Source organism: Rummeliibacillus sp. POC4 (assembly GCF_003576525.1).
GTDB lineage: Bacteria > Bacillota > Bacilli > Bacillales_A > Planococcaceae > Rummeliibacillus.
Genome location: NZ_QWUA01000027.1, coordinates 1 through 56,237 on the forward strand (window position 1 = coordinate 1; position 56,237 = coordinate 56,237).

Consider the following 56,237-nt stretch of genomic DNA (forward strand, 5'->3'; position numbering starts at 1 on the left):
GTAAAATGATAAATTGACATAAAATTTATGCAGAACTACAATTATGTTATGAACACTTTAAGATAAACTGTGATTTAACTTAATAGAGGTGGTCATAATGGGAAACAGTTTATTATCAATAGATTGGGATTATTTTATTTCTTTAGACAATCAAAACGGTTCATCATGTATTGAAAATGAAAGAACAATAAACGATTTATGGTATAAGCGTTACTTTCAATTGAAAGCACAAGGTAAAGACATTCAAGAACGATATGAGCTTTCTAATGAGGTTGACAACTTTTGGCGCGAGATGAAAGAAATTTTTGAGTTCGACTCTCATATACATGTATATGTATCGGACTCACATGCACTATCTTATAAAATCGCGCATGAGTTTAACTGTGATGATGTTTACCTTTTCGATGCTCATTCAGATTTGGGCTACGGAGGATTACCATCACTTGATTTTGAACTAAATTGCGCAAACTGGCTCGGAAAATTGTTAAAAAACAATGAAGTAGATGAGGCACATATTGTTTATGGACCGTACACTGCTGAAAAACCTGAGTACTTTAAACAAATGAATAAGCGCTTTCATATCGAATATCCAAAGCTAAATGATTTACATCCTAAGGAGAAGATTTCAGCAATTCATATTTGCCGTTCTGGAGCTTGGACTCCGCCATGGTTAGATGAAAAATTTGCTGAATTTATTCAAAAAATGGGCATTCCTTATACAGTTGTCGATTGCCAATTAAGAAAATGGAATCCATCTGACTTAACCTATGCAGATCAAGTACAATATTTGATGGAATAAAAAAATTTCTTACAAATTTTTATGAAATGGATTATTTGTCCAATTATATAAAGTTATAAATCTAAAAAGATGCAGATTCAGTGCCATTGAATTTGCATCTTTTTGTAATTTATTCAAGAAAACTTTTAACACTTTCTTGCATATAGTACAGAGATTGAAAGATGATTTATACTGTATTATTTTAAAAGATGATTTTACATTAAAAACGTGGGATGTTATATATTGAAACATCAAACAGAATATTTATAATACAGTTTTAGAGGTTTCTAAAAAATTGCGAAAAAATAAAATAATTAATAATAGAATTTTTGAAATTTTTATAAAAAGGGTTTGACAGTTTGTATAAATTCCATTAATATTAGCTTCAGCATAAATAAAGTTGCTCTTATTAGTAACCGTTGAGACGAGGGGTCTAGGATACGGTGGCAAACCTGTCTGATTATTTTATCAGACGTTGGGGCTCAACCTGAGCGCAAAATGTACAAAGTTTTGTGAACGATAAGAGGATAAGCAGTTGATATTATATCGAAGCTTTCCTTCTAATGGTTGGAGAGCTTTTTTCTATGCTAAAAATGACATTTTTTAGTAGGAGTGATAAATATTGACTGTTTTTAATTTGCCAAGGAATCATTTTATTGAAAAAGGGTCTACTCAAAAATTGCATTATTCTATAAAAAAGCCAACGAATGTACATTATTCAAGATTACTTCAAAAATCATTTGAGGAGGGTATTGAATAATGAACAGCATCCAAGAACAGCTTCAAATAAGTGAGTTATCAAAAACGCAAGAGAAAATGCCATTATTTGATGCGCTTGTCCACTATGCCAATAGAAATACAATACCATTTGATGTTCCAGGACACAAAATGGGCGCACAGGCTAGTCCTTTAAAAAATATACTTGGTGAAATGACGATGAAAATGGATGTCAACTCTATGAAAGAGTTAGATCTTCTTAGCCATCCACAATCAGTCATAAAAGAAGCACAACAACTTGCGGCAGATGCTTTCGGTGCAGACCACGCATACTTTTTAGTAAATGGTACAACATCAGGGATATTGGCGATGATATTAGCTACTTGTAAACCAGATGATGTATTAATCGTACCGCGAAATTGTCATAAATCAGTTATGAATGGCTTAATATTGAGTGGGGCTAAACCTGTATTTATCGAACCTGAAGTGGATGTACATTTCGGCATTTCACATGGCATTTCAGTTAAAAATGTCATAAAAACACTTTCTGCATATCCGGAGGCAAAAGCAATTTTAGTTACATATCCAACCTATTTTGGCTCCATGAACGAATTACGAACAATTTGCAAGTTAGCACACGATCGCAATATAGCTGTTATCGTAGATAGTGCACACGGGGCACATTTACCATTTATGCCGGAGCTAATAGATCCAATCACTGCTGGTGCTGATATCGTCACCATGAGTATGCATAAAACAGGTGGTTCATTAACCCAAAGTTCAATTTTGCTTTTAAATGAAGGGCGTATTTCAGCGAAAACTATGCAAAAAACATTGAACATGATCCAAACAACTAGTGCGAATTATTTGCTTATGAGTTCTTTAGATGTTGCAAGACATGAACTTGCACTTTATGGATATAAACGCTATCAAGCATTAAAACCACTAGTGGAGAGAGCCATCCACGAAATCGAACAACATACTTGTTTTGAAATACTGAAAAAAGATTTTGTGAAAAAACATAATATGCAATCCTATGATTGGACGAAACTTGTAATACGTGTAAATGATAGCGGATTAACAGGTTTTGAGGTTTACACATTATTAAAAGAAAAATACCAGATTCAAATGGAACTTGCTGAAGGATATGTCGTTATGGCAGTCATCACAACAGCAGATGATGAAAATTCTTTAAAAAAATTAGTATGGGCTTTGCGAGAGATAGATCGACTATATAGCAGAAAAACACCTATCTATTCTACAAGTGTCACCTCAACACATGCCAATATTCTATTGTTAAGTCCAAGAGATGCCCATTATGCTGAGCATGAACTAATGTCTATTGATAGGGCGCTTGGTAAAATAAGTGCTGATTTGTTAATGATTTATCCTCCAGGCATTCCGCTTGTTATTCCTGGGGAATTGATATCTGAGAATGTCATTCAGCAGTATCATTATTATTCTCAGACTTTTGGAAATGTTTTAACAGAATCAGCGCTTGAACATCATATAACCGTAGTAAAAGAATAAGAAAAGTAGAAGAATACCATCAAGCAAATGAAGGAGTAAATTATAAATGCAACATAAATCATTAAATGTTTCAACATTCATAGGATGCGACAATCAGTATGAAGAATCAGACCTTGTACTTTTCGGTATTCCGTTTGATGGTACGACAAGTTTTAGACCAGGCACACGTTTTGCCATGCAAGCAATTCGACCAGACTCATATGGTTTAGAAACATATTCACCATATCTGGAGCGAGATTTAGAGGATATGGCGATTTATGATAGTGGAGATGTAGAACTTCCGCTCGGAAATACACAAAAAACAATGGATGCAATTTTATCTTATACACGTTCAATTGTTGCAGATGACAAAAAATTCGTCATGGTTGGAGGAGAACATTTAGTAAGTTATCCAACTATTCAAGCAGTCTATGAAAAGTATCCAGATTTACATGTAATTCATATAGATGCACATACCGATTTACGTGAAGACTATATGGGAGAAAAACTCTCTCATGCCTCAATTATAAGACGTTGTCATGAGTTCTTAGGGGATGGACGAATCTTTCAGTTTGGTATCCGTTCAGGTCTAAAAGAAGAATTCGAATGGGCGAAGGAACATACTTATATGGAGCGGTTCACAATCAATACTTTGGGAAAAATTGTAGAAAAATTAGAGAATCTTCCTATATATATAACCATTGATTTAGACGTACTTGATCCCGGAACATTTCCAGGTACAGGAACACCAGAACCAGGGGGGATTACGTATAACGAATTATTAAACGGTATTCAACAATTGCAAAAACTAAACAATATCGTTGCAGCCGATGTTGTTGAACTATCACCATCTTATGATCCATCCGGCGCTTCCACTGCAGTTGCATGTAAAACAATCCGTGAAATGCTACTCACTGTAGGGAAATAAATAAGATTTTTAATGCGTAACTTTAATTTCAAAGAAAAAACAGGACTGTTGAGATTATCAGCAATCCTGTTTTTTTGTATAAAAATTCACAATGAATATGTGTTTAATATAGAAATTATTCGAAATTGTCAAATATCCATAATTTATTTAAACTAAATATTTCTATTTAGAGAAAAATGAGGTATATAAATACCTAAAAATTATAAAAAACAAAGAAATTTATATATTTATTTTTAAAAAACTATTTACCTTTTTAATATTTATGATAATATATGTATAAATATTAAATTAATTATTTTCAAAAAATTATTGGAGGAATTACGATGGAAAGTTGGCTCGATTTATATGACAATATGGGGAATTATTTAGCACCAAGTATGGCTAAAGATCACCCAAATTTACCTGTAGTAAAAGAGGAAGGTTGTTACTACTACGGGGCAGACGGTAAAAAATATTTAGACTTTACATCAGGAATTGCAGTTGCTAATACAGGACACCGTCATCCTAAAATCGTGCAAAGCATTAAAGACGCTGCTGATCAATTGATCCATGGACCATCTGGGGTCATCATGTATGAATCAATTTTAGAACTTTCCAAACAACTTGGTGAAATTCTTCCAGGAGATTTAGATTGTTTCTTTTATGGAAATAGTGGAACGGAAGCCGTTGAAGGTGCTTTAAAACTTGCTAAATTCACAACGCAACGTCCATATGTGATTTCCTTTACAGGTTGTTTCCACGGACGCTCAATGGGTGCACTTGGTGTAACCACTTCGAAAGCAAAATATCGTAAATTTATGCAACCATCACATCTGTCTTATCAAATACCATATGCAAATGTGAAAGAAGCACCAATGGGTCAAGACCCAATTCAATATGTAGTGGACAAGCTAGAACACGATTTTAACCAATTATTCAAACATCAAGTAACACCAGAAGAAGTGGCAGCGGTAATTGTAGAACCTGTTCTTGGTGAGGGTGGTTATGTCATTCCACCAAAAGAATGGTTACAAAAAATCCGTGAAATATGTGATCAATATGGAATATTATTGATTTTTGATGAAGTGCAAACAGGTTTTGGACGAACTGGTGAATGGTTTGCAGCCCAAACATTTGGCGTAACACCAGATATTATGGCCATCGCAAAAGGCATTGCCTCAGGTCTTCCACTAAGTGCAACAGTCGCAAGTCACAAACTAATGAAAAAATGGCCAATCGGTTCTCATGGTACTACATTTGGAGGAAATCCAATTGCTTGTTCAGTAGCACTTACTACACTCGAAGTTTTCAAAGAAGAACATCTTGTTGAAAACTCTAAAGAAGTTGGAGCATATGCGGTTGAACAACTTAAGAAAATCCAAGATAAATACGATTGTATCGGAGAAGTTCGTGCAACAGGTTTAATGATAGGAATCGACGTCATTGATGCAGAAACTGGACTTGGAGACGGAAAAGCTTTAAAAAGAATCCTAGATTTAGCATTAGAAGAAGGGGTGCTTTTCTACCTTTGCGGGAACGAAGGGGAAGTAATCCGAATGATTCCACCACTTACTGTTACAAAAGAACAAATTGATGATGGACTAACAATGTTAGATAACGCTATACAAAAATACAAAGAAGAATTGAAATAAGGGAGTTTTTAACATGAAAATGAAGAAAAAATGGTTATTCGCAGCAGCAGCAGTATTATCACTATCATTAGCAGGATGTGGTTCAAACAGTTCCGACAAATCAGCAGATAATACAAAAGAAGAAAAAGTATTAGTAATGGGTACAGCAGCAGATTATGCACCATTTGAATACATTGATGCAAAAGTATCTGACGATATTATCGGTTTTGATATTGACCTTGCCAAAGCAGCAACTAAAAAAATGGGTTATAAATTACAAGTAAAAGATATGGAATTTAATAGTTTAATCCCGGCATTACAAGCTGATAAAGTGGACTTCGTATTAGCTGGTATGACACCTAATAAAGATCGTGATAAAGTAGTTGATTTCTCTAAATCTTACTACGATACAAAAGAGTACATGGTTGTCAAAAAGGATAGTGGTATCAAATCAGATGCCGATTTAGTAGGGAAAAAGATTGGCGCACAAACTTCTTCTATCCAAGAAGATTTAGCTAAATCATTAGCTAAAGAGATTAAAGGCGTGAAACTTGAAAGTCGTGACCGTGTCCCAGAATTAATACAAGAAGTTAAATTAGGCCGTATCGACGCATTAGTAACAGAAGATATTGTTGCTGAAAACTACTTAAAACAAAATAAAGAACTTGGTTACTATATAATTGAAGACCAAGAAGACCAATCAAAAGCAGCTGCATTCCCAGAAAACAGTAAGTTAACTGCTGAATTTAACAAAGCATTGGATGAACTTACGAAAGAAGGAAAAGTTGACGAATTGAAAGCTAAATGGTTTAAAGTAAAATAATTCTGAAGGTAACAATCCCAAACCCCTATTTCTTAATGTGAAATACATTGAGAAATAGGGGTTTTTTTATGCATATTTAATTTCTGATTAACAAATGATTATATTTCGCTATAATGAATGATGTAACTTTTAAAAGGTCGTGTTTAAATGTATTATTTCGTTTTTTTCATTCTGTATATCTGGATATTGATACAACTTTTTATACGTAAAGGAGTTCATTCAATTCCAACAAATTCAGGTGCAATCATAATGGCATTTGGAATTATGCAGATTGGTTTAATTCAAAAATTCGCTTTTTATAATGAGCGAATTGAAACTTTATTGGCAATACTATTATTTGGTGCTTATGGATGTATTATTTCGTTATTATTAATGGATATAAAAAAGGGGACTTTTTATAACAATCATCTAAAAGATCCGATTAACAGTTTCACAATAGGAACTTGGGTTGCAGCAACATCCGTCATCATATTGAATATAACTTATCATTTTCCACATTTAACGACTGTAAGCATTGGACTTTATATCATCGATTTTCTAATTTGGTTGTTTTATTTAGGAATTATTATACGGAATTATTCAATTTATATAAGAAAACCAAAATTTATAGAAAAATTAAATGGCGTGATCATTTTATCATGTGTATCAACGCAATCTTTAGTAATAGGTGGAGAAACAATATTCAAAGCGGAATTTCCTATTGAATTTGCGTTCTTATTGATCGTTGTTGGTGCCATATTTTATATCATTAGTTTGACATTGATCGGGCGCAGTCTCTATTTGATGAAAAATACGCTAAAGACTGCAATATTAAATTGGAAAACGACTAATTGCACGATACATGGTGCATTATCAATTACTGGATTAGCGTTAATCGTTACATTTAGTTTTTTAGAGAAATGGCTCATTTATTATTGGGTAATCGTGACGGTCGTATTTTGCATTGTAGAAAGTATAGAAGGAGTCCGCAGTATTTTTCGTATTCAACAATTTGGTATAAAGGACGCTCTGTTCATTTATCATCCAACTCAATGGGTTCGGAATTTTACTTTTGGTATGTATGTAAACTTTACCATTCATTTACCGGCAATAAGTTTATTGGGAAATGCAAGAACAATTGTTATTGAGGGTGGAAATTATATTGTTGTCAGTTTATTTATAATTGAGGTATGTTTGCTAGCACAGTATAAATTGCGTAAACGATGGGACTAGCATTACTTTAGATGTAAGTATTAACCTATAAAAAGAGATAAAAGTACAGGAAATATTTTAAAAATATTACCCGAGGAATAAGAAAATGCGACAAAAATCTCATAAAAGACGATATTTTTTCGACATAAATTATACTTTTGTGAAACATAAATCAAAAAAAATTGCACATTATTATGAAAAGGACTTTAGTTTTAAAATATTTATGTTATTATATTTATAAAACTAAATTAATATATATTCATTATTTGTAGTATACCCGTATGAAAATCAGATACTTAAAACACTCAAATGAAAGAATATATATAACAACAATAGAATGGAGTTTTTCAACATGAAAAAGAAATGGTTATTTGCAGCAGCAGCTGTATTATCACTTTCACTAGCTGGATGTGGATCTAATTCTGATAAAACTGCAACAGATAACAATGATAATCAAAACAAAAAAGTATTAGTAATGGGAACATCAGCAGACTTTGCCCCATTTGAATACATTGATTCTGCTAAATCAGATGAAATTATTGGTTTTGATGTAGACTTAGCAAATGCAGTCACAAAGAAAATGGGATACCAACTAAAAATTCAAGATATGGAATTCAACAGTTTAATCCCAGCAGTACAAGCTAAAAAAATAGACTTTGCAATGGCTGGTATTACACCAAACGAAGAACGTGCAAAAGTAGTAGACTTTACTGATTCTTACTATGATACACAAGATTTTATCATTACTAAAAAAGACACAACTTTTAAAAGCATTGACGATTTAAAAGGTAAAAAAATTGGCGCTCAAGTATCTTCTATTGAAGAAGACACAGCTAATGCTATTAAAGATAAAGTGAATGGCGTAAAAGTTGAAACTCGTGACCGTGTACCTGAGCTAATCCAAGAAGTAAAACTTGGTCGACTTGATGCAATTGTCCTTGAAGATATCGTCGCTAAAAACTATGTGAAACAAAATAATGATTTAAAATACTCAAACATTGAAGGCGTTGAAAATCAAAAGAAAGCAGCTGCTTTCTCTAAAGACAGTAAATTAGTTGACGAATTCAACAAAGCTGTTAAAGAATTAGATGACGCTGGAGAAATTGATAAAATGAAAGCTAAATGGTTCAAAGTCGATTAATAAGGGAAAGAGGTTCTATAAATGAATTTGGATTTCACGCCAATTATACCTTCGATTCCCTATATTCTTAAAGGGATCGTCGTTACATTAGAAATTGCTGCAATTGCGTGTGTCCTCGGTTTTATTCTTGGAGTTTTACTATCACTAGTCAAATTAAGTGGCATTAAGCCACTTAAATGGCTAGCTGACTTTTATACTTCCGTATTCCGTGGTACACCACTTGTTTTACAATTAATCATTATTTACATGGGAATTCCACAAATGTTCCCAAATGTTGATATTCAACCTATGCCTGCTGCAATTCTAGCATTCTCATTAAATTCAGCAGCTTATATCTCAGAAATTATCCGTGGTGGTATCATGGCAGTTGATAAAGGGCAAAGCGAAGCAGCTCAAGCTCTAGGTGTCTCTTATGCTAGCATGATGAAAGATATTATCTTACCACAAGCATTAAAAAATATTATTCCAGCTCTTATGAATGAATTTATTTCATTAACAAAAGAGTCTGCAATTGTAACAGTAATCGGTGCTCTTGATGTCATGCGTCGTGCCTACATTGTCGGTGGTGCAACATTCCACTATATAGAACCATTGCTAATTGCAGGGGTAATCTACTATATTATCGTACTAATTTTATCTTATGCTGGTAAATTAGTTGAGAAAAGGATGAGAGTCAGTGATTAATGTACAAGATTTGCACAAGTCGTACGGCAAAAACGATGTACTAAAAGGCATTTCTACAACGATTCAAGACGGCGAGGTTATTGCAATCATTGGTCCTTCTGGTTCTGGTAAATCTACCTTTTTAAGATGTATCAACTTACTAGAAATGCCAACGAGCGGTAAGATAATTATTAACGGACAAGATATCACGGAGAAAAAAACGAATTTGATGAAAGTTCGCGAAAAAGTCGGTATGGTTTTTCAACACTTCCATTTGTTCCCACACAAAACCGTAATGGAGAACTTAACATATGCTCCTATGAAAGTAAGTAAATTATCTAAAGCTGAAGCTGAAAAACGTGGTGGAGAACTGTTAAAACAAGTTGGCTTATTTGATAAAAAAGACGAATATCCAAACCGTCTATCAGGTGGTCAAAAACAACGTGTTGCCATCGCAAGAGCGTTAGCAATGGAACCAAATATTATGTTATTTGATGAACCAACATCAGCACTTGACCCAGAAATGGTTAAAGAAGTTCTAGATGTTATGAAATCATTAACAAAAACAGGTATGACGATGCTAATCGTTACACATGAAATGGGCTTTGCCCGTGAAGTAGCGGACCGTGTATTCTTCTTAGATGGAGGCCATTTAATCGAAGATGCAGCTCCTCAAGAATTCTTCAAAAACCCATCAACACAACGTGCAAGAGACTTCTTAGAGAAAGTTTTATAATCTAATACTCGAAACACCTAATTGTCAGTGATGATGATTAGGTGTTTTTTTGCGTTTTCATTAAGAAATTCACTCATCTATTTACAAAATGTGGGTTTTGATAGACAATAGATAAAAAACAACTTGAGGTGCATGTAACTTTGAATATTAGACAAGTAACAATAGAAGATTTAGACCGTTTAATAGAAATTGAAAATTTAAGCTTTACGCAAGAAGAAGCTGCGACAGAGGTTGCTTTTGTCAATCGAATCCGTATGATTCCAGATAGCTTTTTTGTAGCTGAAGACAATGGAGAAATCGTTGGCTTTGTTAATGGTCCTGTGATGGAAAGAGATTATATTACAGATGACTTATTTAGCGAAACAAAAGAAAATCCAAAAACGGGTGGAGTTCAAAGTATATTAGGTTTAGCTGTACATCCAATGCATCGAAAAAAAGGAATTGCAACAGCATTATTAACTCATCTTGAAACAGATGCAAAGAGTAAGAATCGCAAAGCTGTTACATTAACATGCTTAGAAAGGTTAATCCCATTTTACGAAAAACACGGGTACGTAAATAACGGAATCTCTCAATCAGAGCATGGTGGGGAAGTTTGGTATAACATGACTAAGATTTTGTAATTTATCATCTAATAGATATGGAGTGAGGAGAATGCAAAATAATATTCGTTTAGTAGCGCCAAGTGTAGATTTAGAAAAGGAATAGTAACAGTAACGTTGGAGTTTTTTTGTTGGATACTTAGATTACTAATAAACTAAAAAATTAGAATGTTCATTCATTGCGGAGGGCAATATAATCATGAAACATATCTTTGCATTTGAAAGTATTGAAGAATATAAAAAATACCAAGATACAATACAACGATTTGCAATTAAATTAAAGGAATATCAACAAATACTTGAAAGTGAATATGCTTTGAAGGACTTACCAAAGGGAATTTTATGGACGAATGAAGAATTAGCAACTACAGTGTTCTCTGAAGTACCTATCCCTGCCTATACAAATAAAAACTTAATATATATGTCACCAGATATAGAAACATGGAGGAAGATACTTGTAAAGCAATTAGACAATAAAGAGCTTCCAAATGTTCGAAAGTTTTACGAGAATTTTTCCGAAAACCAAGTATTTATCATATTAGCACACGAACTAACACATCATTCAGATTTGTTTTTGGATGAGTTTGAAGATGAACGAGAAGATAGTATTTGGTTCGAAGAGGGAATGTGTTTTTTCTTACCTCGTAAAATACTGTTAAATGAGAAAGAATTTAATGATATAACGAACGCAGAAACGAAATTAGTAGAAGCATTTAATGATCAATATGGAAAACAATCAATAGATAACTTTGGAAGTAGTACATATAAAGGTAATTTATCAAGTATTATGTTTGATTATTGGCGCAGTTATCTTGCTGTGAAGCATTTAGTAGAAGTGCATGCTAATCATGATCTGAAGGCTTTATTTAAGGAATATCATAATTGGGATAAAGAAGGTCGAAAAGTACCTTTGACTAAGTATTTTGGATTGAGTTCCTTCTTCGGAGGTTCTATTTGATTAAAGCTATATTATTTGATTTTGATGGCACGCTATTAAATCGTGATTTGTCCCTTATGTCATTTATCAACGATCAATATGAACGATTCAGCAATTGCATTCATCACATTCCTAAGCAACTATATATAGATCGATTTATCGAATTAGATAATCATGGCTATACATGGAAAGATCAAGTTTACAGGCAATTAGTAGATGAATTTAAAATTCAAAATATTTCTGCTGACGAATTGTTAAATGATTATATAAAGAATTTTCATCATCATTGCATTGCTTTTCCTAATCTATTTAAGATGTTACATCTTTTGAAGTCTCAAAAATATAAATTAGGCATTATTACAAATGGCAAATGTCAATTTCAGATGGATAATATCGTTGCATTAGGTTTGGACAAAGTTATGGATACGATTTTAATTTCCGAGTGGGAAAATATTAAAAAACCTAATCCAGAAATTTTTCATAGGGCATTACAAAAGCTAGAAGTGAATGCTTTTGAAAGCGTATATGTTGGGGACCATCTTGAAAATGATATAAAAGCAGCTAAAAATGTTGGAATGATAGCCATTTGGAAGAAGAATACTCAGTGGAACAATGTAGAAGCAGAATATGTGGTGGACGATTTATTAGATTTACCAAATATTATAAATAAATTTATTATGTAAACTAAAGTTTCCCATTAAAAACCGAGATTGGGTAGGGTAACATATAAAGCTCTTTTGAATAAACCATCTTAAAAGAAAATAACCAGGTTAATAGCATAACCTGGTTATTTATAAGAGATTCTATTTCATCATATTGATCAATTTCTCTTTTTCCTTTAAATATTCAGCTTCTGTAATATCGGATCTTTGTAGTAAGCCTGCTAGACGTTGAATTTCTTGTAGCATTTCTTCAGTCGTATATTGTTTCTTTTCAGATGAGTTTTGTGAAGATTGTTGATTGGAAGACATTTTATAACCTCATTTCATGGTCGATATAGATTTTTACTTTTCTATTATATTACATTTCTTTATGTAAAAATACAAAAAATCAAAGGAGATTTTAGATGACTACTTCTCTTATTTTTGATATGGATGGTACACTTTTTCAGACGAATAAAATATTAGAACCTGCTCTTGAAGCTACATTTGAAAAGTTACGTATGAAAAAATTATGGCACGACAAAACCCCGATAGATCAATATCGTGAAATTATGGGGGTCCCATTACCCGTTGTGTGGGAAACTTTATGTCCTCAACATACTTTGGAAGTACATAACAATACGAATCAGTGGTTTCTAGATGAACTTATTCAACAAATAACGAAAGGGAATGGGGCTCTGTACGAAGGCGTGGAAGAAACATTAGCCCAATTATCAAAGACATACCCTTTATACATAGCAAGTAATGGGCAAATACCATATTTACAAGCAATTGTGGAACAGTTTCGATTAAATCGTTTTATACATGGATTTTATAGTATTGATGTAATTCCATCAGGAAATAAATCAGAACTTGTGCATTTAGTGAAAAGTGAGAATGGGATTGCAGAAGGTTTTGTGATTGGTGACCGTTCTTCGGACATAAAAGCAGCTCTAGACAATAATTTAACATCCATTGGTGTTCGATTTGATTTTGCACAAGAAACGGAATTAAATAAAGCAAACTATGTCATTGATAATTTTAAAGAAATTTTAACGATTGTATAAGTTTACATGGTAAGAAAATATGATGAATTCCATAAGAAAACCGTTCTAGCACTTTCTAGAACGGTTTTTATCATGCAAATCATGCTGTTATTTCTGGACTTGTTGAAGGACTAACTTCCGGTTCATCAACAACCTTATTGTGTGCTCCAGTAGGATCAAATTCTTTCTCACTTTTCGAAATAACAACAGTTGCAACACCGTTACCAATTAGATTAGTAACCGCACGTGCCTCAGACATAAAGCGGTCCACACCGATTAATAATGCGATACCTTCTACCGGAATCATCGGGAAAGCGGCTAACGTAGCAGCTAAAGTGATGAAACCAGAACCTGTAACCCCTGCAGCACCTTTTGAAGTTAACATTAATATTCCAAGTAAAGTGAGTTGTTGCCAAATAGACATTGGCACATCATATACTTGTGCGATAAACATCGCGGCCATTGAAAGATAGATAGACGTACCATCAAGGTTGAAAGAATAGCCAGTTGGAACCACAAGACCAACCACTTGTTTAGAACATCCGTAATTCTCTAATTTTCTCATCATAGATGGAAGTGCCGACTCTGAAGACGAAGTTCCAACAACAAGGAAAATCTCATCTTTAATGTAGGCGATAAATTTTAAAATGTTAAAGCCATAGAATTTTGCAATTGCTCCAAGGATGAAAACAATAAATAAGAACATAGTAATATAAACAGCAGCCATTAATAGACCAAGTGATTTTAAGGATTCAAGTCCAAAATTACCAATTGTGTATGACATGGCACCAAATGCACCGATAGGCGAAAGTCTCATCACCATATTAATAATTTTAAAGAAAATCTCCGAAACTTGTTCAAATAGTTTAATAACAGGTTTTGCGCTTTCACCAAGAGAAGCAGCCGCTACACCAAAAAGGATCGCACAAAATAGGACGGGTAATAATTGACCAGCTGCTAAAGAACCGAAGAAATTATCAGGCACGATATTCATGATAAATGCTACAAGTCCTTGCTCCGTTTCAGCTGCTGCTGTTGTATACGCAGACACATCGCCGCTGTTTGCAGCTGAAGTATCCAAACCATGACCTGGGTTTACAAAATGAACGACAACCAATCCAATAGCTAAAGCAATTGTCGATACCACTTCAAAATAGATTAATGCTTTACCACCAATTTTACCAACCTTTTTTAAATTCCCCATACTTCCTATACCAATCACAACCGTTAAGAATATAATTGGTGCGATCAACATTTTGATTAATTTAATAAAGATATCCGCTAACACTTTTAGTTGAACGCCTAATTCGGGGAAGATCGCCCCTACAATAATACCGATAATAATTGCTGTAATTACTTGAAAGGTTAAACTTCTAAAGTTGAATTTCATTATTTCGCCTTCTTTCTCTATTTATCTATTATCTTCTCGCTTATTCACATCATACTGAAAAAGAAAACGTTTTCAATATTATGGTTTTAAAAGTCTTTTTGGTTATTTTGGTCTTATCTGATGGACATAGCTTAAAGGCTAGGTAATAGAAGGAATAAGAATGATTTCTATCATACTAATCGATTTCTTGATTTTTTGTAACAGATGAATTTTGTCTTTTTTGTATTAATACAGTTTTATAGATTTTTGCATAGAATTATAAGCCTCGCTAGTCTATATAAAATAAAAACATAGGCACTAAGGGAAATTAATACAAAATATACTTACAAAAAGCAATACTAACCATAAAATATTATTGACATATTTAATTGAGAAATATTATCATTAATGAGTTAGACTAGAACGTTGGCTGCGTTTTTTATTGAATTATCGTAATCTGCATATTAGCAATTATGCTTATTATGTGTAATTGAAAAATGCGAATTATGCAAAGAACAATCTGGAAGATGCTACATAAAAATAAACAAGCCTATATGTTTATCGTTGATTACTATAGGCGTGAAAGGATCTGTATGCTGAAACAATTTTTCTCATATTACAAACCACATAAGCGCTTATTTTATATCGATTTTTTTAGCGCAATTTTTGTTGCTATCTTAGAGTTGGCATTCCCTGTAGCGGTACAATGGTTTATCGATAGTCTATTACCGACAGGAGAATGGGGAGAAATCACAAAAATTAGTTTCCTCTTATTCTTAGTATATTTACTAAGTACCGTATTAAATTATATCGTCAATTATTTAGGACATAAGCTTGGCATTTATATTGAAACGGATATGCGTCAAGAGCTATTTAATCATATGCAGAAGCAATCGTTTCGCTTCTTTGATAATATGAAAACAGGTAATATTATGAGCCGTATTACGAATGATTTGTTCGATATCGGGGAATTTGCTCACCATGGCCCAGAGGATTTCTTTATTGCGATTATGACGTTTGTTGGCGCATTTCTATTAATGTTTAATATTAATAGTCAACTAGCACTTATTGTTTTAATAATGGTGCCAATCCTAATTTTCGTTATTTCTATAAGTAACAAGCTGATGAACAAAGGTTGGGCCACGATGTACAGTAAAATTGCTGATGTTAATGGCCGGGTAGAAGACAGTATTTCAGGGATTCGGGTTGTTAAATCGTTTACGAATGAGACGCATGAAATGGAACTCTTTGAAAAGCAAAATAGTATTTTCAAAGATGCGAAATTATTTGCCTATCGTGTGATGGCTTCTACACATGCAAGTATTTACTTTTTAACACGTCTATTAACGCTAATCGTTTTAATTGTTGGGGCATGGTACAGCTTCAAAGGTACATTAACTTATGGTGAACTCGTTAGTTTCGTGTTATTTACAAATGTATTGATAAAACCGATTGATAAAATTAGTGCTTTATTAGAAATGTATCCAAAGGGGATGGCAGGCTTTAAACGTTTTCGAGATATGCTGAATGAAGAGCCTGATGTGATAGATCAACCGGATGCTATAGCTGTTAAACAATTAGCAGGGGATATTACATTCCATGAAGTTGACTTTAGCTATGATGGCAAATTTCCTATTTTACAAAATATCAATTTTTCGATTCAAGCAGGGCAAACAGTTGCGCTTGTTGGTCCATCAGGAGCTGGTAAGACGACGATTTGTTCCCTTATTCCACGCTTTTATGACGTGACAGGTGGGGGCATTACAATTGATGGTCTTGATATTAAGAAGATGACTCAAAGGTCATTGCGTGAAAATATCGGCATAGTACAACAAGATGTTTTCTTATTTACAGGTACTGTTCGAGAAAACATTGCATATGGAAAGTTAGATGCCTCAATCGAAGAAATCGAAGAAGCGGCACGTAAGGCTAATATACTTGAATTGATAGAAGGGTTGCCACAAGGTTTTGAAACGGAAATTGGAGAGCGTGGAGTGAAATTATCAGGCGGTCAAAAACAACGTTTAGCGATTGCACGTATGTTCCTAAAAAATCCACCAATCCTAATCCTTGATGAGGCAACTTCTGCACTCGATACTGAAACAGAAAAAATCATTCAACACTCACTTGAAGAGCTTTCTGAAAATCGCACAACGATTATAATTGCACACCGACTAGCAACAGTTAGAAATGCAGACCAAGTATTTGTTGTGACGAAAAATGGTATCGCTGAAAGTGGTAAGTATGATCAATTGGTAGAGCGGGACGGAATTCTAGCAAACTTACATCGAAATCAAATGATTTAATCAAAATCTTTATTTTATAAAAGTAGAAATAATATTTTTAATAGATACCCCTTGAGCACGAGTCAGTAATGTACTGAGCTCGTGCTTTTTTCTACCTTGAACTGAAGAATAAAATAAAGCGGTTGGTTGACGACCATAAAATAAATACAATTTGATATGGCGCAGTAAATTATTTCAGCGAATTGTTCCAACTTTAGAAGTCATAATAGGGAATTGAAGAAAACAACTTGATTAATCTATAGTCTTTTTCTTTAGGAATTGTATAATTTGTCCTTTATGATGATGATCATGATCTATAAATTCCTTAACAATATATATAAGTGAATACGGTGTTCCAGTATGTGGACAGTGACTTACACCGTTTGAAGTTACTGATTTGTTTAATAATTCGTTTGGCAGTTCGTTAAGTTCCTTTACAAGTCGCTTCCTTGTATTCTTTGCTTCTTCCAGTAGTTTTGACTTTGATATGCCAAATTTAGCGTAATTAGATGCTATTTTATTATGGGTATTAAAATCTGGAAATTCCATACCCTTTCCACTTTGAACTGCAGGGATAACTTCGTATAAAAGATGATGATCCCAATTTTTAATGTGGGCAATTATTTCATTTACAGACCATTTACCTTTTGCTATAGGTTTAGACCATAAAATTTCTTCCATATCTTCTAATGTATTTAGCCAAGAAGAATATTTACTAAATTCATTAATTATCGTTGTTTCAACACACATTTACGTTCCCCATTTCTATTTCAACTTACAATATTATAACATAAAACCACAATTTGACAAAACGTATGTTCTTATGCGAATTTACAACAAAAGTTGTACAGTTTAGAAAAATTTCAAAATAAAATAAGTAGTGACTTTATAAAAATGTCCACCTCTTCTGTATGTTTTGTTATGATAATTTATAGAAATAATAGTAAGGAGCAGTAATATGACATTTAAAATATTATTAATAGAAGATGATGAGTCAATTTCAAGGTTGATTCAAAATCATTTTTTACAATGGGATATGCAAGTGGAGGTGCCAGATGATTTTAAAAATGTGATGAATACTTTTCATACTATTCAGCCACAACTAGTTATTATAGACATTCAATTACCTGCTTTTGATGGATTCCACTGGTGTCGTGAAATACGCGCAATATCAAAGGTTCCTATCCTGTTTTTGTCATCAAGAGATCAACCGATGGATATGGTTATGGCTATGCAAATGGGAGCCGATGATTATATACAAAAACCTTTTAATATGGATGTCTTACTAGCAAAGGTACAAGCTATTTTACGCCGTACATATGATTATAAAGAGGAAAAAGTAGAGAATGTCCTTTGGAATGGTGCAACAATTGATTATTCAACGAGTACGATCATGACAAACAATCAAACGATAGAGCTGACTAAAAACGAACAGTTCATCTTACGAGTTCTTTTAGAACATAAGGACCAGATTGTTTCTAGAGATGAGCTTATGCGAAAACTATGGGATGATGAACGATTTGTTAATGATAATACATTAACAGTAAATGTTAACCGCTTGAGAAGTAAATTAGAGGAGCTTTCTTTGAAAGATGTTATTGTCACGAAGAAAGGTCTTGGGTATATGGCTGTTACAAAGGATGTGCAATAGTTGATTTGGTTATTTTTAAGAGAGAGACTTTCCTGGATTCTATTTTTTGCGATTTGCATGTTATGGATGAACCTACTTTTATATTTGGATGTTGGGTTTATGGAGGTTTCTACAACTTATTTAAATGCCACACTAATCTTCTTCTTTTTAACTTTCCTCGTTTGGCGATATTTCAAAGAGATGAAATTTGTTAAAGACATTGCTGACATGCCAAATAACTTTCATCGAGTCGAAGAGTTGCTCATGTCTAAACTAAATGAATCAGCCTTAGAACTAGAACGTTATAAGAACGAGTTAACGATACAATTTTCGGAAGAACGTGATCAACATTTAGCATGGGTTCATGAAGTGAAGACGCCTTTAACTGCAATGAAGTTAATAATAGAGGATTTACCAATTGATACGAGAAAATCATTAGAACTTGAATGGCTAAGAATTCACCTTTTACTTGACCAATCTTTACACACGTTAAGACTTGCAAGTATTGAACAAGATACGATATTAGACAAAGTAGCTTTAGAAAAAGTGGTGGCAAAAGAAATTAAAGAATTAATGTCATGGTGTCTTGCCAAAAACTTAGCAATCGATATAGAGGGTATTCAAGTTAGTATATTATCAGATCAAAAATGGCTATCTTTTATCATACGTCAAATTCTATCGAATGCTGTGAAGTATAGTCACAAAGGAGATACCATTACGATTTATGGTACAAAGGATGATGAGGGCCATCAACAATTACATATACAAGATTCGGGTGATGGTATTGATCCTGCAGATGTACCACGCATATTCCAAAAGGCATTTACAGGTTCTACGGGACGTAAACAAAGCGCATCAACTGGTATGGGACTGTATTTAGCACAAAATGCAGCTAAAAAATTAGGGATTTCCATTGCAGTACAATCTAAAGTGAATGTGGGTAGTAATTTCACATTAACATTTCCAAATTCCGATGAATTCGTCAAAACGATCTCAAAGTGACAAAAATGTCATATTCACATTCAAAATGTCACGTTAATCGAACGATTCCGCTCCCATTTCTTTATACAATATAACTAACAAAAGCAGGAGGGAATCAAATGAGCATATTAAAAGCTAGTAAGATTAAAAAAATATATGGTAAAAAACTGTTCACTCAGGAAGTACTAAAAGGAATAGATTTAGAAGTTGAAGCAGGGGAATTTGTCGGGATTATGGGGCCTTCTGGATCTGGTAAGACTACCTTATTGAATGTACTTTGCTCGATTGATCGTCCAACTGAAGGCATTGTCGAAATAAATGGACAATCACTTCAAAAGATGAAATCAAAACAATTATCAGCTTTTCGACGAACTGAAATGGGTTTTATATTCCAAGATTATAATTTACTTGATACCTTGACTGTAAAGGAAAATATTCTGTTACCTTTATCCGTAGGGAAGACAAGTAAACAAGAAGCGGAATCTCGTTGTCAACAACTAGCAACACAATTAGGAATTCAAGAATTATTAAAAAAATATCCAAATGAAATATCAGGTGGTCAAAAGCAACGTACAGCTGCAGCTCGTGCACTCATTATTCATCCAAGTATTGTGTTTGCAGATGAACCAACAGGTGCACTTGATTCTAAATCAGCTTCAGCATTGCTTGAAAACTTAAGTACTTTAAACAAAGCCAATCATGTAACGATTATGATGGTAACGCATGATCCAGTTGCTGCAAGTTATTGTAGTCGTGTACTTTTCCTAAAAGATGGTCAAATCTTCACTCAAGTTTATAAAGGGGATAAAACGCGCACACAATTTTTCCAAGAAATTATGAATACGCAAGGCGTTCTAGGCGGTGACGGTTATGAAGCTTAGTACCCTTGTATTACGCAGTATGCGAAAGAATATCAAACACTACTATCTATACTTTTTCGCACTAATTTTTAGTGCTGCTCTATACTTTTCGTTCGTAACCTTACAGCATAATGCAGCTGTTGTGAAGTTATCCTATTCTAGCTTAAAAGCTGAAATGGGCTTTAAAGTAGGATCTGTATTGTTATTGGTCATTGTATTTTTCTTCGTTTTCTATGCAAACCAGCTCTTCTTGAAAAGACGTAGTAAAGAAATTGGTTTGTATCAAATGATTGGTATTCCAAAGCCAACAATCTCATATATGTTAACGATTGAAAACTTGATCCTTTGGGTTGGTGCATCAGCCATTGGTATGTTGATAGGATTTTTCTTTTCTCGATTTTTTGCCTTATTATTCTTAAAAGCGATTAATACAAAAAGGGAAATCGAACTCGAATTTTCAACGGAAGCTTTGTTCCAAACAATGCTTGTGTTTGGTCTATTATTTATCGTCGTATTACTTCAAATGATGTGGATGGTTCATCGCACTACATTATTAGATTTATTTAAAGCGACAAGTAAAGCTGACCAAAAGATGAAGAAGATGAATTTTTTCCAAATCATTTTAGGAATTATCGGGATTGGACTAATCAGTTACGGTTACTATTTATCAACTGTTCTTTTCGCAATCGATAAAACCATTTCTGCTAATGATTTGTATAGGAAGATGGGACTTATATTAGGAAGCGTAATTATCGGTACATTCTTAGTATTCCGCTACTCCATCGCATTTATCATGAATATGATTCGTATGTCAAAAAGAGGGCATTTATCATTAAACGATGTACTTGCAATAACGCCAATTATGCATCGTATGAAAAGTAATACATTATCACTATCAATTATTACTCTAATGACTGCAATGGCATTAACGATATTGTCACTATCTTATATCACATATTACTCAACGGATTCTCAAACAGAACAAAATATGCCATATGATTTGGCGATTCTTAATCATAATGGTGAAAAAACCTTTGAAGAATCATTAAAATCTAACAATATTCATTTTCAAAAATATCAATTTGAGCTATTAAACGTACAAATTGATACGAATACTTTGCTAGAAAAGCCTTTAAGTAAAGAAGCACAAATTAATATTACCTTGGACAATATCGTGATGAAAGAAAGTGATGCAAAAAAAGTATTTCCAAAGCTTCACTTAGGGCAAGATGAGGCAGTATTGACAGGATACAGTGACGTCCTCAAAAATCTTATGCCTCTAAAAATAGGAAAAAGCATGACGCTTTATCATGATAAAGCAAAGCAAAAACTCAAACTAATCGATATTGAGAAAAAAGCTAGTATATCAGCGGAAATATCTTACGGAAGTCCTGCGATTATTATCCAAGATGAATTATTTAACCAATTGAAAAAAGATCCATCAATTCAAAAAAGCACTTTATGGAAAACTTATACGGGTTATAACATTCCAAAGGAAAACCAACTAAAAGAAGCCATTACTTTATACAAAAAAGCGACAAATGATGGGACATTTAAAATTGGCAAAAAAGATGGAGTTACTTCATTACTTCAAGTTAGTCCTAAAAAAGAAATGTATCAACAATCTCTTGAAAATATGGGACTACTTATTTTTATCACTGGATTTTTAGGATCTGCCTTCTTATTAGCAACCGGAAGTATCTTATACTTTAAGCAAATGACTGAAGCAGAAGAAGAAATCGAATCCTATAGAACATTACGAAAAATCGGCTTCTCACCTGATGAAATGATGAGAGGGATTTATCGAAAACAATTATTTAGTTTCGGTTTACCTTTATTGTTAGGCTTATGTCATAGCTATTTTGCTGTTAAGTCAGGTTGGAACTTCTTTGGTACCGAATTGGTAGTTCCATTACTTACGACGATGGGTATCTACATTCTACTCTATTCAATCTTTGCGATTCTAACATCTAGTTATTATCGAAAAATTATTAAAGGAATATTATAAAAAGCCCTTTATTAACAGAGACGAATTTACCTCATATTATCTATCAATTTCTAATGGAGCATTCAGAGTTTGATATTCGTATCATTGTTGAAGGATCAGATATGATTGATGAGCAACTGATTTCGAATAACGCTCATATCGGCATTGGAATTGGAAAGAGTAAGTATCGTTCAATTCATGCAGAGAAAATCGTTTCAAGTCCCATGCAGTTAGTTTGTCCTCCTGATCGCGAAGATGATGAAACGGGGAGCTATTATGACTTGGAAAACTTATTTGCTAAGTATCCCGTATTTACAGGACATTTAAAAAAAGCGGTATTAATCGAGCCGTTATTGCAAAAACATATAAATCCTGTTCGTTTCATGTCAATTTCTCAAAGCTACATCGTAAAATAATTTGTGAGAGATGGTTTAGGAATGGCATTTTTACCTAAATCCATTGTGTATAAAGAAATGATGGAAGGGAGATTGAATGTGATCGATTTTGATTTATTTGAATTACCTACAGTCGATTTATATATGAAATATGATAAAGAAAACGATCAAATCATACCGTTGTTAGAGAAAATTAGATATTCCCACTTCTACTAATTAAGTGTTTTAGATTTTAATAGAATAACAAAAGCCTAAGTCTCTTAATGACCTAGGCTTTTCGTTATTTAATATCGAGATTTACAATATGACTTTTAACGATAGATTATGGCTTTAACAATATTTTTCCCGTGCTCTTACGGCTTTCAAGGAAATCATGTGCTTTTGCACCTTCTTCTAGGGGAAAGACAGTAGGAGATTGAAGTTGAAGTTTTCCTGAAATAATCCAATCGAATAATTGTTTGGATCGTTTTTGACGTTCTTCAAATGAAGTAAGGACATTCCACAAATCTCCACCTGTCAGTGTTTTTGAGGTATCCATCAGCATTCGAGGATCTATTGGGGCAGGGTCACCGCCAGACATACCAAAGAATACGACCGTACCGCCTATACGAGTTGCTTGAAAACTATCTTCAAGAGTGGAACCAACGGAATCGTAAACGACATCTGCGCCTTTTCCATCTGTGTATTTCATAACAGATTGTGTCCAATCCTCATCATATGTAAAAGCAATATCTGCACCGACTTCTAACGCTTTCTTACCTTTTTCCGCTGTAGAAGTTAAGGCAATCACTCTAGCATTATATAATTTTGCAATTTGTACTAAATTTTGTCCAACACCGCCTGATGCTGCATGGATAACTACTGAATCATTTGCTTTCACTTTATAACTATCATTCGTCAAATAGTGAGCTGTTAGTCCTTGAAGAAGGATAGATGCTGCAACGTCGAACGAGATTTCTTCAGGTAATACTATCAACTTTTCAGAAGGTACTGCTACTTGTTCAGCATTTGCAAAAGGTACATCGGCGAATGCTACACGATCTCCGACTTGTACTTGTGATACATTTTTGCCAACTGCCTCAATAATACCTGCACCTTCATAACCAAGTATAAAAGGTGGTTCACCAGCTAAATGATAATTTCCTTTTCTCCTATATATATCAGCAAAGTTTAGCCCAATACTTTTTGTGCGAACTAAGACTTCATTTGGTCGGATTTCAGGGTTTGGAATTTCTGTATATTGCAAAACTGTTGAATCTCCAAATTCATTGAAAACAAGTGCTTTCATATTAAAAACCCCTTTCGCTATTTAGTGCATTATTGTACCACATTCATGTCTGTTTTCTTAGGATTTAGCACTGATGGACAAGAAAAAGTTAAAAACACAAAATTTTTAATAGAAATATCCAATTTATTTTCATGATTTCTTTAATTGTAGAGTGAAAATAGGATATACTATTATAGTTCTAGTTTTAGGTATAAAATAAAGTAGGAACTAAATTTTAAGCGAAAGTTTTATCGGAGGTTTATTATGAATTACAAAATCATTAACAAACAAGTATTTGAACAGGCACAACTACGTTCAATTTCGGATGTACCATTCACTGAAGAGGAAAGCAAAAACGGTATGAAATTAGCTGTTGCTAAAGCAGACGAAACTCTTGCATTGTATATTGTCGATGTAGATGGACAAAAGAAATTCGATGTACGTTGGGATGATTCATCTGAACTTTTCAACGGCTGGTATTCAGCTTGGGATAACTTCACTTGGTGCTTAAACGTAGTCGAAAAGCAAAAATAATTATTACAATTCGAATGGCCGAAAACAAATTCAATTTGTTTTCGGCTTTTTAATTTGATCTAGAAAAGCATTGGAAGAAAGGTTTTTGTTGTTTTATGTAGAATAGTAAGAGAGTAGTTTAAAACTACGAGGACATTCTAATTACTTCTGGAGCAAAACTTAATTGCAAAATAAAGGGGTTTAGTGCAATGGCATCAACAACTAAAACAATAGAAAAGTTAAGAGTAGATATAAAACATGTTCTAAACCATAAATTGAATTGGCAAATTGAAGAAATAAATTTAATAGGTAGTGGTGTTATAAACGCCGTATTCCTCATTCATGAGAAAAATTTAGGAAGACTTGCAGTAAGAACGCCTTGGAGATTGGAAGAAAATATGATGGATAAGAACTCAAGTGGGATTATCTCATTAAAAAAAGAAGCAGTCATATCCGAGCATTGTCATAAGTATCATATACCCGTACCGAAAATTCATCAGTTGTATTTTAGTAAAGAGATAAACTTTATAGTATCTGATTTTGTAGCAGGAGATGGTCAAGATATTCCTCCCTATGATATAGGGGAACTCATATCTAAAATACATAAAATTCCGTTGCATGGACTATCAATTGCAGATCAAAATAAGCAAAGTTTAAGTAAAATCGTTTCACAAAGAATAACAGAACGCGTTGATTCACTTAACAAACTAATAAATTCTAATTTTATCATTCCTAGCTTACAAGAATTAGAAGAAATTCTGAATACAGCTCAAAAAAAGAACAGCTTACTACATCTTGATGTTAGACAACCAAATCTAATAGGCGAAAACGGAATGATTAAAGCAATTATTGATTGGGACAATTCATTTATAGGGAATCCAATAATGGAGTTAATGAGGATTTTTGAAACAAAAGAATTAGATGAAGAAGATTTTATAAAGGGATATAAAGATGTAGACATTATCCAAAATACAAATGCAATCATACAATGCATCTATAGACTTGATACGGCTTTAATGCTGTCCATATTATTTACCTCATTTATAAATGATTCTGAGAAAAGAAATTACTATCTAAAGCGAGTCCACAATCTAACCAAAGAAATAACTAATCATTTATAAGTTGTCTTTTGTGTGATTCTTACAAACAAAGTAAAGGGGAATGGATTATTATTAGAAAGATTTTTTATAGTTTCTTTATTTTATGTTTATTAAGTGCATGTTCTCATGAGGGCGTAACTGAGATCGACATTACAGAAGATGATGAAGTTCTTTCTATACAGGATGTAAAGATTCCCAGTGCCATTTTTACCTCTCATAAACAAAATAGTGTAATTGATGAAGAGGAAATGAGATTAAGCATAAAAACCTATCTAGATAGCCATGATGAATTATTAAACGCTAGTGAACCATTTCAAGATGCTATTGATGAAGAAAAGGAATTAACTAAAGAAGAACGAGAGAAATTAGACAAAATTAACAAGCTTATAAAAGAAAATGATGAGAATTTTTCTGGCTATATTTTAAATAATACATTACCTGAAGGGTATCTAGAAGAGTCTAAAAGAATCAGCAGATATATTGTTACTGTAAATGAGACCCTTGATGAACTCAATAAGATGCTAGATGATAATGGAGACTTTCCAGAAATAAACGTTGGAGCAATAATTAAAAATTCTAAAATAGCAAATGGGAAGGAACAGAAAAAAATAGAAGACTTCCTTGATGAGAAAAAGATTGATACGAAAGCATTTGGAAGAGAATAGAATGATAAATAACAAATTTTTATTAAGCTACCCAAGTATTTAGAAAAAGATGCGATACTTACCCTTTGGATTTACTTAGTCTAAAGGGCCTTTTTGTATTAAAAACGAAAGCACTATTATAGGTAAATGCAAGAAGACTGTAGCAACTCTTTTTAGAAAGTTAAGCTACAGTCTAGCAAGTAATTAATTTTTCTATTTATTATTTAAAATTGAAAACTTCAGGATTAGCACCATAATGGAAATCCTCATTTAAAGCAGAAATTTTTTCAACATCTTCATCAGTCAATGTAAAATCAAAGATATCTAAATTTTCACGAATACGAGAAGGTGTCATTGATTTTGGAATTGTAATAACATCGTTTTGTAAATCCCATTTTAAAATAACTTGAGCAGTCGATTTGTTATATTTTTCGGCAATTTCAACGAGTGTAGGGTCATTTAGAATTTCTCCATTCATAAGTGGTGACCAAGCCTCTACTTGAATGCCATGTTTTTTACAGTATTCACGAACTTCAATTTGTGTTAAACGTGGTTGGAACTCGATTTGATTGACTGCAGGTACAATTGTAGTGTTTGCTAGTAGTTTTTCAAGATGATGTACATGGAAATTACTTACCCCAATTGTTTTTACACGTTTATTGTTATATAGTTCTTCAAGTGCTTTATATACTTCAATATAATTATCATCTTGACCTGGCCAATGGATAATATATAAATCGAGATAATCTAAACCTAATTTTTGGATGCTTTCTTCATAGGCAGCAATGGTTTCATCGTATGAAAGTCCATCATTCCAAACTTTAGATGTAACAAATAATTCTTCACGCGTTACGATTCCTTCATCAATTGCTTTTTTGATACCCCGTCCAACACTTTCTTCATTTCCGTATATATGAGCTGTATCAATATGGCGATAGCCTTCTTTAATAGCCAGCGTCACCATTTCAGCTAGTTCATCACTATCTTTTACTCTAAAAGTACCGTATCCAACAGCTGGAATATGTACACCATTATTTAGTGTTACTGTTTCGTTTGTCATAACAATCATTCCTCCTTTATAGAAACATATTTTACCATGATATGAAAAGAATATCTAAGAATTGAAATGAGATTTGAAGGATAAAAGAATAAAGTCCAATTTCCTGGACAATTTATGGGAAATTAAAATCATATTAGGCGTGTTTTTGGCACATGATAAAAGTAATTGGCTAATTGTTTTCTTTTAAAAATGAACAAGAGGTGTGATTTACTTGAAACGAGATTCAGCTTTTTCCTTTCAAAAGACGACACTTATGCATATCATGGATACAATTGGATTGGGTCTATTTGTAGCAGCATGCGCGTATTTAATATTTAACTGGTCTAGTTTGCCTGCTGAAGTACCCAAATACTTTGGGATGAGCATGGAAATCTTACAGTATGAATCGAAATGGACGTTGTTTTTATTTCCGATGATTACATTTTTGATCATGATTGCACTTCAAATCTTGGAGAAACATCCTGATTGGCACTATTTTCCGATAGATATCAAAAATTCAAATATTGAAAAAGAAGTAAAGCAAAGTGTATTAATGATTTCTTTTATTAAAAATATGAGTAGTTTATTGCTAGCTATTTTGGTATGGGAAACGATTCATATTGCACAAGGGAATAACGCAATATTAGAAGGTGTCATTTGGAGTGTAGTTGCTTCTATTATTATCATTCCTACCTTAATGACTGTTATAGTGGCCTTAAATGAGGAAAAAGATTAAAAATGACTTGATCATTCTTTTTTATAAGATAACTCAACTCTAAATAAACCGAGTCCATTATTATTTGATACTTCATCCACCAATTGCTTTATCTCCGATTTAATATTTTCATTTCCGTTCGTATTATTTAAATAAAGTAATACCGATTTATTTTCATAAGAAAAGATTGAATAGCCAGCAAGTACAGCATCATAACCATGTTGATTTAATGCAATTTTTAAGTCCTCTTCGAAGTTAGAGCTAGTTATTTTCTTCAACATTTCGTCCATATTTCCAGTGTCCTTTTGTGTAGCTACTTTTGTTTCGGCAATCGTGGGAGTTATATTTTCTTTTTCGGAGAAAAAATTAAACAAGTAAGAAAAACAGCTTACTATTAATATAATCGTACCTATTAGAATTATCTTTTTCTTGTTAATCTATATACCTCCTAAACGGTTCCATTAATAATCATATGTATGTATGAATTATGAACAAAATAACAATAAAAGCATTCCGTTTTGCACCCTATTCATTGCTCAATTTTTAAGTCATTGATAAGATAGAATAGATGGTTTATCCACCATTCTTATAGTATTGGAGAATTGAAATGAATATTTTAAAACTTTTATTATTTTACGTAATCATTCTAGGTATTGGCGGGATTTTTACTTGGCTTAATGTTCCAACAACATACTCGCTTCTGTTCTTTATCTTTTTAGCAATCGCTGTAGTGGGTTATTATGCTTATACGATGACTGCGTCTAAAAAGACAAATGCGATTTTACGTCAAGTCCGTTTCCAAAAAAGCAATCCTATATATGCACATATATTAGCGATTAAAGAAGGAACAAAAGAAGATGAAATAGAAGCACTAGATAAACTCATCAAAAAAAATAAAAACAATCATGATGGTCGCATGGATTATGAATTCCAACGCGCAGTTCGTTTAGGTGATTTCGCAGGTGCTAAAAAAATTGCCGATTCCATGAAAAATGGTCCGTTAAAGTCATATAACCAAGCTTATGCAGAAGCACTCGCTGGCAAATATGGAGTTGCACGAAATAAGCCATTTTATCAATCTTGGATGAAACACAGCATAGAAGCAGTGATTGCAAAGAAACAAAACAACAAAGAGCGTTATCAATCAGAAATGGAACAAGCTGTGGAAGAATCTAAAGGAATCCAACGATTGACCAACCAAGTAACTTTAGAAAAAACATTAAAAGAGTGGAAATAACAGCAATATTGTAAGATGAACATGTAAAAGGGATACTATTTTAGGTATCCCTTTTTTGATGGAGTTCGAACAACTCTATTTTTTGTTTAATATTGTTTGACAAAGTACTTTGAAAAATAGATTATTATATTAAAAATTAGTCAATATAGAAACTAGGCGGAAAAATGAAGAAATTTTCAGGATTATTGAAAGACTTGCGGAATTTTTTCTTAACATTCATGATCATGATTTGTTTAGTTATTAGCTTTCGTGCTATCATCTCACCTGAAATTGTCATTGGACATAGTATGGAAAACAGTTTACACGAGGAAGATTATTTATTATCTAATCGGCTCGCATATAGTTACGGAGATCCTAATTATAATGATATCGTGAGTTTTGATGCAGAAATTGTAGCAGGTCATGACTTGTTCATAAAACGAGTAATTGGTTTACCCGGAGATCATATTCAGATTAAAGACAATGTACTTTATCGTAATGGTAAAGAAATCGACGAACCATATATTAAAGAACCAATGGTGACGAAAGATCTTGATGTGAAAGTTGGGGAAAGTGAAATTTTTGTAATGGGGGATAATCGGAATAATTCAATGGATTCCAGAGACTTTGGACCAATCAATTATAAAAAAGAAGTAAAGGCGAAGGTCATGATTCGCCTAAAACCTTTTAACCAGGATTTTAACTATACAAAGTAGTCATTTTGATGAAAACATTATTACTCATTTTAAATTTGGTGTAGAAAATCCATGAATTCTGGAAATACTATAAACAGTTATAATAAAGGAGCTGTTTATATGAAAAAAATCTACATTTTTTTAACGTTAATGCTTTTGTCTTTATTGATAGTTGGGTGTAAAGGTACTGATGATAACGCAACAAATGTAAGTGAAAACGCACCAGTATCAGAAAGTGGCGCAAATAAGCCAACTGAAGCAGACCAATCTGGTGATAATAATTACTCGTCTGTAAAAGATCCGAATAATATACCATTTGCGTTTTCTGAATTTGATTTGGATGTAGATTATAAAGGAAATCAATCCTTTAAAGTGGAATATGAAAATGAAAAAGATGGAGCAGAAGCATCAGTTAAAAATGATTTGAAAAACCAAAAAATCGAAGGAAATGAAGCATATGCAGAACTTGAACCATTGTTTAAAAAACTAACTTTCACTTCGCAATCAACTGATGAAGATGTAAAAAAAGAAATTTTGTCTGTTTTTAATATTAAAGAAGAATATGTGAAAATTGATCTTGATGTTAAATTTGCTGATGGAATAGAAAAAGAATATACTTTCCACCCTTAATGACCAATGCCTTAAAAATTGATTCTAAATCAGTTTTTAAGGCATTTTTATTGAATAATGAATGATTCGATTTTGAAAAGGAAATAGTAGGCTTAGTAACTGAAAGGAGCTGTTTCCTTGATAAATAGTAAAAACTATCTGGCTTTAGTATTCATATTATTCATATTGTTAGGTTGTGAAAACAACGAAAATGCTACAAACAAAGAGCAAATGTTAGCTGCTATAGATAATCATTCCGTTAATCTATCTAATAATACAAAGTCATCCAACAACTTTGAAAGTAAAGAACTACAGTTCAAAAAATTTATCTTGAATATCAATTACGAAAATAACCAATCTACCGAAATCGTATACGAAAAGAAATCAATTGGAATAGAAGCCGAAATGATAGATACTCAAACAAGTAAGAAGATCATTGGAAAAGAGGCCTTTTCAAAAATCCAACCATTACTACTTAAACTTAAACTCCATAAAGGAACACCCGCTTCCGATGTAAAGGAAGAACTTATTTCGCTATTTAATATACGAGACGATTATCAAAAAATCGAATTAGAAATAGGATTTACAGATGGATTAGAAAATAAATATGTATTCATCCCCTAACCCACTAAAGCCTTTGTTCTTTGTTTTGAAAAAACGTAAACATGGGCTTTTTTTATTATAATGAATAAATTTCTACTAAATATTTTGAAATTTCTATAAAAAGAGATAAGTATTATTGTATTGAATAATATCGAATAGTATACTACTGATTAATGAACAGAGTACTAGATCTCTGTGTACTAGCATTACTAGACAAAGGTGATATGTAGGAATATGAACTTGTTTAGTTCAGTTTTTCTGTTGTTGAGGCGATTAACAGAAGAAGTTTACTACTTTATCACAAATTTGCAAAGATCCCTTAGAAGGTCTACCAAGAAAACTATCAAATTACTGCACTTGGAGAAAGAATGGATGCATTTTTATTAAAGGGGTTAATGGAACTTATTAAGGAGGATGACTAATGAACGAAAAAAAGTATCTACTAGAGCTTGAAATTGCACTAAAACAACTAAATTCAAAGGAACGAAAAGATATAATACGAGATTTCAAAGACTATTTTGAAAACGGCAAAAAAGAAGGGAAAAGTGTTGAAGAAATCATTTCATCATTTGGTCCTGCCGAAGAAATTGCAACTGAACTATTAAAAGCCTATTCTGAGGAAGAATTTGTTCCAACTGAAGAGCTGAAACCAATTGATACAGAGCAATTTCAGAAAGTGAAAATAATGGCAGATGGCGCAAATGTCATTCTTAAACCTTCTAATGACGATAAATTCTATTATAATATTATAGATTCGAAAGAAAAAACGAATGTCCACGTCAAGAATTTGGATGGTGTACTCCATGTGAATATTGAACGTGAGGGATTTCACCGTAAATTTTGGTTTTTCAAAATTGCTGTAAATGCATTCACTGATGCGACAGTTACATTACAAATACCTGAAAAGTTATACAATCATATAGCTGTTCATAATAATAATGGTTTTATCAAACTAGTAAAATTACAATCAAAAGATGTTAAGCTTGAAACCGATAATGGACGGATTGAATTAGATAACGTTTTAGCCAATGATGGTGAATTTAAAACTGATAATGGGCGGATATGGGGAAGTCAATGTCATTTCACATCACTTTATGCAGAAACAGATAACGGTCGGATCGAGTTTTCAAATAGCAATGTCAATACATCCAAACTCCGTACAGATAACGGTCGGATTGAATTAGAAGCAATAGCTGGAGAAATTGATGCAAGAACGGACAACGGACGGATAGAAATGTACATACCTAAAATTGAACATTCACTTCATTTAGAAACAGATATGGGCCATATTCAATTATCTACCGATCAAGAAATGACAAATGGTAGTATCAGCGCAGAAACGGATATGGGGAAAGTTGAAATTTATGGTCAAAAATCTCGTAAAATCATTTATGGAAACGGTAAACCTAAAGTGAAACTAATAACAGATATGGGGAAAATTATCGTTGGATTAAAATCAGAAATTGCATAATCTCTTCTTAGTAGTAAAAAGCGTATCCAGATTTGGTATACGCTTTTTTATAAACATGAATAAATACAACATGCAAGAATATAGAATTAAAATGAAACTTAATTTTTACTTAATCGTAATAAAATAGGGATATATTATATTTCAACTTTAATTTACATAAAAGGACGGGATTATGAATGGGATTGATAAAGGCAGGAGTTGGCTCTGCAAAAGGCGTTTTAGAAGATCAATGGCGCGAATATTTTTACTGTGAAGGATTATCCAAAGAAATTTTAGTTACTAAAGGTGTTAAGCGTAAAACAAAACGTGGTTCAAACAAAGGTAACGATAACATTATCACAAATGGCTCTATTATCGCTATCAACGAAGGCCAATGCATGATGATTGTCGAACAAGGAAGAGTTGTTGAAGTTAGTTCAGAACCTGGTGAATATGTATATGATATTTCAACAGAGCCTACTGTATTCTTTGAAGGGGATTTTAAAGAAAATATCCTCCAAACATTTAAAGAAATCGGTAAACGTTTTACATTTGGCGGAGAACCACCAAAAGATCAACGTATTTACTTTTTTAATACGAAGGAAATCATAGGTAACAAATACGGAACCCCTAGTCCAGTTCCTTTCCGCGTAATTGACCGCAATATCGGATTAGATATTGATATTTCTATAAGATGCCACGGAGAATATTCTTATCGAATTGTGAATCCGCTCCTTTTTTATAAAAACGTTTGCGGCAATATACAAAGTGAATATCACCGTGACGAAATCGATAGTCAGTTAAAAACAGAGTTAATGACAGCTCTTCAACCAGCATTTGCAAAAATCTCTGCTTCAGGTGTACGTTATAGTGAAATTCCAGCACACACGATAGAATTAGCGTCAGCACTAAATGAAGTACTATCAAAAAAATGGCTAGAATCACGAGGGATTGCAGTTGGTACTTTTGGTATTAATTCTGTAAAAGCTTCAGATGAAGATGAAGCGATGATTAAACAGCTCCAAAGGAATGCAGTATTCAGAAATCCTTCAATGGGCGCTGCACAACTAACAGGTGCTCAAGCAGAAGCGATGATTAAAGCTGCTGAAAATGAAAATGGGGCTCTAGGTGGTTTCATGGGGATGAACATGGCACAACAAGTTGGTGGCGGTAATGCTAGTCAACTTTATCAAATGGCTTCCCAACAAAACCAAACCACTCCGCAAACACCTCAAAATCAGCCATCTGTTGATACATGGAATTGTGCATGTGGTCAAAAGAACACGGGGAAATTCTGTTCGAACTGTGGTACAGCAAAACCGACTGCTGAAGGATGGCATTGTACTTGTGGCACTGTAAACAAAGGTAAATTCTGCTCTAATTGTGGTACAAAGAAACCGCAAGGAACACCGACCTATATTTGCGATAAATGTGGTTGGAAACCAGCTGACCCGACCAACCCACCAAAATTCTGCCCAGAATGTGGAGATCCATTTGATGACCAAGATAAGCAATAGGAGGGTAGAAGCATGTCCGAACAATTGAAAAAGGCAAAAATTGATTTTGATGCGGAATGTCCTTCGTGCGGAGCATCCATCGAGTTTAATCCGGAAAACGGTAAGCTAACATGCCCCTATTGTGGTCATGAAACAGAGATAGCAAAACCAGAAGACCAGAAAGAACAAGTTGCGCAAGAAATGGATTTTTATACAGCTGAAAAACGAGGGAATTTTGACTGGGGAGTTGAAAAGAAAACTGTTAGTTGTAGTGAATGTGGTTCAGAAACAGTTTATGATGCACTACAAGTAGCAGACACATGCCCTTATTGCGGTTCTCATCAAGTTATGGAAGCCTCAACGGTTAATACACTCGCACCAAATGGTGTTTGTACTTTTCAAATTACAGATAAGGAAGCAGGCGTAAACTTTCATAAGTGGTTAAAGAGAAGAATCTTTACACCACGTGCAGCAAAAATAAGTGCAAAACCAAATGCCTTTAAAGGAGTCTACCTACCCTATTGGACATTTGATACGAAAACAGGCTCTCATTATACGGCAAGTTATGGGATAGACCGAGTCATTAAAGAAAAAGATGGAGAAACGAGAATCGAAACCGATTGGTATATGACTTCAGGTTTTTACCAAGAATTTATAGACGATCAACTAGTCAGTGCATCAACACGTTATGACCATGATATGTTGCGAAAAATCGAACCATTTAACTTATTAGACAATAAATCCTATCAACCAGAATATGTATCTGGATTTTTAGCAGAGCGTTATAGTATAGGTTTACAAGATGGTTGGAATATTGCCCAACAAGACATTCATGACCATATTCGTTCCCAAATTGCATCTAAAGTTCGCTTTGAGTGTGGCGCAGACCATGTAAGGAATGTTCAATTTTCAACAACTTATGATAATATTACGTACAAATATCTTATGTTGCCTATTTGGCTATCATCTTTCCAATATAAAAGCAAAGTTTATCAGTTTATGGTAAATGGGCAAACGGGTAAAGTAGGCGGAAAAGCACCTATTTCACCAATACGTGTAGCCATTGCTGTGATGCTTGCGGGTGTAATGATTGCGATTTTTGCCTATTTCTATGGGGACTCGGAACAGGCTTTAAATGTCATAACATCTATTATGAGCTATTAAATTATATAAAAAAGATAGTAAAAAGCCTCGTCGTAAAAAGACAAGGCTTTTTACTATTTATAGGTCACCGCAGTTCCAGTAGCGACGCACATGAACATTCCATCATAAATAGGAGAAGTTGAAACATCAACGTCTATTAATGCGTTTGCACCAATATTTCTCGCAAGCTGCTTCACCCCATCTAATGTCAATTGCTGTGTTTCTTTCATTTTAACTTCATAAGCAGTACAACGGCCGCCCATAACATCGGTTAAAGAGTTTAAAGATTCTCGAATAATATTAACTCCTATGATTGTTTCACTACTTAAAGTCCCATGATAAGACTCAATTGTTTTACCTTCAATCGTATTCGAAAAAGAGACTAGCAAATGAATCATCTCCTTCATATGGAATAATTGTATTAGTTAATTGTATTTAACTTGATTAGAAAACATGAAAGCGATTTTTTAAACAGGGAGTTTCAAAAGTGAATACTAATTAAGAAACAAGTAATTATAAAAAATTATTAACACTTCCCACTTTCTTGCATATATTAATATATAAGAATATAATTATATAGTAAATTAATTAAAAGAGGTGATATGATGAATCAGCTATTAATCATGGAAAAGCAATTAAAAGCAGTTAGTGATGCTAACCGATTAAAATTGTTAGCGAGTTTAAAGAACGGCGAGGTCTGTGTATGTGATTTAGTTGAAATCTTACAAGTTTCTCAGCCAGCTGTTAGCCAACAACTACGTAAATTAAAGGAGGCTGACATTATCTTAGAAAGAAAAAAAGGGACTTGGAAGCACTATAGATTAAATGATATTCAAGCACCTTATATCCAAACAATCATCGATGAGTTGGAGCCTATCTCAATACACAATTGTGCTTGTACTATTGAAGAAGGTGAGGTTTAACATGGAAAAACCATTAACAAAACAGTTATCATTTCTCGATCGTTATCTAACATTATGGATTTTCCTTGCAATGGGTTTAGGTATTTTACTAAGTATTATAGTTCCTGATTTTAAGGATACATTAGATAAACTATCCGTCGGTACTACATCAATTCCGATTGCAATTGGCCTTATTGTTATGCTTTATCCGCCACTTGCTAAAGTGAAATATGAAGAAATGTGGAGAGTATTTAAAGATTGGAAGATATTATTACTTTCTTTATTACAGAACTGGCTTTTAGGGCCATTTTTAATGTTCTTCTTAGCCATTATTTTTCTACATAATTATCCAGAATATATGGCAGGGCTTATCTTGATTGGTTTAGCACGTTGTATTGCGATGGTTATCGTGTGGAATGATCTAGCAAGAGGAGATAGTGAATATGTAGCTGGCTTAGTTGCTTTTAACTCCGTGTTCCAAATTCTATTCTATTCAACTTTTGCTTACTTCTTCTTGAATGTGATGCCTGGTTGGTTTGGTATGGAAAATTTATCTGTTTCAATCTCTATGTGGGAAATCACCAAAAGTGTTCTGATTTATTTAGGCATTCCTTTTGCAGCAGGGATTCTCACACGTGTTATTGGGATTAAACTTAAGGGAAAAGATTGGTATCAAGAAAAATTTATCCCTAAAATATCTCCACTTACTCTAATTGCTTTGTTGTTTACAATCATCATGATGTTCTCATTAAAGGGAGATAAAATTGTTGCTCTACCATTAGACGTATTACGTATTGCAATCCCATTATTGATATACTTCTTAATTATGTTTATTGTTTCATTCTTTGCATCGAAAAAAGCGGGTGCAAGTTATCCGGTAACAGCAGCACTCTCTTTCACAGCTGCTAGTAACAACTTTGAATTAGCGATTGCTGTGGCCGTAGCTGTATTTGGTATTAATAGCGGCGAAGCATTTGCAGCAGTTATTGGACCGTTAGTTGAAGTGCCTGTCTTAATAGCACTTGTAGGAGTGGCACTAAGATGGCAGAAGAAATACTTTAAAATTAAGTTGTAAAGGAATATTATTCTAGGAAGTTTCTGCTATCGGTAATCATATTAAAGAATAAGCTAAGATTTTTACATTCATATAAATTGCTTATGCAAGGAGCGGGAAAGATGAAAAAAATTGAAATCTATGACCCAGCAATGTGCTGTGATAGTGGTGTATGTGGACCATCTATTGATCCCGAATTATTGCGTGTTTCATTTATTGTCAAAAATCTCGAAAACAAAAACTATCCAATTACACGCCATAATCTATCAAGTGACCCCCAAGCATTTGTCGACAACTCAGAAGTAAATGAAATGCTTACTTCTGTTGGAGTAAATGAGCTACCTTATGTATTTTTGGATGATAAGTTGATGATGACAAATCGTTATCCAACAAATGAAGAGGTTGCAAAATGGACTGGGTTAGAAATCTCAGAATTAACTAAAAAGCCGAAAGTACGATTATCTCTCCATACAAAAGGTGGCGGTCTATAATGGAACGCTTTACAAAATCACATTATCCTAAGTCCAAATATGTATTTTTTACTGGAAAAGGTGGTGTGGGTAAAACTTCTGTTGCAAGTAGCCTAGCTTATTCAATTGCTAGCGAACAAAAGCGCGTTTTATTAGTTAGTACAGACCCGGCAAGTAATTTACAAGATATTTTCAATCAGCCGTTAACGAATGAACCTTCTTTAATTCATGGTACGACATCGTTATATGCATTGAATTTAGACCCTGTGCAAGCTGCTAATGATTATAAAGAACAAGTAATAGCTCCTTATAGAGGGAAATTACCCGATGTAGCCATTCAATCTATGGAGGAGCAAATGTCAGGAGCCTGTACTGTTGAAATTGCAGCTTTCAATCAATTCTCAGCACTCTTAACAGATCAAAAGGTTCAAGAAGAATTTGACATCATTATTTTTGATACAGCCCCTACTGGTCACACTTTGCGCTTACTACAACTTCCAATGGCCTGGAGTGGATTTTTAGCTGATAATTCATCTGGAGCATCTTGTCTAGGACCTCTAGCTGGATTAGAAGGGAAAAAGCAAATGTACAAAAAGGCAGTTGACGTTTTATCAAATGCCGATCTAACTACATTAATACTTGTTACACGTCCTGATACTAATCCGTTAAAAGAGGCTGCAAGAGCATCAAAAGAACTTTCAGATATTGGAATTGAAAATCAACAGCTAATAATTAATGGATTACTAGAGGTTCCTGATTCAGAAGATGCTTATGCTAGTGCTTTCTATAAGCGTCAACGTTCAGCTATGGAAAATATGCCTGTAGAATTATCAAATTTACCTACCTATACCTTGCCGCTCGTTCCATACACCATTACATCATTAAATCGAATGGGTGCTTGGTTCAATAATATAGACATCAATGAAAGCTTACCTGATATTACAAGTGAGGATTATTCACCCCATTCATTATCGATTCATCAGTTAATCGAGGAGATTATGGAAGATTCGAAACGTATTATTTTTACAATGGGAAAAGGTGGCGTTGGTAAAACCACAGTCGCAACACTTGTCGCTTTAGGACTTGCAGAAAAAGGTGAGCGCGTTCATTTAACAACAACAGATCCTGCTGCACACATTAAGTGGGTATTAGGAGATAATAAGCCCTCAACATTAACGATTAGTAATATTGATCCGAACACAGTTTTAACATCTTATAAAAAAGAAGTATTACAAAAAGCAAGCGAATCAATGGATGAGGAGGGACTTGCCTTTGTTCGAGAAGATTTAGAATCTCCTTGTACAGAAGAAATTGCTGTATTTAGAGCCTTTGCTGAAGTTATTGAATCCCACCCCGATGAAATTATCGTAATAGATACGGCTCCTACTGGTCATACCTTGTTGTTACTTGATTCTACGGAGAGCTATCATAAGGAAATAAGTCGTACTTCAGGTGAGGTTCCAATTGCTATACAGCATTTGTTACCTACATTGAGAGATAAAGATAAGACATCGATACTTATTACAACATTACCTGAGGCAACACCTGTTTATGAAGCAGCTCGTTTACAAAATGATTTAAAACGTGCGGGATTAAATGTTTCCCATTGGATTGTCAACCAATCATTTATCAATATAAAGACAGTAAATCCTTTACTATCTCAAAAGGCAAAACATGAAGTTAAATGGTTAGAGAAAATCAATACTTTATCAAATAATCATACTGTCATAATCCCTTGGAGTCTTAAAGAACCAACAGGATTAGATGGATTACACACATTATTGGAGGAAAAATAAAATGAACATGACTGAAAATGCAAAACAATATATCTTAAGTGCGATGAAAGAAAATAATGCTGATACACTTCGCTTTTATGGAGTTGCTGGATGTTGTGGTATGAATCTAGCTGTTGGACTCGTGCCAGCTGAAGAAGGCGATCAAATCGAAAAAGTAAACGATGTTAATATTGCAATCATGCCTGAAATGGCCCAAGAGTTACAAAATGTAACGATTAATGTAGAAGAACAAGATGGAGAAATGGGTTTAGTATTAGAGGGCTACGCACCAAGTTGCGGTTGCTAAGGATATAAGATGACAGTTAATCATGCTAGCACATTATCGGTAGATTATTTTAAACGTTATTTGGAGCTTGTGATGAATGCAAGGCAATTTTCTTTAAAAGAAGCAAGTCAATATATGACTGAACAATTTTTTCGAGGTAACCCTAATTTATATGGAGAAAACACCGCCTTACATTTTAAGAAAGCAATAGTGCAAATAGAAAAGAAGGGGTATTAAATGAAAGAAATTAAACTGTTTAATATAACAAAGCAATCATCTTGCTGTGGGTCAGAATCTACTACGACTTCATGTTGTTCATCAGAAACAGTAAATGAAACATCTTGCTGTTCTTCTCCTGAAGTTAAGACGACAGAAGCGACTAACCCAATACAATTTAATTTGGATTTACCAGTTGCTATTATCGGTGCTGGTCCTATTGGTCTTGCTGCAGCAGCAAATTTAGCAATACAAAAAGTACCATTTATCGTTTTAGAGTCAGGTCAACAAGTAGCTGAAAATATTCGTAAATGGCAACATGTGCATTTGTTTAGTCCTTGGCAATACGATATAGATAAAGCAGCACGTAAGTTATTAGAAGAAACGGATTGGCAATCACCTCAGGATGATCTCTTACCAACAGGTAAAGAATTAATAGATCAATATTTAAAACCATTAAGCGAATTACCTATATTAAAAGAATCCATTCGTTACAACTCAAAGGTGGTTTCTATTTCTCGTAAAGAAAACGATAAAATGAAATCATTAAATCGTGAAAAACAACCATTTGAAATCTATGTAGAACGCAATCATAGTGTAGAGATAATAGAAGCTCGTGCCGTTATTGATGCAACTGGAACTTGGGGAAATCCTAATCCAGCAACATCGAATGGTGTTTGGCTTGCTTCTGAAAAAGAATGCCAAGATCATATTGAATATGGAATACCAAATGTTAAGGAAAATACAAATCGCTATGCAAATAAGACAATTGCTGTAATTGGTGGTGGCCATTCAGCTATTAACACATTATTAGAATTAGCCGAACTTCAAATCGAATATCCACAAACAAAATTATTATGGATTCTACGTAAAAAACATGTAGCGGATGCTTTCGGAGGAGAAGAAAAGGATGCATTAGAAGCTCGTGGTGCATTAGGTACTAAAATCCATTCATTAGTCGATTCAGGTAAAGTTAAAGTCTATACACCATTTTATACAATGCAAGTCAAAGCATTAAACGAACAATTGGAGCTTGTAGGACGTTATCATGATGAAATCATTTCTATAAAGGAAATTGATGAGTTAATCGTTAATACTGGTAATCGCCCGGACTTTTCAATTGAGCAAGAACTCCGATTATCTATTGACCCAGCTACAGAAAGCGTAGAAGCACTTGCACCACTCATCGATCCAAACGTTCACAGTTGTGGTACAGTTCGACCTCACGGAGAAGCAATTCTTCGTCAACCTGAACAAGGATTGTATATTGTTGGGATGAAGAGTTATGGACGTGCACCTACTTTCTTAATGGCAACTGGGTATGAACAAGTACGCTCGATTACAGCTTATCTTGCAGGAGATATAGAAGCTTCAAAACGTGTCGAGCTTGATTTACCTGAAACTGGTGTATGTAGTACTAACCCAAATAATACAGGGGCATCATGTTGTTAAAGTAAATATGTAAATAGTTATGTTAAGTATCAAGTCGCTATATCAATACCAACAAAAAAGAGCTTGGGGTATCCAAGCTCTTTTTACTATACTGAAGTTACTCTAGGTCTAAAAATACACAAACTATTAAGAAATCAATTGAAAAATGGAGCAGTTAGTCTTTTAGTAATTTATTATTCCATCACATTTCTAGTAAACAATTGTTTATTTGTATGAACAATGATACTTATGATCGCAAACAATAGCCCCGAAATAACGAATACGACTCTAATCCCAAACAAATCTGCTATCATTCCCATAACAAGAGAACTCACGCCGAAAATCCCAGTTCCAATCGCACCTAATGATGTATAAACAGTTGCCAACCGTTCTTTTGAAACACTAGTTTGAATAACGGATTGTTGAGGAATATTCTTGATTTGCCCGAAAATACCTGTACAGAGCGCTAAAAGTAAGGCAATGATTGGACTACTATTTAGACCAAATAAGATGATGACGAAGAAACTGGCGAATGAACCGACAAATATAAAAGTTCCTAATCTCTTTTCAACAAAAGAGGAAAATTTAATACAATAAATACTCCCTAAAATCATACCTATAAAGAATGCTCCGTTGATAAATCCCCACCATTTCTCATCGACGTTCAAAGCATCGTTGACAAACACATATAAAATGGCAGCAATCCAAACAGTTCCTGCAATAGTTTCGAGAAAGTCAGTCCAAGCAATCTTTCTTAATACAGGCGTATTAGATAAAGTTTTCCATCCTTCACTAATCTGTTCTAGAACCCCTTTTTGCTCAATTGGTTTATGATGTACACTTTCTAAAAGGCACATTAAGATACTTGCAATGACGAATAAACATCCAACTAACCAAACAAGTTGCTGAGAACTCATCACAAGTAAAAATAAACTTCCTACGAACCACATAACTGCTTGTATGACCTGCGTTACAGTATCGGCCATTCCATTAGCTCGAATTAGATGTTCTGGTTTAACATAGTATGGGATTAATGTTTGTATAATCGGATTTGCGCAACCATCAAAAAAAGCAATCAATCCTATTATTATAAAGATTAAATAGTAATTAGATGCCGTAATATGCAGTAACAATATACCTAAAATAACAAGTAAAATCGTTTTTCCAATCTGCGAACAAGCCAACAACCATTTCAGATTTACTTTTCCAACTAGAATAGGTGTCAGTAGACTAGATATAAACATAGAAGTAGTAATCGTAAATGGTACAAGTGATGATGTAGTTGCAGAGCCCGTTAAAACAAAAATCGTACTTATAATACTAACCATATATAATACATCGCCTATATTAGCGATTGACTGACCTAAAAGTAATAAAGAAAAATTTCTATTAACTTTCATGGATATATCCCCCGATATTATTAATTCAATTCAAGAATAAGAGGGAATATTAAATTGGACTAATCATTAAAATTTAGCTCCTTTTCTAGCGGATAAATCTGGGGGATATAGATTTATCACAAATTGTTTAACCTTATCTTTTGTATCAATTAGTTTAATTAGATTACTTAATTCCATAAGCATTTTTGTTAAATAAGAAATCACTTCTTTAAATATAATATCACAAAATTAATAATTTTCTTATAATAAATGTTGCATCACAATTTTACCTTACTTAGATAAAACAGCAGTACATACTGAACGAAATAGGAGGATTTAAATGGGGGAGCATATTGAAATTAGAGAGATGTTAGATACAGATTGGCCAATGGTGAAGAAAATTTATGTAGAAGGAATTGCTACAGGAAATGCAACATTTCAGACTGAAGTACCAACTTTTGAAGAGTGGACTACATCACATCATCCTACATGTAGAATGGTTGCTGTAAACAAAAAGAATGTAGTTGGATGGATTGCCATAAGCCCAGTATCTAAGCGAGTTGTATATAAAGGTGTTGGAGAAGTTAGTATCTATGTGTCCACAAAAGTAAAAAACAAAGGAATAGGAACTTTATTACTTTTAAAATTGATAGAGGAAAGTGAAAAACACGGATTTTGGACTTTACAATCTTCAATTTTCAAAGAAAACATAGCAAGTATAAAATTGCATAAAAACCAAGGATTCCGAGAAGTGGGGTTTCGTGAAAAGATTGCGCAACATAATGGTATGTGGAGAGATGTTTTGTTATTAGAACGTAGAAGTAAAAAGGTCAATTGAGTTAAAAAAGATATTATGACGAACCATCTAGCTTTAGTTACGAATTCGATTCATTACATTAAAAATAAAAAACCACCCGCAACGAGGAGAGTGCGGGTGGCGATATCGAAAGTCATTGTCGAGGAGATCGAGTTCCTTTCATGACGTTCTGCTAGTGAGCATGTGCATTTTCATGCGCAATTTTAATCTCTTCTTCTAAATGGTGATGCTGTTCTGGACTATATTCTTTTTCCATTTTGGCAACGACAACTGTTGCAACTGAATTACCGATGATGTTCGTTATTGCACGAGCTTCAGACATGAAGCGGTCAACACCGATTAGTAAAGCAATACCTTCAACAGGAATCATTGGGAATGCAGCTAATGTTGCTGCCAACGTGATAAATCCTGAACCAGTTACCCCTGCAGCACCTTTAGAGGTAATCATTAAAATCCCTAATAAGTAGATTTGTTGCCATAGGGATAGGTCAACATTGTAAGCTTGTGCGATAAACATAGCAGCCATTGATAAGTAAATAGATGTACCATCTAAGTTGAAAGAATATCCGGTCGGAACAACTAGTCCAACTACTTGTTTTGAACAGCCGAATTTTTCAAGCTTCTTCATAATTAATGGTAAGGCTGATTCCGAAGAAGATGTTCCTAATACTAGGAACAATTCATCTTTAATATAATTGATGAATTTTAAAATATTAAAGCCAAAGAATTTTGCGATTAAACCAAGTACCACGATAACAAAAAGTGCCATTGTCGTATAGACACCAAGCATTAGTTTACCTAGAGACCATAATGATGATAACCCGAAGTTACCAATTGTAAATGACATAGCGCCAAATGCACCGATAGGAGAAAGCTTCATAACCATATTAATGATTTTAAAGAAGATTTCTGAAACTTGTTCGCAAAGTTTAATCACTGGTTTTACTGGTTCACCAATTGATGCAGCGGCTACCCCAAATAGAATTGCGCAGAATAGTACTGGCAATAATTCGCCGTTTGCAAGAGATCCAAAAAAGTTATCTGGAATAATGTTTGTGATAAATGCTACAAAACCATGATTTGATTCGGCAGCTTGTTTAGTGAACTGAGTAACTGCACCAGCATTAGCTGAAGATGTATCTAAACCCCTACCTGGTTGAATAATGTGAACAACAACTAAACCGATTGCTAATGCAATGGAAGAAACTATTTCAAAATAGATCAGTGCTTTCCCACCGATTGTGCCAACTTTCTTCAAATTCCCCATGCCACCGATTCCGGTAACAACTGTTAAGAAAATAATTGGAGCGATTAACATTTTGATTAATTTAATGAAAATGTCCGCTAATACTTTTAGTTGAGCAGCGAAGCTAGGGAATAATACACCAACAATAATCCCTAAAATAATTGCACAAATAACTTGTACGGTTAAGTTTTTAAAATTAATTCTCATATCCATTCCTTCTTTGTGTGTGATGTGTTTCTTCGTTGTTATCGCTTACAAAATTATCATACTCCTATAATTCTCAAATCTATTATTATGGTTATAAAACTCTTTTTGGTCATTTTGGTCTTAAAAGTTATATAGGCTTTAAATTGTCGAGTAAATTCAGTCATATCAAGCTATAAGAAAAAGCCGAGAATAAATTCCCGACTTAAAAATTTTTTCATTATTTAATCAATTAAACTCATTTTGTACTAAAACAGTATACTTAATGATTTAGCTCTGTTTGAATTTCTTTTAAAAATGTTGCGCCAACATGATTTTTATACAGCGAATAAAGTGGCTTGAATTTAAGCTTCCATTTATTTTGTTCTGCAACAGACAATGTATTTATTTTAATATGATCTTGTTTTTTCAACTTTTCTAAATCATTCGAGTTCATTTCTTTCGCCATTTGAAAATTCCACTCAGTTGCTTCTTTCATCGCACTCAGCACATCTTCTTGAAGCTTTTGGGGAAGACTGTTCCAAAAGTCTTCATTCATTAAAACTGAATAACCTAATAAGCCATGATTCGTTAATGTAATGTTATTTTGGACTTTATAAAATCCTTTCGAATAAATATTCGATAACGTATTTTCTTGTGCATCAATTTCATGGTTTTCAATTTCCGTATATAATTCATCAAATGATGTATTCACTGATTTTGCACCAAGTAATTCAAATTGCGTTTGTAATACTTTACTTGGCATAGCACGTACTTTTATATTCTTAAAATCTTCTAATCTTACTAAAGGCTTTTCTTCCGAAATCATTTGTTTAAAGCCATTGTTCCAAAATGCTAATCCTTTTATATTTACGTGATTCAACTGGTTAAGTAATTGTTCGCCTATACGCCCATTTAATACGTTTTCTACCTCTTCATCCGTATGGAATAAGTAAGGTAAGTCTAATACTTCCCAAGAAGGAATCGTTTTTGTCATCTTAGAAAAGGTAGGAGCAATCATTTGAACATCATTATTCTGTAATGCTTTTAACTCATTATTATCATTATAAAGCATGCCATTAGGATAAATAACGACATGTATTCGTCCATTCGATTTTTGCTCTAAAAGCTCAGCAAATTTAATAGCTGCTTGACCTTTCGGCGTATCCTCTGCCACTACATGGCTAAAATTGATCACGATTTGCTTATTTAAGCCTTGTTGTTCTTCATCCACCGGTAACGTTGAATTTTGCCAAAATTGCTGACTATAACCGATATAGCTAAGAAGCAGCACAATTGTTAAAATGGCGGTTGTAATATAAATTTTCATGCAATCACCAACATTCTGACATTTTCTTTCTATTCTAACATAATTGCAAATGTTACAATATTTATATACTAACAGATTGGAGGACGAGCGGTGAAACGAAAGCAACATCTGTCTATGAACGGCAAAATTATGTCGCTCACCTTCTTCATCATTGTGTTTTCATTTTTAGTTGCAGGGATATTTGTAATTGGGAATATTTTATCCACTAAAGAAAAGGAACTTGGAAATCAAGCTATGCTGATTGCTAGAACAGTCGCAAAGCTTCCAGAAATCCAACATGAATTACTATCAGATAAAAAGCCTCAAGAACAAGCAAAAACCATTAATGAAACAATTGAAGGCATTCGTATTATAAACAAAGCAGATTATATTGTTGTGCTAAATATGGACCATATTCGTTTGTCACACCCTGTTAAAGATTTAATAGGCAAAAAGTCAAAAACAAACGATGAAAATGCAGCTTTTACCGAGCATTATTATTTGTCAAAGGCAAAAGGTGAGGTAGGTACGACAATTCGAGCTTTTGTCCCGATTATGGATGCTAAACACAAGCAAATAGGTGTCGTCATTGTAGGGTACAACTTACCAAGTATTTTCGAAATTTTGTATGGGATTCGAAAAGAAATTTTAGTTGCTACATTATTGTCCCTCCTATTTGGTGCATGGGGCGCATGGATCCTTGGACGTAATATGAAGAAGCAAATGTTTGATCTAGAGCCACATGAAATTGCCAAAATGTATACAGAACGGACAGAAACGTTCAACGCTATGCATGAAGGAATCATTACGATTGATAATGAGTTTACAGTTACTATATTCAATACAAAGGCAAAACAAATTTTAGGGGTTACAGAAGACAATTTAGTCGGTAAGAAAATATATGATATTTTACCTGATACACGGTTGCCAGAAATTCTTGATTATAATATCCCTATTTATAACAAAGAGCTCTTGATCAATCAGCATACGATTATGAGTAACCGGGTACCAATTGAAGTTGACGGCAAAACGGTAGGTGCAATTGCAATCTTCCAAGACCGTACAGAAGTGAAAAAGTTAGCAGAAGAGCTTACAGGCGTGAAAGAGTTTGTACAAGCTTTACGTATTCAAAATCACGAGCATAAAAATAAGATTCATACAATCGCTGGACTCTTGCAATTAGGTCATTATCAACAGGCGCTTAACTATATTGAAGAAGTAAAAGATAAACAAGAAGAAATAGCAAACTTCTTAAATGATCGTATTAAAAACCAAAATATATCCGGTTTGTTATTAAGTAAGATCAATCACGGGAAAGAATTAGGAATTAGCGTTGAAATTGATATGAATAGTCAACTAACTTATTTACCGGAGCAGTTAGATTTTAATGATTTCGTCGTTATTATAGGGAACCTGATTGAAAATGCTTTTGATGCATTGCAATTAGCTAAAAAAGACGAAAAGAAAGTAATGATTAGTATCGATCAAGATGACGAAACTTTATCTGTTTTAGTGGAAGATAACGGGGTCGGTATGTCACAAGAAGTAATTGAACGTATCTTTGATAACGGTTATACAACAAAAAGAAATGAGAATCACGGAATCGGCCTTTATTTAATACAAGATATCGTAAAAAAATTTGACGGTACGATAGACGTTACAAGTACACCTGGAGAAGGAACAAGTATTTATGTTACATTTTATGTATAAGAGGGGTTGAAAGGATGGACCTAATACAAGTTTTACTAGTAGAAGACGATCCGATGGTAAGACAAGTTAATCGTCAATTTATCGAACAAGTACCTGGTTATCATTTAATAGGTACGGCTAAAAATGGTGTAGAAGGCATTCAACAAATCAAACAACTTAAACCAGATCTTGTTTTTATGGATATTTTTATGCCAGAACAAGATGGTATTGAAACGTTAACAAAGATTCGTGAAAAAGGGTTAAAAGTAGATGTTATTGCTGTTACAGCAGCAAATGATATGAAGACAATTCGAAAAATGCTTCAATTAGGTGTGTTTGATTATATTATGAAGCCATTTTCGTTTGAACGAATGGAGCATACATTACAAAATTATCGTCAGTTTAAAACGAAAATCGATGGAAAGAGTGAGATGACTCAATCAGAGTTGGACCTCCTCCTTCATCATCAACAAAAGCCACATCAAACTGATACAAAACTACCTAAAGGACTTAATGCTGCTACTTTAGAGAAGATTGTCACTTATATTGGTACACAGGAGCAGTCTGTCTCAGCAGAAGAGGTAGCAAATGGTGTTGGGCTTGCGCGTGTGACTGCTCGTAGATATTTAGATTATCTTGAAAAGCAAAACAAAGTGAAGATTGACATTCAATACGGTGGTGTAGGACGTCCGGTCAATCAATATCGCTTAATTTATTAACATTAAATAGATAGGGGAGAGCGTATGGGAGAAGTGAGAGAAGTAAAAGTAGTTCCTTATGATTTCAATTGGCCAATTCTTTTTAGCGAAGAAGCAGAAAGTCTTGAACAAATACTAGTAGATGAAGTTATCGCTATTCATCATATAGGTAGTACATCAATTCCGTATATGTTTGCTAAGCCTATTATAGATGTACTCGTTGAAGTGAAAGATATTCAGAAAATAGACTCATATAATGAACAACTAACAAATAACGGTTATATTCCAAAAGGCGAAAACGGAATTCCAGGTAGGCGCTATTTGATCAAAGGAACCCTTCTCCATCGCTCACACCATATACATATGTTTCAAACAGGTGATCAGGAAATCGAACGGCATTTAACTTTTCGTGATTATTTAAAAACACATCCTGTCGAAGCAAATCAATATGCGGTGTTAAAGCAAACATTAGCTCAGCAATACCCAACGAATATTGAAGAATATATTAAGGGAAAGCATGACCTCATACAAGAGATAGATCAAAGGGCTAAAGCTTGGAAAGAAGCCTGTAGAGGAACTATTTAGCCTAAGAGGTTTTAATAACTTAATGGAGGGGGATATAGATTGATCAAAAAGATTAACATTAAGAATCTAGAAAGCGCTGAACGTGTTTTGAGTGTTCAATTTCCATCTTATAGGATAGAAGCAGCGTTACTAGATAATTATGAAATACCTCCTTTGAAAGATACTGTTGCGTCATTACATAATTGTGATGAAACATTCTTTGGATATTTTATAGATGAAGAGTTGTGTGGCGTAATATCGGTGAAACTTGAGGAAGATATAGTAGATATCCATCGTTTATTTGTTCATCCTAATCATTTGAGAAAAGGAATTGCAAAAAAACTTCTATACTTTCTTCAGGAAGAATTTCATGATGCAAAAAAAATGATTGTAACAACTGGCTCCAAAAATTCACCAGCCATAGAATTTTATCAAAAGAATGGTTTTACAATGTTAAAAGAATTAACAGTTGAAGAGAATTTATCTTTGACCTTATTCGAAAAAAATATGAACTAAAAAAGAGAGCATTAAGCAAATTGCTCTCTTTTTTTTACATAATATAACCCATGATACATGATGAAAATACCTAGAAAAATAATAATTGCAATCCAAATCGACATTTGCCAAGGTAAAAGGTATGCACCTAAGATCAATGAAGCGTTACTCAGCAAGGTAGCTCCGTTAAAGCTTAAGCTAGAAAACGCTAAGTAGGAACCTCTTTGGTCTTCTGGAATGCAATTTGCTTGTTCTGTGTTAAAAACAGGTGAATACAATAGTTCTCCAAGTGTAGCGATAAATCCTAATAAGATTAGAACAAAAAAGTTATTAGCGGAAGTTATTAAACTATAACCAATACCATATAAGATTAACCCTATTAAGAGTATTTTCTTATTGGATAATGATTTAGTCAAATTTGCTATTAAGAAAGTAAAACAAACAACTAATAACGTATTTTCAACGTTTAAAATACTATACATCCGTACCCCTTCAATTTCAAAATTGAATATTGAAATGGTATCAAATGTTTCTTTAAGGCGTACGCTTATATAACTACTAAGAGAACGTTCAGCAGTAAATACAAACATAAACCCTAACACTAACTGTACAAAACGTTTATCCATTAATGCGGTTTGATAGCTTTGTAATAAGTCAATAAACATATTGTCATTGGTTTTCTTTCTTACTGATACTTGTTCATCTTCTAACCAGATAAAATATGCTACTGAAATACCATAAGTAATAATGGTTAAAATAGCGAATAATAAAATTTGATGATTGATGTATAGTAACCCGCCTAAAATTGCTCCAAGACTGATAGACAAATTCGTTAACCAATACTCTAATGTATAAATAGCTTTTCTATTTTTAGGCGTTGATGAATCCAATATGATAGCTTCTAAAGCAGGACGCCCTAAATTGTTTGAGAAGATAAATAGCAAGTAAATGACCGCGAATAAGTAAATCGGTCTTTTTTCAGGAATAAGACATAGAGTCATGATTAATAGAAATGTAGGCGCAATCGTAGATGTCCAATAGAGAAGATGCTTTCGTTTAAAGCGATCTGCTAAATAACCTCCAATAATCCCAGAAATAAAACTTACAGCCACAGAGATTACTAATATAATTCCTGCATAAATTTTATTTTTCTCTTGTGTAAAAAACAACGCCATGAACGGCATCACAGAATTTGAAGCCATTCGATTGAAAAATGATGTGATTAATCGTAATTTAATATTTTGTGGTAATTGAAAAATATTCATGTTGTTCACCTCTCTCTTTTCAATAATAGTAAACTAGACTTATAATGTTAAAAATAGACAATATAGAAAATGATGTCTAGTTTTGAAAGGGTGAGAGAATGGATAGTATGCTTTTAAAGCTTTATCAAAACGTTAAGACAGGGGAATGTAAGCAACAACAAGTTGCTAATGTACTAGGACTATCACTTAAACAAACAACGCGTTTGTTACGGAAATGGCAAGATAATGGTTGGATAAGATACATACCTGGTAAAGGAAGAGGGAATAGCTCATATATTGAATGGCTAAAACCAGTTGAAACGATTTATCTTAAAGAGGCAATCCGATTGTTGGAAGAGGAATCTGTAGAAAATGCAGCGAAATTACTAACGTTCGATTGGTCTCCTTCAAGTAAGGAGCGGTTAACGACTCTATTTCAAACAAAAATTGGATTTATACAAGATGAAAACGATAGCCTTATCATTCCGTTACGTTTTCGATTTATCTCATTTCATCCTTTAGAGGCAATAGATGTATATAGCGCTAATATGGTCACTACACTTTATGATCGTCTTATTAATGTTGACGAAGCAGGGGACTTTACTCCAGGGATTGCGCATAGTTGGGAATGTTTAGAAGGGAAATTTCGTATTTATCTAAGAAAAGGTGTTCGTTTTCATGATGGCTCGCTGTTAACAGCTTCAGATGTTGTATCGTGTTTAGAAAAGCTTAGAAGGCATCCTAGACATGTTGACATTTGGGAACCTGTTTATCGTATTTATTCGCCAGCACCTTATGTAGTAGATTTTGATCTTCATTCATTTGCAGATTATATGCTGCCTCTATTAAGTAATACATATGCAAGTATCTATAAAGCGTACGAAGGAAATTTAATTGGAACAGGTCCTTTTTATCTTGTTGAAGATAATGAAACAAGAACGCTTATAAAGGCATTTGATACTTATTATAAAGAACGTCCACTACTTGATAGAATTGAGTTTATTCAAGTACCTACAGATTTTGAAATCATCTATCATACTTCTCAAACAGATGAAGCAGATGAGTTGTTTGAAGTGAAAAGTGATTCTGGATTTGGTGTAGTTGTTATGAATTATTGTCATGAATCTCCGCTTGAAAATCCAGATTTACGTCATTATATCCATCAAATCATTGCAAAATATCGTCATGAAATAGCTTCACATGAAAGTTTTAAAGGCTCTTATTATCCAAATGCAGAAGGGTTTCAGTTGGGGAATAGGGAAGCGTTTAACATTCCTCTCGTAAAAGAAAAACCTCGTATATATAGACCACTTAAAATGCAAGTAGTTAACTATACGAAGGAAATGTCATATTGGTTGAAAGAGAAAATAGAAGCAGCTGGTATTCAGATAGAGATTGTTCATAAAACGTTTAATGATGCCCTCTATGGGAATTTAAAAGATATTGAAGCGGATATTACTATATTCGGTGAAGTATATGAAGTGAATCCGCAATATTCGTTCTTTCATCTAGTAAAGGGATTAGATTATTTAATTTCAGAAGCATTTTCTGTCGATTCTGATATAAAGGAATTATCCTCAAACTATAAATGTACATCGATTGCAAATTGGACGGAATTAAATCATCAAATTGAAAAAATGTTAATCGAAAAATCGATTCTAATTCCACTTTACTATTCAAAAAGAATGATACCGTTTACTACAGATCTTCAAAATATTTCTATAAAAAGCTTTGGTTATGTAGACTTCTCAAGTTTATGGTTGAAACCACATATTCTTTGAATGGCTTTAGCAAAGAGGACTAACTTATATAAAAATAACCATCATACCGATAATATGATGGATATTTTTATAGTATTCTTTCAGCAGATTTAGTTTTTAAGTACTCCAAAAACGTTTGGACATCTTTCTTGGATTTTAATATGATAATTTGTTTATTTTCAGGCAAGTCATGAAGCTTTCTTAAAATATCAGGTCTTTTCATCTTAGGATAATTCCATATCCATCTTAAAAAATCAAAATCAAATTTTTCTTCGCAACCTTCTCCCATATCAGGCCTTGTTTTATTTCTGTATTTCAACATCCTTTTGAGAGCACGGTAAGTACAAATTGTTCTATTTATATCAAGAAAGATGATTGTATCTGCTGCATCCATCCTAATATCCAATGTCCCTCCATAATTTCCATCAATAAGCCATTCATCTTTTTTGACTAAATCTGTTTGAATGCTTATTTGTTCTTCCTTTGAAACGCCTTCCCAATTAGCTTTCCAAAATATCGCATCTAGATGGTATACCTGTATGTTTAAAATATTACCTAACTGTCTAGCTAATGTAGATTTTCCTGAACCTCCTGAACCGATAAGCATAATCTTTTTCATAAAAGTCTCCTTATGAATAACTATTGTTGAAGTAGTACGATTACATTATAAACCTAACAGATAATAACTTTTATTGTAATTTTAATAAAATGTAAAGAAATTGAAATAAAAGTTAATTCTAATGAAAAAATGTGGCGTATTTTTAAATAATTTGAAAAAATTGTATCACTGATGTTTATTAATCATATAAATAAGGGAATAGTGTGTAGTAGAAATAGAGGATAGGAAAGGGGGATCAGTATTGTTTTTGGTTTATATCGTACTGATTTTATCTACATGCTTAATCCCGTTAGTATTAATCGATATGAGAATAAAAGTATCAGAGAAACAATTTGAAAAAGCCATAAAAAATTTAGAATCGATGGATGATAATGTAAGTATTAATATTCAAAAAACTATACAGAATTCATATCAAATAACAGAATTAAAAACGATGATAATACACATATATAAAACCATGAAATGGAAGATCCGAAGTGGATATACAAGAATAAAGACGCACAAGAATAACGAAAAGACATAATTATATACGGAGCATTTGGTGTGAAATCCATTTGATAAAGATAAATTATTAAACAAATAAATAATACGGTGAAAAACTTCAGTATATAAAAATGCTGAAGTTTTTATTTTGTTTAAAAACTTAAAATATCTCACTATTTCAAGTATACTTTTGTAATGAAACGTAACTGCCTAGAATTTATATTATGACCGGGGCGTAGTTTAGAATAGCGATAAACACTATTCTATTCTGAATCTATGACGACTTTTTTTCACTTCTTCCATATCGATGTATTTTACACTATATTCAATTACATCGTTTATAAATAAATGATGTTTTTTCGCAAATATTTTAACCTGTTCGAGTAATTCTGAATCGTATGTAGTTTTATATTGTACACGATCTTTAGGACGGCACTTCTTATCAAACGTAATAGTATCTAGCTCTATTAGATTTTTCAGACCAGATTCCAATAAATAATTTACATGGGTGTCATTTTCAACAGCAATCTTATCTAATTGATTTAATAATGATTTACTAATATTTGTTCTAAATTTTACTCTTGCTGTATCAATTGATTGATACAATTTACCGTTTATATTTTTCCACATTGCATTCAGTCCTTATTTTAAATTTTATGCTTTAGCATAAGCGCTTTTTTAGAAATATAGTGTTCTGGTACATTATTATAAATAATTTCGGCTAGTCTTGGTAAAGTATTTTTTCCTTTCACCCATGTATTTTTTCCTTTCACCCATACTCGGAAAATTTTACGACTAGCTTGAGTCATTTCGATTGTAATTTCAGATCGTAAACCCCAATTTTGAAATACTGATAATAAACCATCTGCAAATTGTTCACTAGCAGTCGTTATATTCATTACATAACCTCTTTTTTGAACCCACCCATCACCATCTATTACTCCTCTAATAAATGATGGTAAAAACTCTTCTGGAACTTCCGGAAACGGTACAGTTAACGACTTTTTAGATGTAATTCCTAAGTTCTGAAGATCATTTTTAATGATTTTTGAATTGATCAATAAAGTTGGCACAGTTCTTGTTGGACCTGTTGGTGCAAGAACATAATCTGCATCCATATAATTAGCGATTTCTTTTAATATCGTTTCACCTTTTTGTGAAAAAGATATTGTTTGCGTACCTTTGTGTACACATCCATCTGTGATAAACATCCCTAAAACCCAAGCCATCTCATGTGTCCAATCTTTAAAGAAATGCTCATTTACTTTATGTTTTCTTGGTACACCATTTAATTTTATTCCATGTTTATTGATCACATTTCGAATAGCACGATTCGTTAAGCCGATAATAGACGATAATTCTTTGTCCGAAAGTCCACTTTTATACAAACAAATAATATCTTCATCTGTAATACCAGGTTTTCTAGGCATAGCTATCCCCTTTCTTTCCATAGATAATTAGTGATTTTCTACTTGAGATACACTAAATACTTCTTTATTTATATAATGCGAACTAACGTTCTGTTGGTCAAGAAAAGTGCTAATTTCATCTTCTTACTTCAATATTACATCTTCATTGTCTACTTACATAGTCAATATAACGCTAAAAACTACTTATCTAGGTTAAAAATAATAAAAAAGTTGCTGCCCGCAAAATACAGACAGCAACTTCAAGTACCTATGATTTAAAAATAAAGAGATTTATTAAATTTAAGACACTTGTATTTCAACCTTTTTCGGTTTCGGTGTAAACCAAGCTAAAACAAATGTGATACAAGCAAGTATAAACAAGTAGAAATATGTCTCGCCGGCTGCTGTTGCTAGTGGTGATGTTGTTGATACTTTCATTGCGTGTGTTAACTGTGTTGAGTAAATTGTGACAATGACAGCAGTACCGACTGCACCGGCTAACTGGCGTACTGTATTGTTTACTGCTGAACCATGCGACGCTAATTCGCGTGGCAATGCGTTGAGAGCCGCTGTATTAAGTGGCATGGTGATAACCTGAAACAATCACAAAGCAAATTCATTTAATGTATCGTAGCAATTAATTCTAATAAAAGCCCAGTAAAATATTACTTTTAAGCGGTAGGGTATTCTTAATTTAATCGTTCGTGTTTAAGCTATTTCGAATTTTATCCAGCCGATGGTGAAATCGCATTTTTTAGCAATTAATATGAATGATTACTTGCATTAATAGTCGATTGTTCGTGTTTATACTTTGAATATTGTAAGCTAATTTTTAATCAAGAATGATACATACCACTTACTTCAAAAACTACTTAACTAGAATAAAGAC

General features: G+C 33.3%; 59 protein-coding genes and 1 pseudogene. 45 read left to right on the forward strand and 15 right to left on the reverse strand.

The window, feature by feature from the left end; all coding sequences use genetic code 11:
• Nucleotides 1–97 precede the first annotated feature (97 nt).
• The 12 genes from D1606_RS09930 to D1606_RS09985 all read left to right on the forward strand — a co-directional run bounded on the left by D1606_RS09930 (nt 98) and on the right by D1606_RS09985 (nt 12,318).
• Nucleotides 98–799 carry an arginase gene (locus D1606_RS09930; RefSeq protein WP_119415859.1) on the forward strand — a complete coding sequence of 234 codons (702 nt, stop codon included), beginning with the start codon at nt 98–100 and terminating at the stop codon, nt 797–799.
• Between the two features lie 738 nt (nt 800–1,537).
• Nucleotides 1,538–3,025, forward strand: a complete 1,488-nt coding sequence (locus D1606_RS09935) for an aminotransferase class I/II-fold pyridoxal phosphate-dependent enzyme (RefSeq protein WP_119415860.1) — start codon at nt 1,538–1,540, stop codon at nt 3,023–3,025.
• Between the two features lie 46 nt (nt 3,026–3,071).
• The gene (gene speB / locus D1606_RS09940; protein WP_119415861.1) at nt 3,072–3,932 is read left to right on the forward strand and encodes an agmatinase; all 861 of its coding nucleotides are present in this window, start codon (nt 3,072–3,074) and stop codon (nt 3,930–3,932) included.
• Between the two features lie 323 nt (nt 3,933–4,255).
• Nucleotides 4,256–5,563, forward strand: a complete 1,308-nt coding sequence (locus D1606_RS09945) for an aspartate aminotransferase family protein (RefSeq protein WP_119415862.1) — start codon at nt 4,256–4,258, stop codon at nt 5,561–5,563.
• Between the two features lie 19 nt (nt 5,564–5,582).
• Nucleotides 5,583–6,365, forward strand: coding sequence for a transporter substrate-binding domain-containing protein (locus D1606_RS09950; protein ID WP_119415913.1), 783 nt, complete (start codon nt 5,583–5,585; stop codon nt 6,363–6,365).
• Between the two features lie 147 nt (nt 6,366–6,512).
• A complete protein-coding gene (locus D1606_RS09955; RefSeq protein ID WP_369973786.1) occupies nt 6,513–7,577 on the forward strand; it encodes an SLAC1 family transporter in 1,065 nt (354 codons plus the stop codon).
• Between the two features lie 331 nt (nt 7,578–7,908).
• Complete coding sequence (locus D1606_RS09960) at nt 7,909–8,697, forward strand: transporter substrate-binding domain-containing protein (protein ID WP_119415864.1); 789 nt, start codon at nt 7,909–7,911, stop codon at nt 8,695–8,697.
• Between the two features lie 21 nt (nt 8,698–8,718).
• Nucleotides 8,719–9,381: an amino acid ABC transporter permease gene (locus D1606_RS09965; RefSeq protein ID WP_119415865.1), complete on the forward strand. Its 663-nt coding sequence runs from the start codon at nt 8,719–8,721 to the stop codon at nt 9,379–9,381.
• A complete protein-coding gene (locus D1606_RS09970; protein WP_119415866.1) occupies nt 9,374–10,096 on the forward strand; it encodes an amino acid ABC transporter ATP-binding protein in 723 nt (240 codons plus the stop codon). Before D1606_RS09965 ends, D1606_RS09970 begins: the two co-directional genes overlap by 8 nt.
• Nucleotides 10,097–10,236: 140 nt before the next feature.
• A complete protein-coding gene (locus D1606_RS09975) occupies nt 10,237–10,719 on the forward strand; it encodes a GNAT family N-acetyltransferase (protein WP_119415867.1) in 483 nt (160 codons plus the stop codon).
• A 178-nt stretch (nt 10,720–10,897) separates the two neighbouring features.
• The gene (locus D1606_RS09980) at nt 10,898–11,656 is read left to right on the forward strand and encodes a hypothetical protein (RefSeq protein ID WP_119415868.1); all 759 of its coding nucleotides are present in this window, start codon (nt 10,898–10,900) and stop codon (nt 11,654–11,656) included.
• On the forward strand, nt 11,653–12,318 hold the full coding sequence (locus D1606_RS09985; RefSeq protein ID WP_119415869.1) for an HAD family hydrolase: 666 nt from the start codon (nt 11,653–11,655) through the stop codon (nt 12,316–12,318). The genes D1606_RS09980 and D1606_RS09985 overlap by 4 nt, the downstream gene beginning before the upstream one ends.
• A 120-nt stretch (nt 12,319–12,438) precedes the next feature.
• Here the strand turns inward: D1606_RS09985 and D1606_RS18740 are convergent, their stop codons facing one another.
• Complete coding sequence (locus D1606_RS18740) at nt 12,439–12,606, reverse strand: hypothetical protein (RefSeq protein ID WP_158582353.1); 168 nt, start codon at nt 12,604–12,606, stop codon at nt 12,439–12,441.
• A gap of 95 nt (nt 12,607–12,701) precedes the next feature.
• Between D1606_RS18740 and D1606_RS09990 the strand changes: the two genes are divergently transcribed.
• Nucleotides 12,702–13,343 (forward strand): HAD hydrolase-like protein, encoded by a 642-nt coding sequence (locus tag D1606_RS09990; RefSeq protein ID WP_119415870.1) that lies wholly within the window; start codon nt 12,702–12,704, stop codon nt 13,341–13,343.
• A 79-nt stretch (nt 13,344–13,422) separates the two neighbouring features.
• Here the strand turns inward: D1606_RS09990 and D1606_RS09995 are convergent, their stop codons facing one another.
• On the reverse strand, nt 13,423–14,712 hold the full coding sequence (locus D1606_RS09995) for a dicarboxylate/amino acid:cation symporter (RefSeq protein WP_119415871.1): 1,290 nt from the start codon (nt 14,710–14,712) through the stop codon (nt 13,423–13,425).
• 572 nt (nt 14,713–15,284) lie between these two features.
• On the opposite strand from D1606_RS09995, the gene D1606_RS10000 reads away from it, so the two are divergent.
• A complete protein-coding gene (locus D1606_RS10000) occupies nt 15,285–16,997 on the forward strand; it encodes an ABC transporter ATP-binding protein (RefSeq protein ID WP_119415872.1) in 1,713 nt (570 codons plus the stop codon).
• A gap of 231 nt (nt 16,998–17,228) precedes the next feature.
• Here the strand turns inward: D1606_RS10000 and D1606_RS10005 are convergent, their stop codons facing one another.
• Complete coding sequence (locus D1606_RS10005; RefSeq protein ID WP_119415873.1) at nt 17,229–17,726, reverse strand: DinB family protein; 498 nt, start codon at nt 17,724–17,726, stop codon at nt 17,229–17,231.
• 208 nt (nt 17,727–17,934) lie between these two features.
• Here D1606_RS10005 and D1606_RS10010 point away from each other — a divergent pair, with 208 nt between their 5' ends.
• The 6 genes from D1606_RS10010 (at nt 17,935) to D1606_RS18745 (ending at nt 23,045) form a co-directional block, all read left to right on the forward strand.
• Nucleotides 17,935–18,627: a response regulator transcription factor gene (locus D1606_RS10010; RefSeq protein WP_119415874.1), complete on the forward strand. Its 693-nt coding sequence runs from the start codon at nt 17,935–17,937 to the stop codon at nt 18,625–18,627.
• Nucleotides 18,628–19,608: a sensor histidine kinase gene (locus D1606_RS10015; protein WP_119415875.1), complete on the forward strand. Its 981-nt coding sequence runs from the start codon at nt 18,628–18,630 to the stop codon at nt 19,606–19,608.
• A 98-nt stretch (nt 19,609–19,706) separates the two neighbouring features.
• Nucleotides 19,707–20,468 (forward strand): ABC transporter ATP-binding protein, encoded by a 762-nt coding sequence (locus D1606_RS10020; protein WP_119415876.1) that lies wholly within the window; start codon nt 19,707–19,709, stop codon nt 20,466–20,468.
• Nucleotides 20,458–22,455 carry an ABC transporter permease gene (locus D1606_RS10025; protein ID WP_119415877.1) on the forward strand — a complete coding sequence of 666 codons (1,998 nt, stop codon included), beginning with the start codon at nt 20,458–20,460 and terminating at the stop codon, nt 22,453–22,455. Before D1606_RS10020 ends, D1606_RS10025 begins: the two co-directional genes overlap by 11 nt.
• On the forward strand, nt 22,452–22,850 hold the full coding sequence (locus D1606_RS10030) for a LysR substrate-binding domain-containing protein (protein WP_255416311.1): 399 nt from the start codon (nt 22,452–22,454) through the stop codon (nt 22,848–22,850). The genes D1606_RS10025 and D1606_RS10030 overlap by 4 nt, the downstream gene beginning before the upstream one ends.
• 21 nt (nt 22,851–22,871) lie before the next feature.
• Nucleotides 22,872–23,045: a hypothetical protein gene (locus D1606_RS18745; RefSeq protein WP_158582354.1), complete on the forward strand. Its 174-nt coding sequence runs from the start codon at nt 22,872–22,874 to the stop codon at nt 23,043–23,045.
• Nucleotides 23,046–23,151: 106 nt separating this feature from the next.
• On the opposite strand, the gene D1606_RS10035 is transcribed toward D1606_RS18745, so the two are convergent.
• The gene (locus D1606_RS10035) at nt 23,152–24,117 is read right to left on the reverse strand and encodes a quinone oxidoreductase family protein (protein ID WP_119415879.1); all 966 of its coding nucleotides are present in this window, start codon (nt 24,115–24,117) and stop codon (nt 23,152–23,154) included.
• Between the two features lie 243 nt (nt 24,118–24,360).
• On the opposite strand from D1606_RS10035, the gene D1606_RS10040 reads away from it, so the two are divergent.
• From D1606_RS10040 to D1606_RS10050, 3 genes are all read left to right on the forward strand, one after another.
• Nucleotides 24,361–24,630, forward strand: a complete 270-nt coding sequence (locus D1606_RS10040) for a hypothetical protein (RefSeq protein ID WP_119415880.1) — start codon at nt 24,361–24,363, stop codon at nt 24,628–24,630.
• A 188-nt stretch (nt 24,631–24,818) separates the two neighbouring features.
• A complete protein-coding gene (locus D1606_RS10045; RefSeq protein WP_119415881.1) occupies nt 24,819–25,730 on the forward strand; it encodes a phosphotransferase family protein in 912 nt (303 codons plus the stop codon).
• 8 nt (nt 25,731–25,738) lie between these two features.
• On the forward strand, nt 25,739–26,374 hold the full coding sequence (locus D1606_RS10050; RefSeq protein ID WP_233548071.1) for an NDxxF motif lipoprotein: 636 nt from the start codon (nt 25,739–25,741) through the stop codon (nt 26,372–26,374).
• A 199-nt stretch (nt 26,375–26,573) separates the two neighbouring features.
• Here D1606_RS10050 and D1606_RS10055 read toward each other — a convergent pair whose 3' ends face one another.
• Nucleotides 26,574–27,422, reverse strand: coding sequence for an aldo/keto reductase (locus D1606_RS10055; protein ID WP_119415882.1), 849 nt, complete (start codon nt 27,420–27,422; stop codon nt 26,574–26,576).
• Between the two features lie 202 nt (nt 27,423–27,624).
• Between D1606_RS10055 and D1606_RS10060 the strand changes: the two genes are divergently transcribed.
• The gene (locus tag D1606_RS10060; RefSeq protein WP_119415883.1) at nt 27,625–28,128 is read left to right on the forward strand and encodes a DUF1648 domain-containing protein; all 504 of its coding nucleotides are present in this window, start codon (nt 27,625–27,627) and stop codon (nt 28,126–28,128) included.
• A gap of 11 nt (nt 28,129–28,139) precedes the next feature.
• Here D1606_RS10060 and D1606_RS10065 read toward each other — a convergent pair whose 3' ends face one another.
• Nucleotides 28,140–28,397: a hypothetical protein gene (locus D1606_RS10065; RefSeq protein ID WP_147414484.1), complete on the reverse strand. Its 258-nt coding sequence runs from the start codon at nt 28,395–28,397 to the stop codon at nt 28,140–28,142.
• A gap of 317 nt (nt 28,398–28,714) precedes the next feature.
• Here D1606_RS10065 and D1606_RS10070 point away from each other — a divergent pair, with 317 nt between their 5' ends.
• The 7 genes from D1606_RS10070 (at nt 28,715) to D1606_RS10100 (ending at nt 35,340) form a co-directional block, all read left to right on the forward strand.
• Nucleotides 28,715–29,344 carry a hypothetical protein gene (locus D1606_RS10070; protein WP_119415885.1) on the forward strand — a complete coding sequence of 210 codons (630 nt, stop codon included), beginning with the start codon at nt 28,715–28,717 and terminating at the stop codon, nt 29,342–29,344.
• A 164-nt stretch (nt 29,345–29,508) separates the two neighbouring features.
• Nucleotides 29,509–30,039, forward strand: a complete 531-nt coding sequence (gene lepB, locus D1606_RS10075; protein ID WP_119415886.1) for a signal peptidase I — start codon at nt 29,509–29,511, stop codon at nt 30,037–30,039.
• A gap of 99 nt (nt 30,040–30,138) precedes the next feature.
• Complete coding sequence (locus D1606_RS10080; protein ID WP_158582355.1) at nt 30,139–30,648, forward strand: YusW family protein; 510 nt, start codon at nt 30,139–30,141, stop codon at nt 30,646–30,648.
• A 117-nt stretch (nt 30,649–30,765) separates the two neighbouring features.
• Complete coding sequence (locus D1606_RS10085) at nt 30,766–31,251, forward strand: YusW family protein (RefSeq protein WP_119415888.1); 486 nt, start codon at nt 30,766–30,768, stop codon at nt 31,249–31,251.
• Nucleotides 31,252–31,651: 400 nt separating this feature from the next.
• Nucleotides 31,652–32,701, forward strand: a complete 1,050-nt coding sequence (locus tag D1606_RS10090; RefSeq protein WP_119415889.1) for a DUF4097 family beta strand repeat-containing protein — start codon at nt 31,652–31,654, stop codon at nt 32,699–32,701.
• Nucleotides 32,702–32,877: 176 nt separating this feature from the next.
• Nucleotides 32,878–34,197, forward strand: coding sequence for an SPFH domain-containing protein (locus D1606_RS10095; protein ID WP_119415890.1), 1,320 nt, complete (start codon nt 32,878–32,880; stop codon nt 34,195–34,197).
• A 12-nt stretch (nt 34,198–34,209) separates the two neighbouring features.
• Nucleotides 34,210–35,340 (forward strand): TFIIB-type zinc ribbon-containing protein, encoded by a 1,131-nt coding sequence (locus D1606_RS10100; RefSeq protein WP_119415891.1) that lies wholly within the window; start codon nt 34,210–34,212, stop codon nt 35,338–35,340.
• A gap of 53 nt (nt 35,341–35,393) precedes the next feature.
• Here the strand turns inward: D1606_RS10100 and D1606_RS10105 are convergent, their stop codons facing one another.
• Entirely contained in the window at nt 35,394–35,708 is a 315-nt protein-coding gene (locus tag D1606_RS10105; RefSeq protein ID WP_158582356.1) for a YbjQ family protein, read from the reverse strand.
• 216 nt (nt 35,709–35,924) lie between these two features.
• Here D1606_RS10105 and D1606_RS10110 point away from each other — a divergent pair, with 216 nt between their 5' ends.
• The 7 genes from D1606_RS10110 (at nt 35,925) to D1606_RS10140 (ending at nt 41,474) form a co-directional block, all read left to right on the forward strand.
• Complete coding sequence (locus tag D1606_RS10110; protein WP_369973789.1) at nt 35,925–36,242, forward strand: ArsR/SmtB family transcription factor; 318 nt, start codon at nt 35,925–35,927, stop codon at nt 36,240–36,242.
• 1 nt (nt 36,243) lies between these two features.
• Nucleotides 36,244–37,296 (forward strand): ACR3 family arsenite efflux transporter, encoded by a 1,053-nt coding sequence (gene arsB, locus D1606_RS10115; protein WP_119415894.1) that lies wholly within the window; start codon nt 36,244–36,246, stop codon nt 37,294–37,296.
• A gap of 101 nt (nt 37,297–37,397) precedes the next feature.
• A complete protein-coding gene (gene arsD / locus D1606_RS10120; RefSeq protein WP_119415895.1) occupies nt 37,398–37,766 on the forward strand; it encodes an arsenite efflux transporter metallochaperone ArsD in 369 nt (122 codons plus the stop codon).
• Nucleotides 37,766–39,541, forward strand: coding sequence for an arsenical pump-driving ATPase (gene arsA, locus D1606_RS10125; RefSeq protein ID WP_119415896.1), 1,776 nt, complete (start codon nt 37,766–37,768; stop codon nt 39,539–39,541). The genes arsD and arsA overlap by 1 nt, the downstream gene beginning before the upstream one ends.
• 1 nt (nt 39,542) lies before the next feature.
• Nucleotides 39,543–39,827, forward strand: coding sequence for a Fe-S cluster assembly protein HesB (locus D1606_RS10130; RefSeq protein WP_119415897.1), 285 nt, complete (start codon nt 39,543–39,545; stop codon nt 39,825–39,827).
• A gap of 9 nt (nt 39,828–39,836) precedes the next feature.
• On the forward strand, nt 39,837–40,043 hold the full coding sequence (locus D1606_RS10135) for a hypothetical protein (RefSeq protein ID WP_119415898.1): 207 nt from the start codon (nt 39,837–39,839) through the stop codon (nt 40,041–40,043).
• Nucleotides 40,044–41,474: an NAD(P)-binding domain-containing protein gene (locus D1606_RS10140; RefSeq protein ID WP_119415899.1), complete on the forward strand. Its 1,431-nt coding sequence runs from the start codon at nt 40,044–40,046 to the stop codon at nt 41,472–41,474. It begins immediately after the preceding gene.
• Between the two features lie 173 nt (nt 41,475–41,647).
• Here D1606_RS10140 and D1606_RS10145 read toward each other — a convergent pair whose 3' ends face one another.
• On the reverse strand, nt 41,648–42,853 hold the full coding sequence (locus D1606_RS10145) for an MFS transporter (protein WP_119415900.1): 1,206 nt from the start codon (nt 42,851–42,853) through the stop codon (nt 41,648–41,650).
• 319 nt (nt 42,854–43,172) lie between these two features.
• On the opposite strand from D1606_RS10145, the gene D1606_RS10150 reads away from it, so the two are divergent.
• Complete coding sequence (locus D1606_RS10150; protein WP_119415901.1) at nt 43,173–43,670, forward strand: GNAT family N-acetyltransferase; 498 nt, start codon at nt 43,173–43,175, stop codon at nt 43,668–43,670.
• Between the two features lie 151 nt (nt 43,671–43,821).
• Here D1606_RS10150 and D1606_RS10155 read toward each other — a convergent pair whose 3' ends face one another.
• Entirely contained in the window at nt 43,822–45,102 is a 1,281-nt protein-coding gene (locus tag D1606_RS10155; RefSeq protein WP_119415902.1) for a dicarboxylate/amino acid:cation symporter, read from the reverse strand.
• A 259-nt stretch (nt 45,103–45,361) separates the two neighbouring features.
• Complete coding sequence (locus D1606_RS10160) at nt 45,362–46,408, reverse strand: DctP family TRAP transporter solute-binding subunit (RefSeq protein ID WP_119415903.1); 1,047 nt, start codon at nt 46,406–46,408, stop codon at nt 45,362–45,364.
• A 114-nt stretch (nt 46,409–46,522) separates the two neighbouring features.
• Here D1606_RS10160 and D1606_RS10165 point away from each other — a divergent pair, with 114 nt between their 5' ends.
• From D1606_RS10165 to D1606_RS10180, 4 genes are read left to right on the forward strand one after another with little or no spacing between them, the layout of a single operon-like run.
• Entirely contained in the window at nt 46,523–48,097 is a 1,575-nt protein-coding gene (locus D1606_RS10165) for an ATP-binding protein (RefSeq protein WP_119415915.1), read from the forward strand.
• A gap of 14 nt (nt 48,098–48,111) precedes the next feature.
• A complete protein-coding gene (locus tag D1606_RS10170) occupies nt 48,112–48,795 on the forward strand; it encodes a response regulator (protein WP_119415904.1) in 684 nt (227 codons plus the stop codon).
• 24 nt (nt 48,796–48,819) lie between these two features.
• Complete coding sequence (locus tag D1606_RS10175; RefSeq protein ID WP_119415905.1) at nt 48,820–49,359, forward strand: GrpB family protein; 540 nt, start codon at nt 48,820–48,822, stop codon at nt 49,357–49,359.
• 39 nt (nt 49,360–49,398) lie between these two features.
• Nucleotides 49,399–49,854, forward strand: a complete 456-nt coding sequence (locus tag D1606_RS10180; protein WP_119415906.1) for a GNAT family N-acetyltransferase — start codon at nt 49,399–49,401, stop codon at nt 49,852–49,854.
• Nucleotides 49,855–49,865: 11 nt separating this feature from the next.
• Here D1606_RS10180 and D1606_RS10185 read toward each other — a convergent pair whose 3' ends face one another.
• Entirely contained in the window at nt 49,866–51,098 is a 1,233-nt protein-coding gene (locus D1606_RS10185; protein ID WP_119415907.1) for an MDR family MFS transporter, read from the reverse strand.
• A gap of 98 nt (nt 51,099–51,196) precedes the next feature.
• Between D1606_RS10185 and D1606_RS10190 the strand changes: the two genes are divergently transcribed.
• Nucleotides 51,197–52,858 carry an ABC transporter substrate-binding protein gene (locus D1606_RS10190; RefSeq protein ID WP_119415908.1) on the forward strand — a complete coding sequence of 554 codons (1,662 nt, stop codon included), beginning with the start codon at nt 51,197–51,199 and terminating at the stop codon, nt 52,856–52,858.
• A 67-nt stretch (nt 52,859–52,925) separates the two neighbouring features.
• Here D1606_RS10190 and D1606_RS10195 read toward each other — a convergent pair whose 3' ends face one another.
• Nucleotides 52,926–53,456, reverse strand: coding sequence for a DNA topology modulation protein (locus tag D1606_RS10195; RefSeq protein ID WP_119415909.1), 531 nt, complete (start codon nt 53,454–53,456; stop codon nt 52,926–52,928).
• Nucleotides 53,457–53,697: 241 nt separating this feature from the next.
• Between D1606_RS10195 and D1606_RS10200 the strand changes: the two genes are divergently transcribed.
• The gene (locus D1606_RS10200; protein ID WP_119415910.1) at nt 53,698–53,979 is read left to right on the forward strand and encodes a hypothetical protein; all 282 of its coding nucleotides are present in this window, start codon (nt 53,698–53,700) and stop codon (nt 53,977–53,979) included.
• Between the two features lie 218 nt (nt 53,980–54,197).
• Here the strand turns inward: D1606_RS10200 and D1606_RS10205 are convergent, their stop codons facing one another.
• From D1606_RS10205 to D1606_RS19085, 3 genes and pseudogenes are all read right to left on the reverse strand, one after another.
• A complete protein-coding gene (locus D1606_RS10205) occupies nt 54,198–54,569 on the reverse strand; it encodes an rRNA methyltransferase (RefSeq protein WP_119415911.1) in 372 nt (123 codons plus the stop codon).
• Between the two features lie 17 nt (nt 54,570–54,586).
• Nucleotides 54,587–55,369 carry an LAGLIDADG family homing endonuclease gene (locus D1606_RS10210; RefSeq protein ID WP_158582357.1) on the reverse strand — a complete coding sequence of 261 codons (783 nt, stop codon included), beginning with the start codon at nt 55,367–55,369 and terminating at the stop codon, nt 54,587–54,589.
• A gap of 279 nt (nt 55,370–55,648) precedes the next feature.
• A pseudogene (locus tag D1606_RS19085) lies at nt 55,649–55,939 on the reverse strand (MFS transporter); the annotation flags it as partial.
• Between the last annotated feature and the right edge of the window lie 298 nt (nt 55,940–56,237).

What these genes read in the sequence shown, in the direction of transcription:
- D1606_RS09930 (WP_119415859.1), top strand. Translation starts at nt 98, where the DNA reads ATGGGAAACAGTTTATTATCAATAGATTGGGATTATTTTATTTCTTTA.
- D1606_RS09935 (WP_119415860.1), top strand. Translation starts at nt 1,538, where the DNA reads ATGAACAGCATCCAAGAACAGCTTCAAATAAGTGAGTTATCAAAAACG.
- speB (WP_119415861.1), top strand. Translation starts at nt 3,072, where the DNA reads ATGCAACATAAATCATTAAATGTTTCAACATTCATAGGATGCGACAAT.
- D1606_RS09945 (WP_119415862.1), top strand. Translation starts at nt 4,256, where the DNA reads ATGGAAAGTTGGCTCGATTTATATGACAATATGGGGAATTATTTAGCA.
- D1606_RS09950 (WP_119415913.1), top strand. Translation starts at nt 5,583, where the DNA reads ATGAAGAAAAAATGGTTATTCGCAGCAGCAGCAGTATTATCACTATCA.
- D1606_RS09955 (WP_369973786.1), top strand. Translation starts at nt 6,513, where the DNA reads ATGTATTATTTCGTTTTTTTCATTCTGTATATCTGGATATTGATACAA.
- D1606_RS09960 (WP_119415864.1), top strand. Translation starts at nt 7,909, where the DNA reads ATGAAAAAGAAATGGTTATTTGCAGCAGCAGCTGTATTATCACTTTCA.
- D1606_RS09965 (WP_119415865.1), top strand. Translation starts at nt 8,719, where the DNA reads ATGAATTTGGATTTCACGCCAATTATACCTTCGATTCCCTATATTCTT.
- D1606_RS09980 (WP_119415868.1), top strand. Translation starts at nt 10,898, where the DNA reads ATGAAACATATCTTTGCATTTGAAAGTATTGAAGAATATAAAAAATAC.
- D1606_RS18740 (WP_158582353.1), bottom strand. Translation starts at nt 12,606, where the DNA reads ATGTCTTCCAATCAACAATCTTCACAAAACTCATCTGAAAAGAAACAA.
- D1606_RS09990 (WP_119415870.1), top strand. Translation starts at nt 12,702, where the DNA reads ATGACTACTTCTCTTATTTTTGATATGGATGGTACACTTTTTCAGACG.
- D1606_RS09995 (WP_119415871.1), bottom strand. Translation starts at nt 14,712, where the DNA reads ATGAAATTCAACTTTAGAAGTTTAACCTTTCAAGTAATTACAGCAATT.
- D1606_RS10000 (WP_119415872.1), top strand. Translation starts at nt 15,285, where the DNA reads ATGCTGAAACAATTTTTCTCATATTACAAACCACATAAGCGCTTATTT.
- D1606_RS10005 (WP_119415873.1), bottom strand. Translation starts at nt 17,726, where the DNA reads ATGTGTGTTGAAACAACGATAATTAATGAATTTAGTAAATATTCTTCT.
- D1606_RS10010 (WP_119415874.1), top strand. Translation starts at nt 17,935, where the DNA reads ATGACATTTAAAATATTATTAATAGAAGATGATGAGTCAATTTCAAGG.
- D1606_RS10020 (WP_119415876.1), top strand. Translation starts at nt 19,707, where the DNA reads ATGAGCATATTAAAAGCTAGTAAGATTAAAAAAATATATGGTAAAAAA.
- D1606_RS10025 (WP_119415877.1), top strand. Translation starts at nt 20,458, where the DNA reads ATGAAGCTTAGTACCCTTGTATTACGCAGTATGCGAAAGAATATCAAA.
- D1606_RS18745 (WP_158582354.1), top strand. Translation starts at nt 22,872, where the DNA reads ATGGCATTTTTACCTAAATCCATTGTGTATAAAGAAATGATGGAAGGG.
- D1606_RS10035 (WP_119415879.1), bottom strand. Translation starts at nt 24,117, where the DNA reads ATGAAAGCACTTGTTTTCAATGAATTTGGAGATTCAACAGTTTTGCAA.
- D1606_RS10040 (WP_119415880.1), top strand. Translation starts at nt 24,361, where the DNA reads ATGAATTACAAAATCATTAACAAACAAGTATTTGAACAGGCACAACTA.
- D1606_RS10045 (WP_119415881.1), top strand. Translation starts at nt 24,819, where the DNA reads ATGGCATCAACAACTAAAACAATAGAAAAGTTAAGAGTAGATATAAAA.
- D1606_RS10055 (WP_119415882.1), bottom strand. Translation starts at nt 27,422, where the DNA reads ATGATTGTTATGACAAACGAAACAGTAACACTAAATAATGGTGTACAT.
- D1606_RS10065 (WP_147414484.1), bottom strand. Translation starts at nt 28,397, where the DNA reads ATGGACGAAATGTTGAAGAAAATAACTAGCTCTAACTTCGAAGAGGAC.
- D1606_RS10070 (WP_119415885.1), top strand. Translation starts at nt 28,715, where the DNA reads ATGAATATTTTAAAACTTTTATTATTTTACGTAATCATTCTAGGTATT.
- lepB (WP_119415886.1), top strand. Translation starts at nt 29,509, where the DNA reads ATGAAGAAATTTTCAGGATTATTGAAAGACTTGCGGAATTTTTTCTTA.
- D1606_RS10080 (WP_158582355.1), top strand. Translation starts at nt 30,139, where the DNA reads ATGAAAAAAATCTACATTTTTTTAACGTTAATGCTTTTGTCTTTATTG.
- D1606_RS10090 (WP_119415889.1), top strand. Translation starts at nt 31,652, where the DNA reads ATGAACGAAAAAAAGTATCTACTAGAGCTTGAAATTGCACTAAAACAA.
- D1606_RS10095 (WP_119415890.1), top strand. Translation starts at nt 32,878, where the DNA reads ATGGGATTGATAAAGGCAGGAGTTGGCTCTGCAAAAGGCGTTTTAGAA.
- D1606_RS10100 (WP_119415891.1), top strand. Translation starts at nt 34,210, where the DNA reads ATGTCCGAACAATTGAAAAAGGCAAAAATTGATTTTGATGCGGAATGT.
- D1606_RS10110 (WP_369973789.1), top strand. Translation starts at nt 35,925, where the DNA reads ATGAATCAGCTATTAATCATGGAAAAGCAATTAAAAGCAGTTAGTGAT.
- arsB (WP_119415894.1), top strand. Translation starts at nt 36,244, where the DNA reads ATGGAAAAACCATTAACAAAACAGTTATCATTTCTCGATCGTTATCTA.
- arsD (WP_119415895.1), top strand. Translation starts at nt 37,398, where the DNA reads ATGAAAAAAATTGAAATCTATGACCCAGCAATGTGCTGTGATAGTGGT.
- arsA (WP_119415896.1), top strand. Translation starts at nt 37,766, where the DNA reads ATGGAACGCTTTACAAAATCACATTATCCTAAGTCCAAATATGTATTT.
- D1606_RS10130 (WP_119415897.1), top strand. Translation starts at nt 39,543, where the DNA reads ATGAACATGACTGAAAATGCAAAACAATATATCTTAAGTGCGATGAAA.
- D1606_RS10135 (WP_119415898.1), top strand. Translation starts at nt 39,837, where the DNA reads ATGACAGTTAATCATGCTAGCACATTATCGGTAGATTATTTTAAACGT.
- D1606_RS10140 (WP_119415899.1), top strand. Translation starts at nt 40,044, where the DNA reads ATGAAAGAAATTAAACTGTTTAATATAACAAAGCAATCATCTTGCTGT.
- D1606_RS10145 (WP_119415900.1), bottom strand. Translation starts at nt 42,853, where the DNA reads ATGAAAGTTAATAGAAATTTTTCTTTATTACTTTTAGGTCAGTCAATC.
- D1606_RS10150 (WP_119415901.1), top strand. Translation starts at nt 43,173, where the DNA reads ATGGGGGAGCATATTGAAATTAGAGAGATGTTAGATACAGATTGGCCA.
- D1606_RS10155 (WP_119415902.1), bottom strand. Translation starts at nt 45,102, where the DNA reads ATGAGAATTAATTTTAAAAACTTAACCGTACAAGTTATTTGTGCAATT.
- D1606_RS10160 (WP_119415903.1), bottom strand. Translation starts at nt 46,408, where the DNA reads ATGAAAATTTATATTACAACCGCCATTTTAACAATTGTGCTGCTTCTT.
- D1606_RS10165 (WP_119415915.1), top strand. Translation starts at nt 46,523, where the DNA reads ATGAACGGCAAAATTATGTCGCTCACCTTCTTCATCATTGTGTTTTCA.
- D1606_RS10170 (WP_119415904.1), top strand. Translation starts at nt 48,112, where the DNA reads ATGGACCTAATACAAGTTTTACTAGTAGAAGACGATCCGATGGTAAGA.
- D1606_RS10175 (WP_119415905.1), top strand. Translation starts at nt 48,820, where the DNA reads ATGGGAGAAGTGAGAGAAGTAAAAGTAGTTCCTTATGATTTCAATTGG.
- D1606_RS10185 (WP_119415907.1), bottom strand. Translation starts at nt 51,098, where the DNA reads ATGAATATTTTTCAATTACCACAAAATATTAAATTACGATTAATCACA.
- D1606_RS10190 (WP_119415908.1), top strand. Translation starts at nt 51,197, where the DNA reads ATGGATAGTATGCTTTTAAAGCTTTATCAAAACGTTAAGACAGGGGAA.
- D1606_RS10195 (WP_119415909.1), bottom strand. Translation starts at nt 53,456, where the DNA reads ATGAAAAAGATTATGCTTATCGGTTCAGGAGGTTCAGGAAAATCTACA.
- D1606_RS10205 (WP_119415911.1), bottom strand. Translation starts at nt 54,569, where the DNA reads ATGTGGAAAAATATAAACGGTAAATTGTATCAATCAATTGATACAGCA.
- D1606_RS10210 (WP_158582357.1), bottom strand. Translation starts at nt 55,369, where the DNA reads ATGCCTAGAAAACCTGGTATTACAGATGAAGATATTATTTGTTTGTAT.